34 protein-coding genes, 2 pseudogenes and 1 CRISPR repeat array (1 of these 37 cut by a window edge) are annotated in these 41676 nt (G+C 38.2%); of the genes and pseudogenes, 9 read left to right on the top strand and 27 right to left on the bottom strand.

The window, feature by feature from the left end:
* On the top strand, nt 1-109 hold a 109-nt coding region (locus G4D61_RS08665; protein ID WP_163173740.1), incomplete at its 5' end, for an IS3 family transposase.
* 255 nt (nt 110-364) lie between these two features.
* On the opposite strand, the gene G4D61_RS08660 is transcribed toward G4D61_RS08665, so the two are convergent.
* The 7 genes and pseudogenes from G4D61_RS08660 to G4D61_RS08630 form a co-directional block, all read right to left on the bottom strand.
* Complete coding sequence (locus G4D61_RS08660; RefSeq protein WP_163173738.1) at nt 365-1594, bottom strand: MFS transporter; 1230 nt, start codon at nt 1592-1594, stop codon at nt 365-367.
* A gap of 234 nt (nt 1595-1828) precedes the next feature.
* Complete coding sequence (locus G4D61_RS08655) at nt 1829-2848, bottom strand: zinc-binding alcohol dehydrogenase family protein (RefSeq protein ID WP_163173736.1); 1020 nt, start codon at nt 2846-2848, stop codon at nt 1829-1831.
* Nucleotides 2849-3158: 310 nt separating this feature from the next.
* Nucleotides 3159-4022, bottom strand: a complete 864-nt coding sequence (locus G4D61_RS08650; protein ID WP_025727228.1) for a MurR/RpiR family transcriptional regulator — start codon at nt 4020-4022, stop codon at nt 3159-3161.
* Nucleotides 4023-4028: 6 nt separating this feature from the next.
* Nucleotides 4029-5504 carry a PTS transporter subunit EIIC gene (locus G4D61_RS08645; protein ID WP_163173734.1) on the bottom strand — a complete coding sequence of 492 codons (1476 nt, stop codon included), beginning with the start codon at nt 5502-5504 and terminating at the stop codon, nt 4029-4031.
* 19 nt (nt 5505-5523) lie between these two features.
* Nucleotides 5524-6411 carry an N-acetylmuramic acid 6-phosphate etherase gene (gene murQ / locus G4D61_RS08640; RefSeq protein WP_025727226.1) on the bottom strand — a complete coding sequence of 296 codons (888 nt, stop codon included), beginning with the start codon at nt 6409-6411 and terminating at the stop codon, nt 5524-5526.
* Nucleotides 6411-7481, bottom strand: coding sequence for a DUF871 domain-containing protein (locus tag G4D61_RS08635; protein WP_025727225.1), 1071 nt, complete (start codon nt 7479-7481; stop codon nt 6411-6413). The genes murQ and G4D61_RS08635 overlap by 1 nt, the downstream gene beginning before the upstream one ends.
* A 151-nt stretch (nt 7482-7632) precedes the next feature.
* A pseudogene (locus G4D61_RS08630) lies at nt 7633-8855 on the bottom strand (gluconate:H+ symporter).
* Nucleotides 8856-9331: 476 nt separating this feature from the next.
* On the opposite strand from G4D61_RS08630, the gene deoR reads away from it, so the two are divergent.
* From deoR to rbsK, 5 genes are all read left to right on the top strand, one after another.
* Entirely contained in the window at nt 9332-10279 is a 948-nt protein-coding gene (gene deoR, locus G4D61_RS08625) for a DNA-binding transcriptional repressor DeoR (RefSeq protein WP_163173744.1), read from the top strand.
* A gap of 134 nt (nt 10280-10413) precedes the next feature.
* Nucleotides 10414-11073, top strand: a complete 660-nt coding sequence (deoC, locus tag G4D61_RS08620) for a deoxyribose-phosphate aldolase (RefSeq protein WP_035353393.1) — start codon at nt 10414-10416, stop codon at nt 11071-11073.
* 14 nt (nt 11074-11087) lie between these two features.
* Nucleotides 11088-12437, top strand: coding sequence for an L-fucose:H+ symporter permease (gene fucP, locus G4D61_RS08615; protein ID WP_025727222.1), 1350 nt, complete (start codon nt 11088-11090; stop codon nt 12435-12437).
* Between the two features lie 16 nt (nt 12438-12453).
* Nucleotides 12454-13464 (top strand): aldose 1-epimerase family protein, encoded by a 1011-nt coding sequence (locus tag G4D61_RS08610; protein WP_163173732.1) that lies wholly within the window; start codon nt 12454-12456, stop codon nt 13462-13464.
* Between the two features lie 13 nt (nt 13465-13477).
* The gene (gene rbsK, locus G4D61_RS08605) at nt 13478-14416 is read left to right on the top strand and encodes a ribokinase (RefSeq protein WP_025727220.1); all 939 of its coding nucleotides are present in this window, start codon (nt 13478-13480) and stop codon (nt 14414-14416) included.
* A gap of 480 nt (nt 14417-14896) precedes the next feature.
* Here the strand turns inward: rbsK and tcuB are convergent, their stop codons facing one another.
* The 4 genes from tcuB to G4D61_RS08585 form a co-directional block, all read right to left on the bottom strand.
* Entirely contained in the window at nt 14897-16030 is a 1134-nt protein-coding gene (tcuB, locus tag G4D61_RS08600; RefSeq protein WP_163173730.1) for a tricarballylate utilization 4Fe-4S protein TcuB, read from the bottom strand.
* The gene (gene tcuA, locus G4D61_RS08595) at nt 16017-17399 is read right to left on the bottom strand and encodes an FAD-dependent tricarballylate dehydrogenase TcuA (RefSeq protein WP_025727218.1); all 1383 of its coding nucleotides are present in this window, start codon (nt 17397-17399) and stop codon (nt 16017-16019) included. Before tcuA ends, tcuB begins: the two co-directional genes overlap by 14 nt.
* Nucleotides 17400-17597: 198 nt before the next feature.
* A complete protein-coding gene (locus G4D61_RS08590; protein ID WP_025727217.1) occupies nt 17598-18752 on the bottom strand; it encodes a 2-methylaconitate cis-trans isomerase PrpF family protein in 1155 nt (384 codons plus the stop codon).
* A gap of 50 nt (nt 18753-18802) precedes the next feature.
* Nucleotides 18803-20206, bottom strand: coding sequence for an MFS transporter (locus tag G4D61_RS08585; protein WP_163173728.1), 1404 nt, complete (start codon nt 20204-20206; stop codon nt 18803-18805).
* Between the two features lie 203 nt (nt 20207-20409).
* Between G4D61_RS08585 and G4D61_RS08580 the strand changes: the two genes are divergently transcribed.
* Both G4D61_RS08580 and G4D61_RS08575 read left to right on the top strand, forming a co-directional pair.
* Nucleotides 20410-21285, top strand: coding sequence for a LysR family transcriptional regulator (locus tag G4D61_RS08580; RefSeq protein ID WP_163173726.1), 876 nt, complete (start codon nt 20410-20412; stop codon nt 21283-21285).
* Nucleotides 21286-21375: 90 nt separating this feature from the next.
* Nucleotides 21376-22206, top strand: coding sequence for a sugar phosphate isomerase/epimerase family protein (locus G4D61_RS08575; RefSeq protein ID WP_163173724.1), 831 nt, complete (start codon nt 21376-21378; stop codon nt 22204-22206).
* A gap of 273 nt (nt 22207-22479) precedes the next feature.
* Here G4D61_RS08575 and G4D61_RS08570 read toward each other — a convergent pair whose 3' ends face one another.
* The 6 genes from G4D61_RS08570 to G4D61_RS08545 all read right to left on the bottom strand — a co-directional run bounded on the left by G4D61_RS08570 (nt 22480) and on the right by G4D61_RS08545 (nt 29132).
* Nucleotides 22480-23253 carry a DeoR/GlpR family DNA-binding transcription regulator gene (locus G4D61_RS08570; protein ID WP_035353405.1) on the bottom strand — a complete coding sequence of 258 codons (774 nt, stop codon included), beginning with the start codon at nt 23251-23253 and terminating at the stop codon, nt 22480-22482.
* A gap of 436 nt (nt 23254-23689) precedes the next feature.
* The gene (gene dhaL / locus G4D61_RS08565; RefSeq protein WP_163173722.1) at nt 23690-24358 is read right to left on the bottom strand and encodes a dihydroxyacetone kinase subunit DhaL; all 669 of its coding nucleotides are present in this window, start codon (nt 24356-24358) and stop codon (nt 23690-23692) included.
* Nucleotides 24359-24375: 17 nt separating this feature from the next.
* Nucleotides 24376-25398, bottom strand: coding sequence for a dihydroxyacetone kinase subunit DhaK (locus G4D61_RS08560; RefSeq protein ID WP_052137788.1), 1023 nt, complete (start codon nt 25396-25398; stop codon nt 24376-24378).
* A 194-nt stretch (nt 25399-25592) separates the two neighbouring features.
* Nucleotides 25593-26402 carry a class I fructose-bisphosphate aldolase gene (locus tag G4D61_RS08555; protein ID WP_035353410.1) on the bottom strand — a complete coding sequence of 270 codons (810 nt, stop codon included), beginning with the start codon at nt 26400-26402 and terminating at the stop codon, nt 25593-25595.
* A gap of 137 nt (nt 26403-26539) precedes the next feature.
* The gene (locus G4D61_RS08550) at nt 26540-27841 is read right to left on the bottom strand and encodes an MFS transporter (protein ID WP_035353412.1); all 1302 of its coding nucleotides are present in this window, start codon (nt 27839-27841) and stop codon (nt 26540-26542) included.
* 388 nt (nt 27842-28229) lie between these two features.
* A complete protein-coding gene (locus G4D61_RS08545) occupies nt 28230-29132 on the bottom strand; it encodes a sugar phosphate isomerase/epimerase family protein (protein ID WP_163173720.1) in 903 nt (300 codons plus the stop codon).
* 529 nt (nt 29133-29661) lie between these two features.
* Between G4D61_RS08545 and rpiB the strand changes: the two genes are divergently transcribed.
* On the top strand, nt 29662-30102 hold the full coding sequence (gene rpiB / locus G4D61_RS08540) for a ribose 5-phosphate isomerase B (RefSeq protein WP_035353417.1): 441 nt from the start codon (nt 29662-29664) through the stop codon (nt 30100-30102).
* A gap of 47 nt (nt 30103-30149) precedes the next feature.
* Here the strand turns inward: rpiB and G4D61_RS08535 are convergent, their stop codons facing one another.
* The 10 genes and pseudogenes from G4D61_RS08535 to G4D61_RS08490 form a co-directional block, all read right to left on the bottom strand.
* Nucleotides 30150-30887: a glycerophosphodiester phosphodiesterase gene (locus G4D61_RS08535; protein ID WP_035353420.1), complete on the bottom strand. Its 738-nt coding sequence runs from the start codon at nt 30885-30887 to the stop codon at nt 30150-30152.
* Nucleotides 30888-30902: 15 nt separating this feature from the next.
* Nucleotides 30903-32246: an ABC transporter substrate-binding protein gene (locus G4D61_RS08530; protein ID WP_429894704.1), complete on the bottom strand. Its 1344-nt coding sequence runs from the start codon at nt 32244-32246 to the stop codon at nt 30903-30905.
* 16 nt (nt 32247-32262) lie between these two features.
* A complete protein-coding gene (locus G4D61_RS08525; RefSeq protein ID WP_163173716.1) occupies nt 32263-33081 on the bottom strand; it encodes a carbohydrate ABC transporter permease in 819 nt (272 codons plus the stop codon).
* Nucleotides 33078-33989, bottom strand: coding sequence for a carbohydrate ABC transporter permease (locus G4D61_RS08520; protein WP_035348278.1), 912 nt, complete (start codon nt 33987-33989; stop codon nt 33078-33080). The genes G4D61_RS08525 and G4D61_RS08520 overlap by 4 nt, the downstream gene beginning before the upstream one ends.
* 23 nt (nt 33990-34012) lie before the next feature.
* Nucleotides 34013-35134 (bottom strand): ABC transporter ATP-binding protein, encoded by a 1122-nt coding sequence (locus G4D61_RS08515; protein WP_025727211.1) that lies wholly within the window; start codon nt 35132-35134, stop codon nt 34013-34015.
* A 341-nt stretch (nt 35135-35475) separates the two neighbouring features.
* A CRISPR array of direct repeats spans nt 35476-36435; the repeat unit is 32 nt; unit sequence ATTTCAATCCACGCACTCATATAGAGTGCGAC.
* A gap of 233 nt (nt 36436-36668) precedes the next feature.
* A pseudogene (locus G4D61_RS08510) lies at nt 36669-37478 on the bottom strand (aldose 1-epimerase family protein); the annotation flags it as partial.
* A gap of 346 nt (nt 37479-37824) precedes the next feature.
* Nucleotides 37825-39021: a cupin domain-containing protein gene (locus G4D61_RS08505; RefSeq protein ID WP_163173714.1), complete on the bottom strand. Its 1197-nt coding sequence runs from the start codon at nt 39019-39021 to the stop codon at nt 37825-37827.
* Nucleotides 39022-39052: 31 nt separating this feature from the next.
* Nucleotides 39053-40084: an ABC transporter permease gene (locus G4D61_RS08500; protein ID WP_163173712.1), complete on the bottom strand. Its 1032-nt coding sequence runs from the start codon at nt 40082-40084 to the stop codon at nt 39053-39055.
* Entirely contained in the window at nt 40084-41100 is a 1017-nt protein-coding gene (locus G4D61_RS08495) for an ABC transporter permease (protein ID WP_163173711.1), read from the bottom strand. Before G4D61_RS08495 ends, G4D61_RS08500 begins: the two co-directional genes overlap by 1 nt.
* Nucleotides 41093-41676 carry the final stretch of a sugar ABC transporter ATP-binding protein gene (locus G4D61_RS08490; RefSeq protein WP_163173709.1) on the bottom strand. 955 nt of this gene lie beyond the right edge of the window, so only the last 584 of its 1539 coding nucleotides appear in the window; its start codon lies off the right edge, out of view — the gene reads right to left on this strand; the stop codon is at nt 41093-41095. Before G4D61_RS08490 ends, G4D61_RS08495 begins: the two co-directional genes overlap by 8 nt.

Here is a 41676-nt window from a genome sequence, read left to right as displayed (position 1 = left end):
TAAAGTAGAATTACAAAAATATATTAATTACTATAATACGAAACGGATCAAGGCAAAATTAAAAATGAGTCCGGTACAATACCGAACTCATTTTACACAGGCTGCCTAATAAAATAACTGTGTCTAACTTTTAGGGGTCACTTCATTTGGGCATGTAAATGGGATAGGTTTTATTTAGATGATATATCCAGTTTTTAATGTAGAAATGCTAATTGCAGATGGATTTAACTCATACAAAGAACATGGGAAACATCTAGCCTTTCACTAACAGGAGTGGATTGATGAGTAGATTTCAAGTTCGACAACTCTTTCATACGATCAAAATTGCTTTTTTGCTTAAATTATAGCATCCATGTTTTCTCCTTCATGAACTTTTATGAATAATTGGACGAACAAACCAAATAACCGATAGTGATGCGAGAACAGCTAATCCCCCGGCTAATAAAAATGCACCCGAGAAGGAACCAGATTTGTCAACGATAAAACCAGTTAAAGAAGGACCAATGATTCCAGCAATATTAGCTAAGAAATGCATGAAGCCACCAACGGAGCCTACACTGCTTGATTCTACAACGTCTTGTATAATCGCCCAATATATAGCACCTGTTAAGTAAAGGAAAAGAACCGATAGGGCTACTAAAGTAACCGCACTGACTGTTGTAGTGACTACCCCGGCTACTCCAATACAAATAGCAGATATGAATAAGCATGTCACGAGCACAATTTTCCTTGAAAATAATACGCCTTTATTGGAGAATTTTTTAAAAACCAAATCTGATACAAATCCTCCTAAAGCTAATCCAGCAAAACCTAATATCCATGGTATAACAGTAATCACACTCATGCTCTTAACATCTAATCCTCGAGCTTCTACTAAATAACTCGGAAACCAAGTTAAGAAAAAAAATAAAATATAGTTGTAGGCAAAGAAAGCAAAAGAAGTAAATAAAACTGTTTTTTGTTTTAAATAATAGCTCAATGGTCTTCTATCCTGTGAAACCACTTGTATCTTAGAGGATATGACAACATTTTTCGGTTTTTCCTTCACAAGCTTAAACCAAAAAAATGCCCAAATAAGACCAATAATCATGATAAAAATAAACGAGAGCTTCCAATTATAAGAAATTGCAATAAATCCGACAATTGGCCCCGATATGGCACCGCCTAGTGGTGTACCACTGCTTGTTAATCCAACAACAGAGGCCCTTTGCTTCTCGGGAAACCAATTATTCACCATCTTACTGATCGTGGTGGAAAGTGGACCTTCCCCCATTCCAAAGAATATCCGTATTAAAATTAGGCTTACAAAACCAGCAGCCAAGGCAACGGCACCACTTAATAACGACCAGACCACCATCGCTACAAAAAGCGTTAACTTTGCACCATATTTATCTGCTGCCATGCCGCCAATAAAATTAAAGATAGCATATCCAACTGAAAAGCTACTAAAGATAATGCCCATCTGAGTAGCAGTTAAGGATAAATCGTGAGAAATAAATGGAGCTCCGATCGACAGCGCAGAGCGGTCTAAATAATTAATAATTCCCGCCAAGAATAACAATATAATCACCGGTAATTTATCTTTTGTAAACATTTGCAAGCCTCCTTTTGATAGCGTTTTCTCATTATTGACCACTGTTTATTCTTTATGTTTCATAACTTAATAGTGTCTGCTTAAAAAAAAGATAATCCCTTTAATGAGAAGAGTAAGTTTAACCCCCATATACCTTATTCACAATCTCTTCTCCTTTTATCTATTTGTAATGATTCAATCGTTAGCTTTGTCATTTCAACAGAAAACAGTTTCAACCGTCGTAAAACATCCTACTTAATCAAACACAATAATTGCTTTTTTAACTTGATCTGGATGTTCATCAATAAAAGTAAAAGCTTCCTGCACCTTTTTAAGAGAAAACCTATGGGTAATTAATCCATTTTCTCTTAGTTTTCCGTCATTCAGTAATTTTACGATTTTAGGAAATTGATAGGTTTGTAGTCTTGAACCAGCAATAGTCAGTTGCTTCTGTGTAATAGGTAGCTGTGAAATTGCTGATGCTTTATTGTCAAAACCAAGTACAACAACATTTCCTGCAACAGAAGCAGCTTGAAGAGACAACTCAAACGTTTGTGGTAAACAAACTGCGTCAATGACTACATTCGCACCCTCCCCTTTTGTCCAAAGATCGACCGCTTTCAGTACATCTTTTTGAGAAACATCCACAATTACATCTGCACCATTCTCTTTAGCAAATGATAATTTTTCACTGTTTATATCACTTACCATTACTTTTGCGTGGTGTAATTTCGCCAATTTTAAAATGCAGATGCCAATTGGTCCAGCTCCTTGTATAAGAACAGTATCTCCTTCTTTAACATTGCCACGGTAAACAGCTTGTGCTCCGATTGTATATGGCTCTGCTAAAACTGCTTCATCCCATGAAAGATTTGGATCAACAGTATGCAATTGTCTTTCAGGCAGAACAAACCATTCTCTTAAACCACCATCTTCATGTACTCCAAAAACAGATAATGACTCACATACGTTTGGAACTCCTTTACGGCAGGCATAGCATTTACCACAATAGCGAATCGGTTCCACAACTACATGGTCGCCTCTTTTTACACTTGTAACATCTTTCCCTACTTCAAAAACCTCGCCTGCAACCTCGTGTCCAATAATTCTTGGTAGAATAGCTAAAGGATTGGTTCCATGATAAATATGTCGATCCGAACCACAAATCCCCACCCGTTTTACTTTCACAAGAACATCTTTTGGAGAACGGATCTGTGGAATTTCCATTTCCTCGATTATAAGCTTAAATGGCTCTTCTACTTTAACCGTTTTCATTCCATCACCCAATTTCTACATTATTTATCCATATCTCTTCATACTTCAGTAAAAACTTAACTGTAATAATCTTTTAGATTCAAATAAATCAAAAGTGCTATTTCCCCTAATATCTGTGAGACAATAGTTATCTCATTCCTAAGATTATGCTCTTCATTAAATAAAATGATGATATGGAACTATTTTTCTATAAAAAAAGATGCCCGGCTTCTTTTCACGTTATATGAAAAGAATCAGGCATCTTAAGCACTTCCTAAGCAATTATTTAATTGAAAATGTATGCATGAAAATGTTGCGGTCTTTTCCTGCATTAACTATTTTCTTTAAAAAAAGTTTGAATGTTGATCTTTGAGTCTTTCAACATTTGTAATATTTTCTGCGAATGTCTATTTACATAGGCATAATACAAGACGTCGATCGTAAATAATTGTGAAACTAAAGATGTTGTAGCAGCACTTCGCAGCATTACGGCTTCACCGCCATGATGAATGATAGGAAAATCAACTAATTGTGCCAATGTGCTACTCGCATTTTGAGAAATACCGATCGTATAGAGATGCTTTTGTTTTGCAATTTCTGTTAATTTGATTACTTCATTCGTTTCACCCGAGTTAGATATTGCGACAAATAGACTATGATCATTCGCACTTATTAACGCAGAGCTTAATAAATGATGGTCTAACGTATTCACAACAGGCTTGCCGATTCTAGAAAATTTTTGTGTGAAATCATCAGCCACAACATGTGAAGCCCCTAAACCATATACATAAATCATCGTACAAACATCAATGATTTCAGAAATTTTTTCAATATTACCTGTATCCAAATACTTCGCGGTCTGTGAAATAGATGAATTAAATCTTAACGCTAGTTTATCAGCAATAAGCGCTACATCTTCATTTGGGGTAATATCTGAATACAAGTCTTCATCTACTGCGGAGGAATCAGCATATAAACGAATTTTTAATTGCGAAAAACCTGATAAACCAATAGAGCGGCAAAATCGAACGATGGTTGCTGGACTAACGCCTGCTTTCTTTGCTAATTCACTTGTATTATCGTTTACTGTTTCCACAGAATGTTGAAGAATATATTCCCCAAGCTTCTTTTCTGTTTTAGAAAGCTCATTTAATTTAGACTTTATTTGCAAAATAATATTTTCTTCCAAAATCATCACCAACTAGTTTGCTATCGTTTCTTTCCGGGCATCTTTAGGGACACCAAAGAAGAATGTCACTAAAAATCCGCCAACATATCCTGCCAATAAGCCTAAAACATATCCCATCCAATGTCCATTTGCAATAAGAGGAATTAAAGGGATGCCACTTGGTCCAATCGCTATGGCACCAATATTTCCAATTCCGCCGATCACCGCACCGCCAATACCGCCGCCGATGCATGCTGTAATGAACGGACGTCCTAAAGGCAATGTTACACCATATATTAAAGGTTCCCCAATACCGAGAATTCCAACTGGAAGTGCTCCTTTTATTAATTGCACTAATTTTTTATTTTCCCTGCATCTTACCCATAAAGCGAAAGCAGCACCAACCTGACCCGCACCAGCCATCGCTAAGATTGGTAAAAGTAGCGTAACACCTGTCTTATTAATCATTTCAATATGAATAGGTGTTAAAATTTGGTGCAATCCAAACATAACCATCGGCAGGAAGAAGAGACCTAATATAAATCCTGAGAAAGCACCGCCAACATTTAATACCCAAGTGATTGACCCTACAAGTGCACTAGATACAACACCTGCGACAGGCATAACAATAAATATCGTAAAAAGTCCGATCACTAATAACGCAATCGTAGGTGTCACAATAATATCAATCGAGTTTGGAATAATTTTGTGCAGCTTTTTTTCAACAAGCGCCAATATCCAGACCGCAAAAATAACCCCAATGATCCCGCCTTGACCAGCTGTCAATGCATCTCCATTAAAAATATTCATTAACGGGGCTTTAGGATCCATTCCCGTCAAAAGTGTAGCAGCACCGATAACACCGCCTAAACCTGGCGTTGCACCAAATTCATTAGCACTATTAATCCCAACATAAATGACCAAAAAGGAAAACAGACCATTTTTAATCACGTTTAGTGTAGTGACGATTGATGTCCATTCGTGACCAATTGTGCCTGCAGTTAGCAAATTGGAAAAAATGGCTGCAATCCCACCAATAATACCGGCTCCGACAAAGGCTGGAATCAATGGCACAAAAATATTTGAAATGGATTTTAACACGCGCTTGAATGCTGAATTGTTATTATGTTTTGCTTTCTCTCTCGCCTTTACTTCAGCCGCTTTTGCTTCCACTCTTTGACGATCTGTTAAGGTCGGCTCCGTTTCTGATACTGACTGATCCAGCAAATCTTCCGGAAAGGTTTCCCCCAGCTTAACACCAGCTTCAGCAACCATGATGTTTGCAACTTTGTTAACAATACCTGGTCCGACAACTACTTGCAAAGTTTCATCCTCAACAATTCCTAAAACACCATCAACAGCTTTAAGACCGTTCAAATTGACCTTACGTTCATCCTTAATCGTCATGCGAACACGAGTCATACAGTGAATCACTTTTGCTACATTACCAATGCCGCCGACATTCTCATAAATCTCCCGCGCCAATCTTTGTTCTTTTGATTCAGCCATCTTAATCCTTCCCCCTCCATCATATAATTTTTCTTATAAACCCCTTCGCCTCATCTAATTTTTGTTTCGCTTCCTCTTTTGAGAGGTTGGTTAAAACCATAACAATTGCCAATTTCACATTTTCATCTGCTTCACGGAATGCTTGCTCTGCCTCTTCATAGCTACAATCAGTTGCCTGCATAATAATAGATTTTGAACGTTCTACCAATTTACTGTTTGTCGGCTTCACATCTACCATTAAATTTTTATACACTTTCCCGATCCCAATCATTGCAGCTGTAGAGATCATATTCAAAACTAATTTTTGTGCTGTACCTGATTTCAGCCTCGTGGATCCCGTTAACACTTCCGGACCAACTTGAACTTCTATATTAATATCTGCATGCTTACTAATCTCTGCATCTTTATTGCAGGCAAGGCTCGCTGTTGCTGCGCCCACCTTTTTCGCGTAATCTAAAGCACCAATCACATAAGGCGTTCTGCCGCTAGCAGCAATACCAATCACAGTATCCTTCTCCGTTAAATGGATTCTTTTTAAATCTTCCTCTCCTAACATGAAAGAATCCTCTGCCCCCTCAACGGCTACTGTCATTGCTGAAATTCCACCTGCAATTAACCCCTGTACCATCGATGGATCTGCACTAAATGTCGGTACACATTCAGCGGCATCAAGTACCCCTAAACGCCCGCTCGTACCAGCGCCAATATATATTAAATGCCCGCCTTGTTGAAAGGATCGCTTCGCTGCTTCAACAACTTTCTCAATTTGCGGCAATTCTTTTCTTACACTTAGAGGAACGCTCTGATCTTCCTCATTCATTAACCGTAAAATATCAATAGTTGATAATGTGTCTAAATTCATTGTACTTTTATTACGCTGTTCTGTAGTAAGTTTTTCTAAATCCATCATGCTCCTCCTTGGGTATCAACGATCTTAAACTTTGTACCTGCATGGATAAAATCGAGTAATGGCAGATCTTTATCCGTAATTTGTCCAACCACATTTACTTTTTCATCTGGCGGTAATTCTTGTTTAATAAGCTGCAGTTCCCCTTTATATCTCTTATATCGGTTATTATCGATTGTGATGCTCCCTCTCCTTCTATTCACAGTGTTTTCAGGCGGAATATCTTCATTTTTATTCAATACTCGAGACTGTTCACTGCGGATAACAGCCTTCGCAACATCCATGCGACTATGATGTTCTTTGCAAATGTACGGACGCCATTTCTTTTTTATATTGGCTGCATGCAAAAGCAAGACGTCTTGTCGAAGATAATGAATAAACTGGCTGCATGCTTCATCTGACAACCCAGGATCACCGATATATACATGATCAACGATATAATCACTTTGAAGCGATAATGATGATGTCAAAGGCTGCTGATGTCTATGAATCTCTAAAGTTGGCAATGTTTCATATAGTGGTGAACGCAATATCTTATCACCAGGTGCAAAAGCAACAATATTAAAACGCTTACATTTTAGCCATTCGTTTTTTTTTCGAAACCACGTTTCATCCAAGCCTGTTTCGGGTCTAGGGTAGTAATTATGCCAAGCCTCCATACGATTAAAATTAGCATGATACTTTTCGAGTTGAATATAGTCCTGTTCCGTTAATGTACTTGCATTTAAACCGACTGTAAGATAGTTTGAAAGATTAGCAATTGCTTCTAGCCCAATACCGTCATCCATTCTCAAGCCATAAATGCCACTTTCTACAATCTCTTCAGGACAATCTATTGAAAGCCCAATATGTTTCAGCGCATCCCCCGAAATATCGATCATCAATTTTAGATGCTTCCTCTTCACGATACTTAACAACGGCATTAAGCGTTCACGATATTTTGAGGCATCATCTTCCGGAATATGGAGGGAAGTAAAAATACCTTCAAATCCAATATCAGCCATTTTACTAATATAATTCTCCTGCTCGTGCGACCAATCTTCATTAAGGTAAACAGAAAATCCAAACAATCGATTATCACCTCTTTCGTTGCCCTCATTATATTAAAAACGAAATGTAATTTCAACAAAAAACGAAATATTATTTAAAAAAGAAATTTTGTTTCATTTTTTAGGGTGCCTGACCCCTTTTGCGCTTTATTGCACAAAAGGGGTCAGGCACCTATACTTCGACAGAGTTTACCAGCTCTAGCAGCCCCCATGTTTTAAATGTATCTTTCATTGATATACCTAATGTTTGCTGAAATAGTAAGAAACCTCCGTCATACATCATTGTGATGGTGTTACTACCACAAGCAATAGCTAACAACATTAGCACTGGATTCACATTAAAACTACTAATCATTGGCTCCATAATGCCAGCAACGGTAATCGCAGAAACAGCCCCTTGCCCGGTAAGAATACGAATAAATGCAGTCAGCAGCCAAGCTAAAATAAGAGGTGATAAACTACTATGCTCCATTAATTTCGCAATGTTGTTTCCTACGCCTATGTCAACAATAACCTGTTTAAACGCACCGCCTGCAGCAATGACTAAAATAACATTTGCCACTTCTGATATTGCTTTTGTCATATGAGTTTGTATCGTATGCCCTTTCATTCCTCTGCGAATACCAAACACATACATCCCTACTAAAACAGCGATCAGCATACTAACTTCTGCGCTTCCAAAGAAAGCTACAATTTTATATGCGCGCGCATGTTCATCTGTAAAAAATTTTACAATTGAAGAAATGACCATAATCACTGCTGGGATTAACGGAATCAACAAGCTAATCGAAAAACTTGGCATTTCTTCATCAGTAAATTTTTTAGGAGCTTTTAATATATTTGCTAATGGCAATGTTTCAAGATTTCTTAAAAATCTTGGCAGAATAATACCTGCACAAATTGCAGCAGGGATAATGACAATTGATCCAAATATATAAACTTGACCAACATCTACATGAAACGCTGACACTAGTGCCATAGGTCCCGGTTGCGGCGGAAAAAGACTATGCCCCATTGTAGCTCCTGTTACTGTCGGAATGATCAATTTCATATAAGGAATGTTTGCTTCTTTTGCTATACTAATCACTAGCGGTACCGCAATAAGAAAGGCAACTTCATAAAACATTGCCATTCCAAAAATAATACCAATTAAAACGAGCCCCCATTGCAAATACTTTAACCAAATTTATCAATAATCGTTGTTGCAATTCGTTGGGATGCCCCAGACTCTGTCATTAATTTGCCAATAATTGCCCCGAAAACTACAATTAAAGCAAGGGAACCCATTGTACTTCCTATACCAGCTTCAATCGTAGAAGCAATTTCAGCAGTATTCATTTTTTCAAGTAACGCCACGACTAAAGCTACTAAAATGAGCGCTAAAATATTATGCATTTTAAATTTCAAATTTAAAAATAGTAGTAATATAACCCCAATTGCGACCCATAAAAATGACAAAAATATGCTCATCGTTCATCCCTCCCAAACACATTGTTACAACAAGACACACGAATCTTCATTGCAAAAACGCAAACTATTATTCTATGACCAGTTGCTCAACAGCCACACCTCCTTTCTCTTTAATCAAATGTTGTCTATTCAAATAACAACTCCGAAAAGGGTCGTAAAACGCTTACAAACCAGAACAACCATCCATGCATGAGCACTTGTTCTATCGTTCTATTGAAAACGATTGTTCCTCTAAGTGAGCCAATAGTTTCATCTCCTCCCTTGATTTCATTTACTGTTATAAAATAAACTGTAATTAAACGATATGCACTAACACTTATAAATATTAAAGGTGCCTGACCCCTTTTGTGCTTTATCGCACAAAAGGGGTCAGGCACCTTAAAAAAGGGGGGAGTAAAATGATTGACTCTGATAAAGATCGGCTAAGCATTGATGTTGCTCGGTTATACTATCAATCGGACTATAGTCAGCAACAAATCGCAGATCATTTGAATTTATCAAGACCGACAGTTTCGAGATTGCTTCAACATGCAAAAGACCAGGGTTATGTGAGCATTCACATTTACGACCCATTAGAAGATATGGATGTGTTATCCGATCAGATAAAAAAGAAATATAAATTAGACCAAGTGCGGATAGCTTATACACCTTTAAATAAAGATCATGAGATTATCAAGCATCTTGGGCGAGTGGGTGCCAATTTCCTATTTGATGTCGTAAAAGATGGAGATATTATTGGCGTAACTTGGGGCAGAACAATGTATTCGCTATCATCACAGTTAAAGGCAAAACAAGTACATGGCGTAGAAGTAGTCCAATTGAAAGGCGGAGTGACCCACGCTAGAGTAAATAACTATGCATATGAAACTGTTCATCGTATTGCCGAAGCATTTAATACCATTTCTCGTTACTTACCTTTACCTGTTATATTTGATCGTCCTGAAATAAAAGAAATGGTAGAAAACGATAGTCATATGAGACAGATCATTGATTTAGGAAAACAAGCAAATATTGCTATTTTCACAGTTGGAACCGTATTAGATGATGCACTGCTGTTTCAACTCGGCTACCTAAATGCAGAAGAAAAAAAATTACTTCAGCAAAATGCGGTAGGAGATATTTGTTCCCGTTTTTTCAATAAAGATGGAAATATTTGTAATGAGGCAATAAATAATCGTACAATTGGCATTGAATTGGATGAGTTGCGAAAAAAAGAACGGAGCATTCTTGTAGCAGGCGGCCAAAGAAAAATTCCCGCTATTCGAACTGCATTAATTGCAGGATATGCAAACACGCTTATCACCGATCAATATACTGCTAGAGCACTATTGGAAGAGCGATCATATTAGATATGTTGAACAGACATATCTTTTTTTGTGAAAAAATATGAACAAAAGTAAAAATAAATATTTACATTCGTTCAAATCAGTGTTATTTTAAAGTCATATTCAGAAGATTAAAACGGAAAGGGAGTGTAGAATGAATGGAACTTGCAACATTCTTCGATCACACTATTTTGAAAGCGGATGCAAAAAAAGAGGAAATTGAAAGATTAATCGCAGAAGCTAAGCAATATCATTTTGCTTCCGTATGTATCAATCCTGTTTGGGTCCCATTTGCATCTGAAGCATTAAAGGGCTGCGATGTAAAAGTTTGTACAGTAATTGGCTTTCCATTAGGAGCTACTACAACTGCTGCAAAAGTGTTTGAAACAGAAGATGCAATCACAAATGGCGCAAGTGAAGTAGATATGGTTATTTCAATTGGGCTTTTAAAGGAGGGGGATGATCAGGCTGTCGAAGAAGATATACGGGCAGTAGTAAATACAGCAAAAAATAAAGCCATTGTGAAAGTCATCATTGAAACTTCCTTACTTACCGATGAGGAAAAAGTACGTGCCTGTCAATTAGCAAAGAAGGCTGGTGCAGATTTTGTGAAGACATCGACAGGCTTTTCAACTGGAGGTGCAAACGTAGCCGATGTGGCATTAATGAGAAAAACAGTCGGTGAGAAAATGGGAGTGAAAGCTTCTGGAGGCATCCACACACTGAAAGATGCGAAAGCATTGATTCGAGCAGGTGCGACGAGACTCGGTGCAAGTGCAAGTGTCAAGATTATGAATGAAGAATATTCGATAAAATAAGGGGAGGCCTACTGATGTCAAGAAAACCAATAGAACAAATGTCGGATGGGTATTTAAGTCGAACTCCATATATTCAATACATTTTAGTTTCTTTCCTATTTCCACTTTGGGGTGCAGCAGCGAGTTTAAATGATATTTTAATCACACAGTTTAAAAGTGTTTTTTCTTTAAGTGATTTTGCAAGCGCTCTCGTACAAAGTGCATTTTATGGAGGATATTTTTTAATTGCAATTCCTGCCTCACTAGTGATCAAGAAAAGCAGTTACAAAATCGCTATTATGACTGGTTTAATTTTTTACATCCTTGGTTGTTCACTCTTCTTTCCAGCTTCCCATATGGCAACGTATACGATGTTCTTAGTTGCCCTTTTTGCGATTGCAATTGGATTGAGTTTTCTTGAAACATCTGCCAACACATACAGTTCTATGTTAGGCTCAAGTAAATATGCAACATTGCGTTTAAATGTGAGCCAAACCTTCTATCCGCTAGGCTGTATATTAGGTATCCTCCTCGGAAAATACTTAATATTCGGGAACGGTGAAAGCTTAAGCAAACAAATGGAAAAAATGCCGGCAGCAGAAGCACATGCATTTGGCATTAAAATGCTTCAGCACACACTTTCTCCATATCGTTTTATGATTTTCGTTCTAATCGCCGTATTAATTCTTTTTATCATGACAAAATTTCCTGCTTGTAAATCAAATAGCTCTGTAAAAGAGTCTACTGAAAAAGCAGGAATATTGGAAACGTTAAAGTATCTCGCTCATAATAGCCGTTTTAAGAAAGGAATTGTCGCACAGTTCATTTATGTCGGAATGCAAGTAACAGTTTGGTCATTCACGATCCGCTTGGCACTTGAATTGAACCATAACATCAATGAACGCTCTGCCTCTACCTTTATGGTATATAGTTATATCGCCTTCTTTGTCGGTAAATTTATTGCTAATTTCTTAATATCACGTTTTTCACCGAATAAAGTTCTTTTATCATACTCAGTAATCGGTTCACTCCTTCTTCTGTATATTGTCCTTGTTCCGAATATGACTGCCGTCTATGCAGCCATCGCAGTCAGTGTCATGTTCGGTCCATGTTGGGCGACCATTTATGCCCATACACTTGAAGTTGTGAAGGATAAAAAATACGTAGAAACAGCTGGCGCCATTCTCGTCATGGCAATTATTGGAGGCGCTATCATTCCAGCCGTTCAAGGATATGTCTCCGATTTACTCGGGTCAATGCGTCTTTCCTTCATCGTACCAATGATTTGCTTTATTTATGTCAGTATCTATTTCTATCTCGAAATAAGAAATAGCAAAACGGTTAAGAAAATAGATAGCGTTAAAGAAGCACCTGCAAAATTATAGAAAGGGCGTGCTAACAATGGGGATTGTAAAACTACAAAAATATTTTTTCACTGACAAACGTACTGTAATCTATGAAAACAATGAATTTACAGTTTCCTTATTTCGCTATCCGTCAGAAATTGAAGCGGTAGAAATTGTAAATTCGCGGGGAAAAGTCGTTCTATTGCCCTTTTATGGACAAATGATATGGGATCTGCACTTTGATGATTGTAATTTAAAAATGAAAAACATGTTTAAACAACCGAAAAAAGCTACATGTATAGAAGATACGTATGGATGCTTTGCATTTCATTCAGGACTGCTAAGTAATGGCTGTCCAAGTCCGGAGGATAACCATATTCTACATGGAGAAATGGCCTGTGCAGAAATGGACGAAGCATGGTTGGAGATTACATCTGATTTTATAAAGCTTGGTGGAATGTACGAATACACAAAAGGCTTTGGTCATCATTATGAAGCACGTCCCACTGTTACACTTAGTACAGGCGAGTCATTCATTCATATTGAAATGAAGGTCAAAAATCTATCTAGTACTAAAATGCCTTTACAATACATGTGCCACCTGAACTATGCCTATGTTCCACAGGGAGTTATGAAGCAAAATATTCCAGATGATGCATTCCGCATTAGAGAATCAATACCAGCACATATTAGACCAAATGAAACTTGGTTAACTTACACAAAAGAGCTTGCAAATAATGGCGGAACGATTTCTCAATTAAATTCACCAGAAATGTATGATCCAGAGATCGTCTTTTTCGCCGAGCATATAGAACAGTATCAAGAAACAGCACAGTTTGAAATAACATCTACTGAAGGGAATACTTTTTTTAGCGAATTCTCAACAACCGAATTTCCATTTGCAACCCGTTGGCTGCTCTATAATGGAGATCAACAAGTCGCCGCATTTGTACTCCCAGGTACAAGTCTTCCAGAAGGATTTTTAGCCGCAAAAGAATCCGGAAGCTTAATATATTTATCTGCTGGTGAAGAAAGAACATTTCGTGTGACAACTGGGAAAAAATAAAGGAGGGATTATGATGGATATCGCTGTAATTGGCTCAAATATGGTTGATCTCATTTCCTATATTGAGAGAATGCCGAAAGAAGGAGAAACCGTTGAAGCTCCTAATTTTGAGATGGGATGCGGTGGCAAAGGGGCTAATCAAGCAGTAGCCGCTGCCAAATTAGGAGCAAAAGTCACGATGCTTACGAAAGTCGGTGACGATCTGTTCGGAGATGGAACGATTAAGAACTTAGAACATTATGGAATTGATACCGAATTCGTCAAAAAAGTCCCTGGATCATCAAGCGGCGTTGCCCCTATCTTTGTCGACAAAGAATCGAAAAATAGAATCATTATTATAAAAGGAGCAAATCAATATCTATCTCCTGAAGACATTGATCAAGCAGCAACTAAACTAAAAAAATGTTCATTAATTGTTTTACAGCTGGAAATTCCATTAGAAACGATTTATTATGCCATTCAATTTGGCTATAAAAATCAAATACCAGTCATTTTAAACCCTGCCCCTGCTTCAAAAGATTTAGATTTTAATAGAATATTAACATGTGATTATTTGATGCCAAATGAAACTGAACTTGAATTGTTAACAGGCCTGCCCGTACAAACAGAAGAACAAGTTCAGCATGCAGCGAAAATGCTTGTTGACAAAGGATTAAAAAATGTAATTGTAACTCTCGGTCAATCGGGAGTCCTATGGATGACACGAAATCACGTGCAACATATTAAAGCACATAAAGTACAAGCAACAGATACAACTGGTGCCGGAGATGCTTTTATTGGCTGCTTCGCCCATTTCATCACTCATAATTACACGATTGAGAACGCCTTAAAAATGGCTACTGCTTTTGCAGCTTTAAGTGTTACAAAACGCGGCACCCAATCATCCTATCCAACAACAGAAGATCTTAAGCAATTCCTGAAGGAGAGAAATATGCTCTCTAGTTCCTTATAATTGGGTTATAAAAATACAAGAAGGTAAGGCAATCTTGTGGAGATACCCCCCATTGAATTAATGGGGGGTGCCTGTTTTTTGCCTAAGCTCAACTCAACATCTCAGTTTGCCAAATTTTTTAAGCTCAGAGCAGTAAAAATAAACATCGCTTACATGGATTTTTTTCTGTAAATCCGTATCAAGTAAACTAGCGATATGCCGTATACGTTTCGATAATAGGATACCCCTTCAAAAAAGGAATAGAATATCTTCCATTATATTAAAAATGGCTACTAAGAAATGAAAAAGCGACTACTCATCAGTCCGGAGAAACGTCCGCTCGACTCCTGCGGGAAAAGCAAGGCAGGCGAGTGCAGCGAAGAAGCGGTTCGCATTGCCCGCGGAAAGCTGGCGGTAAGCTTCGGCGAACCACCATCATCTATACAATAACCGCATTTCCCCATACTTTCTCTTATGCGAGAATGCAATGTAGCACGGTCATTAATTGATGTTTTTCTCCACCTTATTGGTTCCATGATTTGCTACTCTCTCCTCTTGTGCATACCGGACTAATGCTAAATATCGGTAGACAAAGTGGACGAATTTCGAATAAGGAGCGGTAAAAAATAAAGCAGCAACACTTCCTAAATGTATGATCAATACGATTCCCATTGCGGCTGTTTCCCGTGTTGCTAATAATACCATTCCTGTAACTGCAACGGTTAACAACGCAACCGAGAATAAAGTTCCTGATTTACTAGCTTCAGAATCAGATACTGTATGATCACTTTTTGCTTTCAGAATGAGTAGTCCTGAAACTCCAATGATAATTCCGATGCCACCGAGCGCCCCTAGCATGACTACAGGATGATACAATGGATACGGCGGTTGAACGTGTAAAACATGCGAATAAAATGCAGCTAGCACCGTTGAAACAAGGTCAAGAAGGAATCCGTAAGAAACAAAATGATGAAGCCAGCGTCTTTTACCTGAAAGTGCATCGTTCGGATATTTACAGCCAGCACCTTCTCCGTCAAGATATCGTAAGCTTAACGCGTATGATGTAGCAGTCGCCACGTCCTTGGCTGTAATTTTTTCTGATTGTGCCGATTTGATATCATGCCAAAAACGGCATGCACCTATTAGCCAGCCACCAACCATCCACAGACCTAAAATGCCAAAGATCACAATCAAGGTGATCTCCGAAATAATCTTATAGAATGATCCTGTTCCGACATGCTTCTGCAACATTCCGCTCATCCCACCGCTTGCAAAAACAATTGCTAATAAACATACAATGCCAACCAGCAAGACGATCCAAAATCCGCGCCGTTTTTCACCTAAGAGCTTTCCCCACGCACTTGGCCAAGCATATTGCTGATACACTTTCTCTCGTAAACTACTGAATAGTTTCGGAGGGTTTAAGCCAAATTCATGAGGCGTCGTAAATGGGCAAGCATAATAGCAGTCTCTGCAATCGTGACATAGGTTTGCTAAATAGGCCATGTCATGATCCGTAAAATCCCGGCGCCACTCAATTGCCTTCCAAACAGCACAATAGCCTTCACAATAACGGCAAGCATTACATAGCTTCATTTGCCGTTTTCCATCTTGTAGCAGCTCATTTGATTGCATTTGCAGCTTCCCTCCCCGCTATTCTTCCTAGGACCGCTCCCATTGTAAGCCCAAATCCAGCTAAATAGCCTCGCCGCAGAACATTCCCAGCGACAATTTCACCAGTAGCAAACATATTATCAGCGAGCTGTCCATTCTCCATTTTAATCCTTGCTTGTTCATTCACTTCGACTCCCAAATACGTGAAGGTAATTCCCGTTTTTAATGGATACGCATAGAACGGTGCATCATCGATTTGGACAGCCCAATGACTTTTTTGCGGTGTCAGCCCTTCTGTTCTACAGTTGTCTAATTCACTCGGATTAAAGTTTCCCGGGCGAACAGCTTTGTTAAAGCTTTCTATCGTTTCACCTAATATGTTCCCGTCAATCCCAATTTTTTCGGCCAGCTCTGGAATTGTATTTGCTGAGATCGGTTCAAATACTGAAGGCATGAAGTTGCCAAGCGCCTTGCGATCAATAATGGAGTATGCCACTTGCTCAGGCTGCCTCGCGATTAAACCACCCCATATCGCATATCGTTTTGGCCAAAAGTCCTCCCCTTCATCATAAAATCGCCGACCATCCTTATTGACAACAATGCCAAAAGGAACACTGTCAAGGCGGGTAACAATGCCACCATCGAATGTTGGAGCACGTCCATCAACAGCAACCGCATGAAACGAGTTCGGTTCTCCTACTTGACTGACACCATTGCGAAGGAGAATTTCAAGAACATTCCCTTGATTATATGGTGTGCCGCGAATCACAAAATTGTCAGCTGCCGCCCCCCAGTAACGGCGGTGCCATTCAATATTTGCCTCAAAACCGCCTGATGCAATAATCACTGTCTTTGCTTTCACCATTGTTGTAGGAGCGTTTTTTGTGCGTACTTTAGCAGCCTGAAATACTGCGCCGTCAATAGTCAGATCTTCAACCATTGAGTCATACCATACTTCTATCCCTTTCTCACGAGCACTTTGATAATAAGAATTCATCATCGCTTTACCGCCGCCAAGCTGAAATATATTTGTCCGCGCCAAATGGAGAGTACCTGACAATGCTGGCTGCCAGCGAATTCCTTGCCTGCTGAGCCATTCAGGAAGTTGTTCGGATTGGCGCACAATTAATCTCGCGAGATGCTGATTAATTTCACCCCCAGCGACACGTGTTAAATCCTCTAAAAATTCTTCTTCTGGGTAGGTATCAATCATATATTCGTTTTCATGAGTGTGCATAATTCGAAAATCGCGCGTATGTCTGCTATTCCCACCCCGATAAAATTTAGGAGCCCTTTCAACGATAAGCACCTCTGCCCCTTGTTCACGGGCTGAGAGCGCAGCACTTAATGCAGCGTTCCCACCGCCTATAACTAAAACATCTGTTTCCATATATAAGGCCCCCTTCCAGATAACAATGTTCATCCTACTATCAATATAGTTGGCCGCTCTGAATAAAATAAATATTGATCATTTATGAATGTCGATCAAAAATTTTTATCTTTCCATCTTTTTTTAAAAACAACTGGAGTGCCTGCATGTTTCCAGCACTCCAGTTGAATCATCGCTACCTGTTAAAAACTTAGGACCTTACAAAATGGAAGCAGGCACATAGGCGTATCCTTCCATTAATCTCCTTGCTGTCCGGCCGTTTGCTACACTTACAATTTTCCATTCTTCCTCTCTTTTTTCTACTGTTGCATCTACATGAAGTGTCCCTGATGGGTGTCCGACCTTTATACCGTTTTGAAAGGTGGAAATAAGTTGATGAGGGATCGTTCCTTCTATTTTTGCTGCAGCTGCGAGCGCCATTGCCCCGCTGACTGCATGGGCTCTGTGAAGAGAACCCATCGTAATATATCGTGAAATAATATCCACTTCTTGCTGCTTAACCACTTTTCCATTGATCGTTTTAAAATCCTTCGGGTTCGTGACCATCGCAATCTTCGGTAATGCATGGGTCGTAGGGGAAACTTCTTCATCCTCCTTAATAAGCCCCACCAGCTTTCCTGCTTTTACACGGATGCCCTCGAGAGTATTTAATAATTCACTATTGCTGTTTACTTCGTTCGGCAGCTCAATACCTTCTTGACCAACATCTTCTGCTCGCACAAATACAAGTGTGTTGACACAATCTATAATACTTACGTCAAATTCACGTCCATCATCCAATTTGATGTGATCAATTAAATGATTCGTTGGCAATGTTTTTCCTGTAAAAGTCCCCCCGGCATTTAAAAAATGAAGCATAATACGTGATGATGAACCAGGAACGCCATCAATGGAAAAATTACCTTCATACTGAATTTGCCCATCTTTCACCGGAATTTCAGCGACAACCATTTTTTCAATATTTGTATTGTAAATATTCACATAAGTAATTGGCTCAGTTAATGGGACATATCCTTCTTCGGCAGCGTATAATCCGACTGCTGTTACAAAATTCCCGCAAGTAACATGATAATCAATGACCTGCCTATCTAAACTGACTTGCCCAAAAGTATAATCAATATGTGCCTTCGCCCGAGTTGGCGGACCTACAATCGCTAATTTACTCGTCGTTGATGTCCCTCCGCCTAAACCATCAATTTGGGTGTTGTCTGGACTTCCAAAAATTCTTAAAATCAATTCATCTCTTAATATTGGATCGGCAGGGAGATCTGATTTCCTTAAGATGATTCCTTTACTTGTTCCGCCCCTCATAAGGACAGTTGGGATTTTGTATAATTGACCGTAATCATACATTGCACGAACCTCCCGTTAATTAAGCTGACATTTACTAACATTACAACCGCTTATACATTTCGTGGTGATCCACTCGGAACATTCATTTCTGCATTAGCAGTTTTAGACTCCAGCCCATTGATCTCTTCCAAACTCCTCTTAGATGTCCGTGGCCCAAAGAATACAACTAGCCCTGAGGCGATCCAACAAATGGCGATAAAAATGAAGACGGTTAAATACCCGCTGCTTGTGTAAATAAGACTAATACAAAATGGCCCTAGTACATTGGAAAACCTCCCAATTCCATACGCCAGCCCTTGCCCGAAAGAGCGCACTTCTGTACCGTAAAGCTCCGATGTATAAGTATAAAGATTGGATGAAAATGTTCGTTCAATAAAATTAATGAGAAAACCAAAGACTACGATCATAACAGGATTTAACGTAATGCCGTATAATATAACCGAAGCAGCGATGAAAAAACACGAAAAGATGATATTCGCTTTTCTCTCAAAGCGATCTGCAATCGCCGCACCTAACAAGGAACCTAATGGCGCACCTATCGTAATTAATGTGCTATATACTAAAGAGTCCTCAAGGTTAATACCCTGCTTCACTAACAATGTTGGAACCCATGAACCGAAACCATAGAAAGCAATCGTTTGAAAGATCCATACGCTGATCAAAATGATTGTGCGTCCAACATATGGCCTTTTGAATATATCTGCGACCTTTCCCTTTCCAGCAGCATAGTTGAAACTCTCAGACTCAGGCTCCCGTAGAAATCCTTTTTCCTTTCTTACTATCGCTTCTATTTTTTCGATTGTTTCCTTCGCCTTTCTTGTATGTCCTTTTATTTCATACCAGCGCGGCAGTTCAAATAATTTTACGATTAAAAATAAGGAAAAAATCCCTAAGGCGCCCCAGACAAATACAAGTCGCCATCCCCAATCAGCAAGAGGAATTAAATATCTAGAAACCCATCCTGTAATTGGAATCCCTGTTATTCCAATTGCAACTGCTATCCCTTGATACTTACCGCGAGTTGCTTTCGGAAAAAATTCGATAATGTACGTATTAGCATTTACAAGCAGTGATGAAGTCGCCATTCCTGTAACAAAGCGGAAAATCATAAGTGACCACACGCTCCAAGAAAGCGCATTCAAAGCAGAGAAAACTGATAAACCGATAAGTGATAAAATAATTGATTTTTTTCTTCCTACTTTATCCCCTAGCAAACCACCAAGGGAGGCACCTAAAAACATACCGAAAAAGGCGCTGGAGTTAATGGTAGCAATCACACTTAATGGCAAGTGCCACTCACTTACTAATTTAGGAGAAGCATATGAAAACGTATTCAAATCCGAGAACTCAAAAAAATAGGCAATGGATAAGGCAATGATAACTTTTTTGTGAATGGATGAAAAAGGCAATCGATCCATGCGATTGACAATGTTTAAACCAAATGACTTATTCATGATGATTCCTCCTCTTTTTGCTATTCGTCATTCGACCCTCCTTTTGAATTAAATAAAAATTATCATAATAATCTTAATAAATAAAATATTGTTTTTTTATTGGTTATCATAAAATATATTTATTTGAAACGAATATTATATGAACAGGACAAAAGATTTTATAGCTGATCAACATTTGTGCGAACAAGGGGGATTGATTTGCAATGGATGAGAAAGATTGGATCATGCTGCAATGCCTATATGAGGAGCGCAACATTACAAAAGCAGCTGAAAAACTATACATTTCTCAACCAGCGATGACCTACCGATTAAAGCAATTAGAGAAAGAATTTGGGGCAAAAATTGTAGCACGAGGAAAAAAAGGAGTAGAGTTCACCTCACAGGGCGAATACATTGCCAAATATGCAAGAAATATGATTTTACAGCTCCGCAATACGAAAGAATACGTACGCAACATGGATGAAGAAGTTAGAGGAATATTAAGAATCGGCGCCTCCAGTAATTTTTCAAGATACGAACTCCCTAGTATTTTGCACAAATTTGTAAGCAAGTACCCTGATGTGGAAATCCAGTTAAGAACAGGCTGGAGTTTCGATATTGTTCATCTTTTACAAAAAGAAGAAGTACATCTTGGAATTGTCCGTGGAAATTATGCCTGGCAGGAAGAGAAACATTTACTGCGCGAAGAATCTCTATATATTGTTTCAAAGAACCCTATCAATGATCTAAAAGAATTGCCTAGTTTACCGAGAATCAACTACGGTACTGACCAAACGTTAAAAGCATTAATAGACCATTGGTGGCAAGAAACATATGATCAATCACCGACCATCACGATGGAAGTAGACAGAATTGATACATGTAAAGAATTAATTCTCACAGGTATGGGCTACGCAATCCTTCCTGGTATTTCATTAAAACAAAACGACCATCTTCACAAAATAGAGTTAACAACGAAAGATCAGAAACCATTAACGAGAAACACATGGCTGATCTATCGTGAAAGATCACTTGAACTCTCTGTCGTGAAAGTCTTCATCGAATTCCTAAAGAGGTGCCTGACCCCTTTTGCGCTTTAGCGCACAAAAGGGGTCAGGCACCAAAAATAATAGCAATATCTTTTTCAAGAAGCGCATACAATGCATTAAAAGAATGGGGAGGAAAATTGAATGACCATTTCATTTGGATGCCAAGGCTCAACTTGGGTACTAGATTATGATGTAGAAGCTGATATGCTAGATAAAATTATGGATGACATTAAAAATGGCGGCTTTACAGGACTGGACATGCAAGTTGCTTTACTAGGAAAATATCAAAATGAGCCAGAACATCTTAAAGAAGAACTAGATAAAAGAGACCTTCAATTAGCTGCTTTAACACTGCCTTTTAGCTTTGATGGTGGAAAGGAATCCCCAAGCGAAAGAGAACGTGCCGATTACTATATCAATTATTTAAAGCATTTCCCAGGCGCCATCCTCAATGTCCCTTCGAGAGTTGGTCCGAACCGAGATCATTTATTGCAAAGACAGAAAGAAATTATTAAAGGAGCAAATGAACTCGGAAAGCGTGCATATGAAAATGGGATTACTACATCCTTTCATCCGATTTCCTATAAAACTTCTTATTTTAGATTTGCAGATGATTATAAAATTCTTCTTGAAGGATTAGATCCTAAATATATGGGATATACACCTGATGTCGGTCATATTACTTTTGGCGGCATGGATGCAGTTGAAATATTTAAAGAGTACTTACCTCTTATTAAACATGTCCATTTCAAAGATGTTTCAACAAATTGCGAGTGGAAGAAAATGGGTGAAGGAGATATAGATTTCGCTGGCTGTGTACAGGTTCTTAAAGACGGAGACTATAACGGATGGATTATGGTTGAAGAAGAAACCCCAGAAGCACAGTTAAATACAACAGAGGTGATTGCTGAAATAGGAAAATATGTAAGGAAAAATTTATATCCAATTTTAAATGGTGAAGTGTTACAGTAAAACAATAATTTCAATATATATTTTCGGATTTTCAAAGAATGAGAAAAATGAGGTAAAAAGCATGAATCCTCCTTATATATCAAGAAAGGAGGAGTTCTTTCCACAGGAGGAAGGCTGGTTAGACCAAGGAAATACTCGTTTCTTGCAATGTATCGCTTTGGTCTAAACGTCCTTCATCTTTCGTAAATATTACTGGCGGCAGCCAATCCAATCCAGTTTAAAAAAAACTAAAAGAACGCCGAATAAGGAACTAGCTTATCAAAAGGCTATAAATTACTCTGCAATTTCTAACGTAATATTGTTGTTTATAAAGCATATTTTTAGTTCTTCAGAGACTTTTTGATCGGTTATCAACAAATCAATATCACTAGGTTGCGCAAAAGTTGCGATCGAGCTCTTTTCCATTTTACTATGATCAAGTAGTGCGATTACTTGATTTGCCGTTGAAACCATTACTCGTTTTAATTCAACTTCATAATAACTGAAATCAGAAAGTCCGTCTTTCATATTAAAGGCATATGCTGAAGTAAATAAAATATCAATATTAATCTTGCGCAAAAGCTCTTCTCCTAAAAGGCCTTCAACAGAATTAGATCCATTACGAACAATCCCGCCAATAATAATAACGGTTATATAAGGATTTTCTTTTAACATCATAGCAGTAGCAATTCCACTCGTTACAACAGTTAACTTCATTTTGACATCTTTCAAGTGACGGGCAAGCTCAAAACAAGTAGAACTTGCATCAAGCATAATGCATTGGCCTTCCTGCACATACTTTAATGCACTGCGACCAATTCTTAATTTCTCAGCGCGGTACTTTTTTTCTCTTTCCTCGTATCTTTTTTCGACGAAATCCGGGACTTCCTCTTTCATCATCGCCCCGCCATGTGTTCGAATAAGCAAATCTTGTTGTTCCAATTGATTTAAATCTGATCGCACAGTTGCAGCAGAAATATTCAGCAAGCTTGTTAACTCATTTACCGTTACAGTCCCTTTTTCTTTTACAATTTCAAGGATTTTATTTCTGCGTTGGTCAGCAAACATAATTTCATCCTTTCATATTCTTTTCGAATATTTTTCATTTATTTTTAATATACGAGTAAACAATTAATATTATAAAGGAATGATGACAAAAAGTCCTAAACTTTGTATGATATTCGATTTCCTTTATGATGATTCTCTCTCATTCTCCTTCATTTTTCGACATAAACAGGAAAATTGAACATACCTGCCGCGATTTATTGAAGAGAATTAGATTGAAATAGAAATTTTTTCAATGTATGAACACCATCCTCAAAGTACTTCTCAATACTTTTAACATCGAGACCGGAAACTATTATCTCTTAAACCATCTGATACTTTCCCTACTGCTACTAATACGATCATGTTCAAGCCAAGAGATGCTATTGCAATATTCACGCAAGCATCGCCCGGCCAGAATGATCATTATGTTTGGCTTCGCCCAGTCAGTGCATACAAATTAATGGCTGACAGAAACGTTCTCTATCCATTCCCGCATAGACTTAAATATAATCCATACGGTTGTAGCCCCGGCATCCTGATGCCCAATCGCTCTTTCTCCTAACGTTTTAGCCCTGCCAAATTTCGCAATATATTTCTTTGAATTCTCTACACCCTTTTCTGCATTTTCCTCGGCAGCTTTAATCCCATTCAATATGTCGGCATGTTGATCAGCACTTTGTTTTAAAGCATTCACTGCCGGTTCAAGGGCGTCAATCATTGTTTTATCTCCTAAACTAGCTTTTCCACGCGTTTTGATCGCCTCTAAAGATTTCTCAAAAATATTAGCCAATAACGGCAAATCTAATTCCTGTTGCGACTCTAACCCTTTTACTCCCCCCATAAACAATGTGCCAAAAATCACCCCAGAGGCACCGCCCATAGAAGATATCATCGACATCCCGATTGTTTTAAAAATATCATTAATCGTTGCCAGCTCTTTCTGACCTAAGCTTTCTGCTGCTTTCTTAAATCCTACTGACATGCCAATCCCATGATCGCCATCGCCGATCGCGCTGTCTAGTCTTGTTAAAAGTGGTTTATTTTCCTGGACTTTTTCGCCAACATAAAGAAACATTTCCTTTACTTGTTTCACATTCAAACCGGCTTCTTGTAGACTATCTTCCATTATATATTCTCCCTTCGCTATTCATTTTTTGTATGGACATAATGTTCATTAAATTTCTTATAATAAGGAGATACGGCTGGGGCATCGTATAAATCTTTTAACTCATCGTCCAATTTCAACAATGTAATGGAGAATCCGCCCATTTCTTGAGTTGTGCAATAGCTATTAACATCAATGTCATGTGTCTTTATGCCGTTTTCTTCTAAAATTTGGGCCACTTTTCGATTAATAATGAATAGCTCCATTAATGTTGTCGAGCCTAGACCATTTACTAAGACAGCAATTTCGTCACCTGCACTAATCCCGCTTTCTATTAATATCGTGTTCATTAGCCGCTCTGTAAGTTCATCCGCAGATGCCATTTTTGTACGTTCTACTCCTGGCTCACCGTGAATTCCCATCCCGATCTCTATTTCGTCATCACCAAGTGTATATGGCGGTTCCACAGCACCAGGAATTGTTCCCGGCGATAATCCTACACCGATCGAAAAAGTATGATCGTTCGCCTTCTGTGCAAGTCTAGCAACTTCTTCTAGCGATGATCCTTTTTCTGCTGCTGCCCCGGCAATTTTCAAAACAAAGATATCTCCTGCAATTCCCCGGCGGTCCGCTTTCCGTTCAATTGGAGCAGAAGCGACATCATCTGTTACTAGCACCGTTCTGCACTCAATATCTTCCATCTCTAACAATTCTACGGCCATATCAAAGTTCAGGACATCACCAGCATAATTGCCATATATAAATAGAACACCTTTTCCAGTATGAGCAGCTTTCGCAACCTCCTGGATATTAAATGGCGGCGGAGCGGCAAACACATTCCCGAGTGTTACTCCATCTGCGAGGCCTTCCCCAAGCAGGCCTATAAATAATGGCTCATGCCCGCTGCCGCCGCCAGTCACTACAGCAACCTTATCTTTAAGATCTTTACGAATAACACCGTTTACATTTTCAACTTTTTTATAAGATTTTTTATTAGCGGCTATAAAGCCTTCTATTGTTTCTTCAACAACTCTTTCAGGACAATTGATCACTTTTTTCATACGAAACTCCCCCATTCCCTTTTCAATTCAAGATTCCAGAACTTTCATAGTCCTTCACTTGATTTTGTTTATATTATATTGTTCGTTTTTTCTTTCATTCCTACTATTTACTCTCATTCTTTTAATCTATTTTCCAACCGTCTCTTACCTTCTTAATGAAAAAAGCATTTAATAGTTTATTAGAAGTATCAGATCTAATTTGCGTGTTGGAAATGCGCCTCATACACTTTAAATGCCTCTTCGGCTGTTCCATTTTTATGAATAATCGTATTTAGACCAGCGGCCATGCCGATTGGATTGGGACTCTGTGTAATATTCCTTCCTATCGCAACACCTTTTGCCCCCACATCTATGCAATGTTTCACAAACGTAAAATAGGCAAAAATATTTTCTGCTTTTGGTCCTCCTAAAGCAAAGACAGGGCATTTTGCGGCTTTAATGATTTCAGCATCCCCTTGTTCTCCTGTAAATCTTGTTTTTATCATATCTGCACCAAGTTCCGTTCCTAATCGTGCTCCAGCAGCAATCTTTTCAATTTGATTAGACTGTTTACTAGTCACATGATAGCCATAAGGTAACGTTTCACACATAAAAGGCATATTCCAATCATCGGCAGCCTTTGCAATTTCCCATGCAATGCGATGCGAATTCGCTTCATTCTCCCCTCCTGGAAATGTCATCGAAACAATTCCATCCGCCCCCATCTTCAACGCATCTTCTACTGATAAAAGTTTTGTTGTTCCAGGAACGCTAGCATCAAATAGACTTGTAGATAAATCGGCACGAACAAGCATTGGTACATTTGCAAGCACATCACAATATATTTTGGCTGTACCATATGACACAATAACGGCATCAACGCCATTTTCAACAAGCTCTGAAAGCATTCCAATTGTTTTATCAATACCACTCGTTTCCGCTGAAAAAGAATAGCCATCCAAGGCTAGAATAATAGACTTTCCATCATCAGAAAAAATTCTAGACATTCTTCTCGCTTTAAACATTCAGCATCTCCCTTTAACCAGTTTTAAATCATGATGATGTTTCCCCGCTGTTTTCCCATATCCCACAATATTCTTCGCAGCATGTTTCTTTATCTGAAATGTAAGAAGGCCACTATTAGCAGCCCTCTTGTTTACGATTATTCTTTAATCGGGTCTTTTACAACAAACCAATAGAAAATTGCCGCACAACCAGCTATAATTCCTCCTGACACGAAAGCAATTGTGTAAGATCCCGTTGTATCAGCGATAATCCCTGCAACTACTGGGGCAAACGCTCCGCCGAAATATCCTCCAAAGTTTTGAATCGCTCCTACAGAACCAACCAACGCTGGAGGTGCAATATCTCCCGATAAAGCCCATGCACTTCCAGTAATAGCAGAAATCGTGCAAAGAGCGATCGTCATGAAGATAAGAGAGATGACAAGTCCTTTCATAAATGGAATTAAAATAACAACAACAGCAGTAAGAATTGCACAAATGACGATTAATCCACGCTTAGCGTTTATCGGACTACAGATGCCTTTGTCTGTTAATTTCTTTGTAATGTACCCGCCACATACATCTCCTAAGATCCCGCCAATCCAAGGAATACTTGCATAAATACCTAGTTGTGCAAATGAGATATGCTGTGTTTTTAGCAGGAATAAAGGTAAGAATGTAAGAAAGATATTCCAGATCCAAATCGTACAGAAAAATCCAAGAATCATTCCCCAAACACTTCTATATTTAAATAGCGTTCTCCATTTAATTTTTGTTGTTTCAATTGTTGTTGCACTGCCTCCGCCTTCAGCCTGAATATAATCAAGCTCTTCTTTGGAAAGAAGCTTACTTTTTTCTGGTGAACGATAAAATTTCATAAAAATAAGGATAAAGACAATCCCGATAGCACCAGTAATAAAGAACAGTGCCCGCCATCCAAAGGCAACTTCAATCGCTACAAGGATTGGCGGAGCGATAGCAGGACCAACTTTTGATGAAGCGTCCCAAATTCCTGTCGCTAATCCGCGTTCTCTCTTTGGATACCATTCAGAAGTAATTTTTGCATTTGTCGGCATACAAGGTGCTTCACCAACCCCCAGCAAAAATCTTGCACCAAGTAATGTACCTAATTTGTTACAAGCGCCAGTTAATGCAGTTGCAATACTCCACCAAAGAATCGCAATCGAATACATTGTCTTTGCTCCAAAGCGATCAATTAGCCAGCCAGAAGGGAGTTGCATAACCGCATATGTCCATGAAAATACAGTCCCCATTAAACCAATATGCATGTTGCTAAGATGTAAATCTTTAATCATGGCTGGAGCTGCAATTGAAAGGTTTGTTCTATCTAGGTAATTGATAATCCCACCAATTAATAGCCAAATAACAACTGACCAACGAAATTTTCTCTTCGTACTTACAACTTCAACATCCGTCTGAAGGATCTGCTCTGTTTTCATTTTACTCCCCCTAATTTATAAATATTTGCATGCGAAACACGAGGAAAGCGCTAACAATCGTTAAAATGCTTAAAACAAAACACTATTTACAAAGAGATGAGGTCTGCCATCAATTAAGAAAGCACTTACATTTTTACCTAAAAATACATCTGAATATTAAGAAAAATGAATGCAGGGTCGTTTAAATGTATTTCATTATATTGCGGTTCCTGCATTCATAGCGTCAAAAAAAAATTAATATGATATCCATTCATCCGTTTTGTAATTGATATATGCAGTGAAGATAGAGGATTTTTAGAAATGCTTAGCTATGATGATAAGAATCTATTCCATGAAGTGGTAAGATACTTAATAGGTAGAATGCTTTTTTAAGGAAATGAAAATTGTTTTATTTTGTTTCGATTAAATTTAACGCACTTTTTAATGATGCGCGGATTGACTCTTCGTTTGCTAAGTAGTTAATTTTATCTTTGCCCTGAACCTCAACTGCTACAGGTAAACCTTGCTCAGTTTGAATACCAAGCTCTTCTACCTTTTGCAAAATGTTTCTCATTGTTTCTACATTCAAGAAACCTGGTTCACCTATCGGCATATGGTTATCTCCATAAAGTTCACTTTTTGGAGATAACACGACGTTTGCAAAGTGAAGTTGGCGAATAACATCTTTTGATAATGCAAGTGATTTGAAAACATCTTCGCCATTAAGCGCAGCATGAGCTGTATCAAACGCGAACCCAAAATTTTGGTATTTTTCTCTAACTCTATTAATTAACTTCACCGCTTCAACTGTCGGTCCTAAAACACGCTTTTTGTGCACTTCACGATCGAGTGCCTCAATAGTAACCGTCATATTATACGTTAAAGCTTCCTCACAAATTTCACAAATACTTTCATAAAATCCTTCGATGGCCTGGTCGCGTAAATTGACACCTGGATCTGGCCCAGGAACAAAGGAAACATTTGATACACCGGCTTCGGCTGCTAAATATAAACTATGTTTAATTTCTCTCACAGTATCTAACCTTAGTTTCGTATCTACTGATGATACATCTAAATTTTTTTCATAAGTTAAATAGGTTAACCACTGAGAGATGAACAAGTTATGTTTTTCTTTAGCCTCTAGAATTCTTTTGCGATCTTCTTTATCATAGCCAGCACCAATCTCAAATGAGCGGTAAAATCCTTCCTCTCCGAATTTCTCAACAATTCCTGCCGCAAAACCTTTTTCATCTTTTAATGGGAAAAAGACTTCAGTAACTAACAATGAAGGGATAAAATGTTGTTGACTCATTGGACTTCCGCTCCTTTATTCATTAAGTTCAATTGTTCCTCTACATGATCAATACATGTTGAGTCTAAACTGCCCACTCTTTGATCTAGCCTAGTGACTCATGTTGTTACATAACAGTAAAATCACTTATTCCTCCTTTTCCGTTTTTAAAAATAAAGCGCTGTCATTTTATCAAAACAAAATGAAAATAATCAAGCGAACTTTATAACTAAAATACTATTCATTTGTTATTTATTTGTCAATGTTTTTTTGTTTTTATTTTTTTATAGAAAAATAACGAAATAAAATGATAAACTACGTCATATTTTTATAGGAGAATATTTAACTTATATATAACAGAAAAATACTCATTTTTTTATTATCTTCTTAAACAATTTAGCAACTAGATATACAACCTTAAAAGCTAGATAAATATATTTTTATATTAAAAATTGTCAATTTTCGTTTGTTTTCTATTTTAAAAATAATTGACAAAATTGAAAATAACTGAAAGAATACAATCAATAAATTTATAAACAGGAGTGATTATATGAAAATTGGGGTTGGGTCCGATCATAATGCTTTTGATTTAAAGGAAGCGGTAAAAGCATATATTAGAGAATTGGGGCATGAGGTTATTGATTATGGATGCTTTTCAAAGGATGAAGTGGATTATCCAGGGATTGCTTTCAAAGTAGCAACTGAAATTAAAGCTGCACAAATTGAACGAGGCATTCTCTTTTGCGGAACAGGAATTGGCATGTCCATTGCAGCAAATAAAATTCCTGGTATTCGCTCTGCTCAATGTCACGATACGTATTCAGCGGAACGCGCGCAACTTAGCAACGATGCGCAAATTATTACAATGGGCGCGAAAATTATAGGTGAAGAGGTAGCAAAAAAAGTCGCAGAAGCATATTTGAATGTTTCCTTCCAAGGAGGAAATTCAGCGCGGAAAATTGCGCAAATAACGGATAAAGAGAATGAATAAGGTGCCTGACCCCTTTTGTGCTTTAGCGCACAAAAGGGGTCAGGCACCTATTTCCTTAGTTGCAGTGCTATTTCGGGATAATCGGTTATAATTCCAGCTAGGTTAGAACGCAGCACTCTTTTCATTTGTTGAATAGAATTGACCGTCCATATGCGAACGGGAACAGGGTATTGTTTTTCTGCAATCCTCCCTAACAAGAAAGACTTTTTTAAGTGCAATGCAGACAGCCGATAGTTTCTGACAAAGCTTTCTATATTGAGAATAGGTCTTGAAGAAAGGAATGCTACTTCTGCACGACTGTCCAGCTCTCTTATTTTTTGTACTGTCGGGAGATTAAAGGAAGAGTAAACAACCCTTCCTTCCATATTATACTTTTCTACTAACGACATCGTTTTTTCTTCTATGTTAGGATAGTGAAAGACGTCCGTCTTAAGTTCAATATTCAGCATGATCGGATAATCTGAGACAAGCTCCAACACCTCTTCAAGAGTCGGAACTTGTTCGTTATCCCAAGATGAATGATAAAGCGGAAGAAAGTCAAAATTCATTCCCGCACTATATTGCTTGATGTCTTTTAATTTTAAATCTTTCACATACCCAGTACCATTTGTCGTTCTGTCGAGTTTTTCATCATGTATGACCACTAGTTCATGGTCTTTTGTCATATGGACATCTAATTCTATCCCTTCAATTCCAATCTTGCAGGCATGATAAAATCCTAATAAGGTGTTCTCCGGATGCGTTCCCTTGCATCCACGATGACCAAATATCATTGTATCACTCATCAAAACATCTCCTAGCTACTTCATCCCATTTGCTTGATTTGCTTTTTCAATCGCACTGTTCGTCGTCTTTACAGCTTTATCCAGTGCTTTGCTAATATCTTCCCCGTTATAAACACTTTCCATCGCAGTTTCAACTGCCGTTCTTTCCTCCGGCAGACTTTGCATCAGTGCCCCTTGTGTCACCGGTGATGAAATAGTCGATTGTAATTGTTGTACAGAAACTTGCAATTGCGGTATTTTTTGGTAGGCAGATTTGACAATAGGATCTTTATAAGCCTGTGAATTAATTGCAAAATATCCTGTACCGACATGCCATTCTGCTTGCACATGCGGGCTTGCTAAATACTTCATAAAATCCCATGCTGCCTTTTGTTCTTCACTGCTTTTTCCTTTTGACAACCAAAGGCTTGCTCCACCAATTGCTACTCCATTGCGTTTTATATTTTCCGGATGAGGCAAATATGCTACACCAACTTTAAACTTTGCATTATTAACAACATCACGAATACTTGCAGACGATTGAAGAAACATCCCAACTTTACCAGCCAAAAATCCAGCAGTCATATCATCAGCTGCAGTCGTTCCTGTGCCATAATCAACAAAAGTTTTATCATTAATCATATTATGCGCCCATTTAAGAATGTTTTCTCCAGCTTGATTATTAAATACTGCTTTTGTTGGTGTACCTGAATGGCCATTATGTTTATTGACTAATAAAGAGCCTTGATTTGCCATTAATTCTTCAAATAACCAACCATATGGCTGCAATGCGAATCCCTTCATTTTTCCATTTGAAGATTGTGTAATTTTTTTCGCGTCCTCTTCAATTTGCTCAAACGTAACATCTTTAGGATTTATTTGTACACCTGCTTTTTTCAAAGCATCTTCATTATAATATAAAACTGGTGTCGATGAATTGAACGGCATTGAATATAACTTGTGATCAACAGTATAGTAGTTTAAAATATTTTTTTCTAACTGTGATGTATCATATTTGTCTCGATCAATAAATTTTTGTACCGGTTCAATAAACCCGCTGTTGATCATTGCCTTTGTCCCAATTTCTTGTACTTGGACAATCGTTGGTGCTTTATCTGTGCCACCGACGCTTTGATATTTTGGCAATGACTCTGTATAATCCCCTTGAAATTCCGCTTTTACAAGTACTTTATTTTGGGAGTGATTGTACTCATCAACGATTTTGTTCAATGTCTTTTCAGGCTCTCCACTCATTGAATGCCAAAACGTTACGACCACTCGGCCATTTTCCTTCGTAGTCGCTGCAACATCACTGCTACCACATGCAGCTAAATTGGCGATAATTCCTAACACAACAATGAAACCGATTAGCTTTTTCATCATATTTTCTTCCCCCCTATTTAAGTGAGCCTTCCATTAACCCCTTTTGTAAGTGCTTTTGTCCTATGAACAAGATAAGCAATGTCGGTATAGCGATTGTCACAGCACATGCCATAATCACACCCCATTGATTAAGCGTTTCTTGCGACTGCATTTGTTTAAGACCGATTTGCAATGTGCGCACAGTATCATTTGTACTTGTCAATAGCGGCCATAAATACATATTCCAAGTGGTCAGAAAACTATAAATCCCCAATGTTACGAGGCTGACTTTAGACATCGGCAACACCACTTTTGCATAAAACTTCCAATGATTCATGCCAATTAAATCACTCGCTTCTTTTAACTCAAATGGAATTTGTTTATATTGCTGCCTTAATAAAAAAGTTCCGAAAGCCGATGCAATAAAAGGAATGATCAGCGCAGGATATGTGTTTAGCCAATTCAAATCACGCATAATTTGAAAGTTCGGTATAATTTGCGCTTCAAAAGGAATCATCATCGTTGAAATAAAGAAATAAAAAAGCACTTTCTGCCCCCGAAACTTCGGAAAAACGAATGCATAAGCAGCTAAACTAGAAAGGAATAATTGTCCTACCATTACAAGCAATGAAACAAGTAAGCTATTAACAAGATAATGGACAAGCTCGGTGCTTTGGAAAGCTTGGACATAATTATGAAGCGACATTTTCGTAGAAAAGTAGTGCCCAGCTAATATTTGATCCTGGGGCATTAAGCTTAAGGATAGCCCTAGCAGCAACGGACTGCATATCAATAGTGCTGAAAGAATTAAGACAGTATACAACAATATGATTAGCCAAATACGCGTTTTCATTGATAATGTACCTTCTTTTCTCCGAGCTTAAATTGCACGATGGTCAAGGCAAAGATGATGATTGCTAGTATGACTGCTTCAGCGCTTGCTGTCCCATATTGATGATTGATAAACGCATCTTGATAAATCGAATAGACAAGTAAGTTCGTATGATTGGAAGGTCCGCCTTTTGTGAGCATATCGATTTGCCCAAACGTTTGGAATGCATTAATGACCGATACAATGACGATAAAAAAGATCGTTGGCGACAACAATGGCATCGTAATCTTCCGTAATTGATAAAAATATGAAACACCATGAATTTCAGCACTTTCATAGAGGCTCCGATCAATATGCTGCAATCCTCCTAAGAGAATTAGAAAGGAAAAACCAATGTTCATCCATATCGTTGATAGTGAGATAGAAAATAATGCCCATCTCGGATCGGTCAACCAACTAATAGCGGGTAAATGAAATACTTGCATGAAGTGATTCATCAATCCAATCGATGGATTGAAAAGAAACATCCAAAATACGGAAGCTACCGAAACACTAATCCCCATAGAAGAGGAAAAAATTGTTCTAAACAAACCAATTCCCTTTATTTTTTCATTAGCTAACAACGCTAAACATAATGAAATCACAATCGTTGCTCCGACCGTACCGATCACGAAAAGCAATGTTCGCACTAATGTTTGCAAATAATCTCCAGATGTCAGCAGTTCCTGAAAATTACTTAGCCCAACGAATACAGTTGGATTCCCAGCAAAATCAGTAAGATACAAGCTAAGAAAAACGGTTCGAAACATTGGATAAAAAACAAAAACTGTGAGCAGTATCAATGAGGGAAGCAGGAACAGCCCTCCTACAAGGATATCTATGTACTTCCTTCGACTCCTTTTCTGCCTATCCAACTGAATAGCGGCCATATCTGCAATAGAGGTTTGTGTCGTCATACAATGATCCCGCCTTTTTCCCTTTGACCATCTTTGTATGAGTAGAACAACCGTTCATGTGTATCCGCATCAAAGAGGTACATTTCTTTTTTCGACAAATACAATGTCATTGGTTCATTTGCCCGAATTGTCCACTGCCCATTCCATTTAGCTTTCCATTTTTGCCCTTCGAGTTCAAAGCCAATGATTGTTTCATTTCCAAGCTGTTCAACTAAGTCGGCAATTACATTTAGTTGGATATCTTCAGGATTCCCTTTGAGTCTTAAATGTTCTGGACGTATGCCAATAATATATTTCGGCTTATTCGGAAAGAAGGAAATCGGTATGGAAAGCTGCGATGAAATATTCAAGTAACTCTTTTTATATTGCTGCATGACCGTCGCTTCTATAAAGTTCATTTGCGGTGAACCAATAAATGAAGCCACAAATGTATTTGCAGGATGATTGTAAATGTCAATTGGTTCTCCAATTTGTTGAATAGATCCCTTGTTCAAAACCATGATCCGATCGCCCATTGTCATCGCTTCAACTTGATCATGGGTTACATAAATCATCGTTAAGCCTAATTGCTGCTGTAATTGGCGAATCTCTGTGCGCATCTGTGAACGAAGCTTTGCATCAAGATTGGAAAGTGGCTCATCCATCAGACAGATTGGCGATTCACTCACAATCGCTCTCGCAAGTGCAACCCTTTGCCGCTGCCCTCCTGAAAGCTCACGCGGTTTACAGTCAGCATAATCTTGTAATTGAACAAGCTCGAGCGCCTTCTCTAAGCGTTCTTTTTTTTCCTGTTTTGAAATCGCTCTTTTCTGGACAATCCCAAAAAGGACGTTCTCTCTCACTGTCATATGAGGATATAATGCGTAATTTTGAAAGACCATTGATATATGCCGATCCTTTGGCAACAAGTCATTTGCCAGTTGGTCCTCAATATACAGCTCGCCTGCTGTAATGTCCTCCAGCCCTGCGATCATCCGCAAAATCGTACTCTTCCCACATCCAGACGGACCAACAAGAATAAAGAACTCCCCTTTTTCAACCGAAAAACTAATCTCATTTAAAACAGCCGCCTGCTTCTGATAAGACTTCGAAACATGTTTCATTTGAATCTGCGCCATTCTCCATCCTCCTTTTTAGCATCTAATTCACCTAAAAAGATAGCATAAAAAAATGACCGCAAAGTCCACTTCATCAAAGCTTTACGGAGAATTAACTTATTTTAACTAACTGTTTATATTTTTTAGAGCTCATAAATAGAGGTATCTCACTTCCTTTAGAGACTGAATATCAGATGTAAAGTAGACTAATTAAGAGGGGATAATGAACGTGAGCATGGCGGTTAAGTATGGTGTTAAATTGGGGAATATCTTAGTGAAGATTAAATGTTCCCTTACAATCAAAATAATAAGGAATGTAAGCGTCTAATAGAATTTATCTGTTGACATAGGATAATCTCTTCATCTCAATCCACGTACTCATATAGAGTGCGACAGCATGTACAGAGCATTGGCTAATTTTTCATCATATCTCAATCCACGTACTCATATAGAGTGCGACGGTAAAAAACATGAAATATACTTACGGAGAAGGAATTTCAATCCACGCACTCATATAGAGTGCGACGTTTTAAAACATTCAATAACAACGGCATGATTTATTTCAATCCACGCACTCATATAGAGTGCGACCAGTCGGGATGACAACACCACAACAAGCATTGGCGATTTCAATCCATGCACTCATATAGAGTGCGACTCGATACGTTTTCCCGTTTTTAACGAAACCATCTTATTTCAATCCACGCACTCATATAGAGTGCGACTGAGGATACTCTTAAAATAACTAAAGCACTCATGATTTCAATCCACGCACTCATATAGAGTGCGACAGCAGGGAGAGGATGGCCGTTTTTATTGTTATAATTTCAATCCACGCACTCATATAGAGTGCGACCGCGGCGGTGTTGGCTCTAAAACGATTAGGACCATTTCAATCCACGCACTCATATAGAGTGCGACATTACCGTACGAACAGTATGACGGACGACGGACAGATTTCAATCCACGCACTCATATAGAGTGCGACATGTTTTGGTTTTTATTTGGTTGGTGGTTGTATCATTTCAATCCACGCACTCATATAGAGTGCGACGATGAGATTCAAAATGAATTTAACAGTATAGACTGATTTCAATCCACGCACTCATATAGAGTGCGACTGACCCAGCACAAAACTTTATTGCTGGATTACTATTCATTTCAATCCACGCACTCATATAGAGTGCGACAGTGACCCGTTAGGATATGGAGAATATATAAGTATTTCAATCCACGCACTCATATAGAGTGCGACTTTAAGACTGTTGTATTCGTCTCCTGAATCACTCAATTTCAATCCACGCACTCATATAGAGTGCGACAGCGATTTTCAGATAATAGTACAGCAAAATCGTGTTTTTTAATCTAAAAATACGCTATTTCCCTTATAAACATAAGGAACCATTCAAAAATTTTACAATAACTAGGAAAAAACATAATAAATTTTGGTGCGAATCCCCTGTGAAATTTATGTACACTATACATTCGCACTTGTCGTTATTTTCATTATAAGGGATTATGCCTGCTCTTTAAAATAAAAGGAGTCTAATTATTTTCAAAAGATTTCAAGTTTAAGATGATAGGTTCGTGATTCACCTGGCTCCAGCATCACCAACGAACCGCGTTCTCTTTCTTTTTTTCTCCCCTCTACATAGCAATTTCCCGGCTCTATTCCTAATACATTCATCCCTGCCCCGTTCATTTTCCACTGTGTAAATCTAGGAAGATTAGTTGTATCCCATGAAAGCCGAAGACTTAGCGGATGTTCTGAACGATTAATAAAACTTGGGAATGTAGGATTAGAAATTACGACACTAGTCAAATTTTCACCATTTCTATATATGTTAAGATTTTCATGATAATATACTCTTTCTTGATAACCTGTTTCCGGATAATTCCATTGATCGTATCCTTCAGTAGAAACGCCCTTATCCCTTGCAGTTATGTCATTTGATGGAAAAGTAAAAATTGTATTTTCATTTATAAACGGAAAGCCAAAATTAAAATGATGTAGAATCATATGCGGGCTAGACGAAAAGCCAGCGTTCTCTACAACATCTTTTATATGAATTTCATTTTTCCCAAGATACATCTTATATTCCCGTGTTAAACGTAAATATTGCCCAAATGCTGTTGTTTCTTCCACAACCCCTTTCACATTCATCACGAATTCATCATTTTCCCATGTACCTTGAGATGCTACTTCTCTGGCAGCTATATGATGAAATCTTCCATGAAGACCGAGTTCCTCGCCACTTTCTATGTTCGCGGTGCCCACTTGAGTTAATCCACAAGTCATCAATAGGCCACCAGCTGCAGTTCGCTCCCACTCATTTGCATATGAATTATAGTAAGCTGGATGAACATCACCATTGGCTGACTGTCAACTTATTGGAATCCCCGTAAATTCTCCCAGTGAAATGTCCATGCCATGCATAGGAGATATATAAAAGGTGAGTCCGCTACCCGTTCGAACTTGTATAAATTCTACCCCATCCTCTGGCCCCCCCCTTACATATCATCCTGCGAAGGCCCCCTAATTGATCTAGTCTTGCAACATGCTTCTCAAGCTCCCGCCTTGTCCAGTTCTCTCCATAAATATCCAATGTTCTCCACCACTTTGCAAGCTTTTCCTTATTTAATTAAGCAGAAAAAAACAGCCAAAAAGTATCATCTATTGATTTTTACTGATTAGCTGTTAAAAATTCCCCCTATGCTTTTGGCACATCTTGATTCGAAACAAAATGCTTTAGAATAACCATCGGTTCATATTTACTATGATTTGAAATAACTACACCACTTTTAGCCTTCTCTTCACTAACAAAGAACTCATCGGATGTCATTTGTCCAAAGCGAATGACTTGAGCTGCTTCAGCATCATATATTCCAAACTTCCCATGTCCTTGTATAACGATACAGCCATAAGCAGAATGATCTTTAACTGACACCGTTTTTCCCGGTTCAATCGTTAACTCTTTCGCAGCGATATATTCATTGCCATAAGTAATCCACTTTTCTTCAAAAACGCCATTCTGCCCCGCAGAATGAAGAGGAGGTCTAAAATAATGTTTTCTAAATTCAGGATCGGTATTCTTCTCCCAATCTATTAAGCTTAGAATAAAATCAATATCATGTTTTTTATCTTCAGGGCAATTCTCAACTAAAAAGTCATATGGATAATGATCAGCCGCCACAACATTTTCGACAACAGCATTTACATCACTATTCCATTGAGGTTCATAGGTTAAATATGATCCCGGCGCATGAACCACTCCTGCAGGAACGTACCATCCAGTTCCTAATTGAATTCTAAAAGCACGAGAAAGCTCCGTAATTCGATTGTCGGTTTCTTCAAACTGCAGTAGTCTTTCTTTTATTTCATCTAAGTTTACACTTGCATCAAAGCCAAAATATGTTACCGGAAATTCTCCTGGGTAGTTGTTTAATTGATACGGGAAATAATAGGCCTCTGGTTTTGCCATTTTTCCAACAAGGTCTGCGTGGTGCTGCATAAGATGAATATGGTGAAAAAGTGGAGTTTTATAGTCAAAAAACTTAGCAAACATTGGCCACGTACCATATTCTTGAAACAATTCTTTTCCAATTAATTTTGCTCCCAATACCTCAACTGCTTCTTTAAATAAAAATCTTTTATTTGTATCACTATGCAGTGCTACATAGCTCAATCCTTCGTTTTCTGGTGCATCATCACCGTTTATTACATTGACAACTGAAGAAAACCAGCGTTCTTTAATTGCTCCCCTTTTCAATCCAAATGGATAATAATCATCTGGATGCAACCTCAAGCGGAATCCAGCTTCTCCAAACCGGCGCGGCACAAAATTAGGTACTAAATTAAAAATCCCTTCCCCTTCTTCAAGTGCTTGATAAACTAATTCATTAGACATTCCTGTTCCTCCCTTTTCCTCTATTATTAAATTACACTGTTCCTGACTTTTTGTTTTTTAATCCATCCAATGTTATAGCAAAGATAATGATTAATCCTGTTGCTATATACTGCCAATAGGAACCTATCCCAAAAAGGTCTAGTGCATTACTAATCATTGCGAAGAATATTGATCCTGCCAATGTTCCTATAAATGTCCCATTCCCACCTCGAAGACTTGTTCCGCCCACGACAGCTGCAGCAATAGCCTGAAGTTCATAACCTGTTCCCATTGTTCCGTTGGCGGCTGAAAGGTAACCAGCGAGGGTAACACCGGTTAATGATGTCATTAATCCCAAAACCATAAAGGAAAAAATAATAACACGATGGACAGGAACTCCAGCAATAACAGAAGCTTCCATTTTACTTCCAACTGCTCTTATAAACCGTCCATACCTCGTATACTTTGTTAGATAAATACAAAACACTGTACATAGAACAAAAATGATGAATGGAATTGGAATACCTAGCAATGAACCAACCCCCAAGTTAAGAACATCCATTGAAGTCACTGGTATGACTTGTTGGTTTGTTATAATAAAAACAATGGCTAAATAGACAAATCCTGTTCCTAATGTGGCAACAAAAGGAGGAATATTTAATTTTGTGATAACCAAACCATTCAAAAAACCTTGAGCAAGGCCACATAGTAACGCAGCTAACACCGCAGCCAAAATGCCAACACTTGGTACTAACATTGCCGTAACAACTGCAGTCAGAGACACAATTCCCGGTATAGAAAGGTCTATGCCTCCCCCCATAATGACAAAAGTCATTCCGATTGCTCCAATACCTACAAAAGCCGACTGTCTTAAAACACTTGTGAGATTGCTAAATGTAGCAAAATTACCATTTAAAAAATAAAGAACAATTCCTGTTAGAACAACAATCCAAACAATTGTATATTTGTTTAGGAGCATAAATACCTTTGATGAGAGTCCCAAGCTACTTTTAGAGTTATTTTCACTTTCTTCTCCCTCTACTGAATGATCTATAATATCATTGGATACTTTTATCTTTTCCATTACTGTAAGCTCCTCCTTAACAGAGATTTGACTAGATTCCTTCTGGCACTATCAAGACTCAAAGCTCCGATAAGTAATAATCCTGTCGCCAAGTATTGATAAAAACTTGGAATATTCAGAATGTTAAGCGCGTTGCTTATTGAGGAAAGTAAAAAGGCTCCAATTAAAGTACCAATCAAGTTTCCGCGACCACCATCCATACTCGTTCCACCTAGTACAACCGCAGCAATGGCATTCATCTCAAGGCCAACGCCTAAAGATCCTGTTACATTCATTAATTGAGAACTAAGCATAACCCCTGAAAATGCAGTTGTTACACCTACTAATGCAAAAACCATGATCGTTATCCTGTCTACCTTCAACCCTGATGCAACTGCAGCATGCGGATTACCCCCAACTGCGGCAATATGCCGTCCAAAAGGCGTATGTTTAAAGGTTGCCCATAAAATAATTAATGCGATCACTGCTATGATAAATGGTAATGGAATACCGAGGATATTTTTCGAATTAATGGCCCCGAAACTTTGGTTGGAAATAAGGATTGACTTTCCATTTGTATATAATAAAGCTACTCCTCTTATCACAGACATCGTTCCTAACGTTGCAACAAAAGCAGGTACTCTTAATTTACTAACAAGAATTCCATTGACAATGCCTACTACGAGCCCAGCTAGTAAAGCAGCCCCAATACTCGTAAACATATCATGCCCTATAAGCATTGTTGCGACAACACTTGCACATAATGACTGCGTCGATCCTACTGATAAATCGAAAACCCCCATGGCAATAGCAAATGTCATACCATAAGAAACAACGGCTAAGATTGAGGTTTCTACAATAACATTCGATAAATTTGAGAAGCTGATAAATTGATGATTCATTAAGCCTACTACTACATAAAGGAGTATTAAAAATGCTATGACACCTACGTTTTGCAACTGATTGGCTAATTTTAGCCCACTATATCGCTCTCTAGAGTCCCCTTCTTCTTTAATAACTGCTTGTGATTCAGCCATTAGAAATCACCTCTTCACTAGAACGGCGTAATGAAGCTGCAACAATATTATCCTCATTAAGTTCGCTCTTTGGAATCTCTGTTACTAATTTACCATTATTAAGAACAATACAACGGTCCACGAGAAGTACTAACTCTTGAGCTTCAGAGGAGCTTACAATGATTGCAACACCTGTTTCAGCGAGTTCTTTTATTGCTTTATAAATCTCAATTTTGGCTCCAATGTCAACTCCCCTAGTTGGTTCGTTAAATAATAATACTTTACAATCAGCTGCAAGCGCCCTTCCAAGTAAGGCTTTTTGCTGATTTCCACCACTTAAGGTTGTGATTCCTTGTGATGGTCCAAAACAGCGAATATTAAAAAAGCCTTTCATGTCTTCATAGGCTTTATTCTCTTTCTTATGATTAATAATAAAGGAGTCTCTCACTTTTTTTGGAGGAGTTGATAGAACAATATTTTCCATTACATTAAAATGAGGAATAATGCCTTCTTCTTTTCTATCTTCAGATAACATATAAACCTTTTCTTTTAATGCGTGCGTAGGTTTCTTAATAGAAACTGATCTTCCATCTATAA

The organism is Heyndrickxia ginsengihumi (genome assembly GCF_011008565.1).
Classification (GTDB): Bacteria; Bacillota; Bacilli; order Bacillales; family Bacillaceae_C; genus Weizmannia; species Weizmannia ginsengihumi.
Note: the sequence above shows the minus strand (reverse complement) of the source record. Positions and strands in the feature narration are given on the sequence as shown.

Bases quoted from the DNA above. Each gene is read 5' to 3' on its own strand.
- G4D61_RS08660 (WP_163173738.1), bottom strand. From the start codon at position 1,594: ATGTTTACAAAAGATAAATTACCGGTGATTATATTGTTATTCTTGGCG.
- G4D61_RS08655 (WP_163173736.1), bottom strand. From the start codon at position 2,848: ATGAAAACGGTTAAAGTAGAAGAGCCATTTAAGCTTATAATCGAGGAA.
- G4D61_RS08650 (WP_025727228.1), bottom strand. From the start codon at position 4,022: ATGATTTTGGAAGAAAATATTATTTTGCAAATAAAGTCTAAATTAAAT.
- G4D61_RS08645 (WP_163173734.1), bottom strand. From the start codon at position 5,504: ATGGCTGAATCAAAAGAACAAAGATTGGCGCGGGAGATTTATGAGAAT.
- murQ (WP_025727226.1), bottom strand. From the start codon at position 6,411: ATGGATTTAGAAAAACTTACTACAGAACAGCGTAATAAAAGTACAATG.
- deoC (WP_035353393.1), top strand. From the start codon at position 10,414: ATGGAACTTGCAACATTCTTCGATCACACTATTTTGAAAGCGGATGCA.
- fucP (WP_025727222.1), top strand. From the start codon at position 11,088: ATGTCAAGAAAACCAATAGAACAAATGTCGGATGGGTATTTAAGTCGA.
- G4D61_RS08610 (WP_163173732.1), top strand. From the start codon at position 12,454: ATGGGGATTGTAAAACTACAAAAATATTTTTTCACTGACAAACGTACT.
- rbsK (WP_025727220.1), top strand. From the start codon at position 13,478: ATGGATATCGCTGTAATTGGCTCAAATATGGTTGATCTCATTTCCTAT.
- tcuB (WP_163173730.1), bottom strand. From the start codon at position 16,030: ATGCAATCAAATGAGCTGCTACAAGATGGAAAACGGCAAATGAAGCTA.
- tcuA (WP_025727218.1), bottom strand. From the start codon at position 17,399: ATGGAAACAGATGTTTTAGTTATAGGCGGTGGGAACGCTGCATTAAGT.
- G4D61_RS08590 (WP_025727217.1), bottom strand. From the start codon at position 18,752: ATGTATGATTACGGTCAATTATACAAAATCCCAACTGTCCTTATGAGG.
- G4D61_RS08585 (WP_163173728.1), bottom strand. From the start codon at position 20,206: ATGAATAAGTCATTTGGTTTAAACATTGTCAATCGCATGGATCGATTG.
- G4D61_RS08580 (WP_163173726.1), top strand. From the start codon at position 20,410: ATGGATGAGAAAGATTGGATCATGCTGCAATGCCTATATGAGGAGCGC.
- G4D61_RS08575 (WP_163173724.1), top strand. From the start codon at position 21,376: ATGACCATTTCATTTGGATGCCAAGGCTCAACTTGGGTACTAGATTAT.
- G4D61_RS08570 (WP_035353405.1), bottom strand. From the start codon at position 23,253: ATGTTTGCTGACCAACGCAGAAATAAAATCCTTGAAATTGTAAAAGAA.
- dhaL (WP_163173722.1), bottom strand. From the start codon at position 24,358: ATGGAAGATAGTCTACAAGAAGCCGGTTTGAATGTGAAACAAGTAAAG.
- G4D61_RS08560 (WP_052137788.1), bottom strand. From the start codon at position 25,398: ATGAAAAAAGTGATCAATTGTCCTGAAAGAGTTGTTGAAGAAACAATA.
- G4D61_RS08555 (WP_035353410.1), bottom strand. From the start codon at position 26,402: ATGTTTAAAGCGAGAAGAATGTCTAGAATTTTTTCTGATGATGGAAAG.
- G4D61_RS08550 (WP_035353412.1), bottom strand. From the start codon at position 27,841: ATGAAAACAGAGCAGATCCTTCAGACGGATGTTGAAGTTGTAAGTACG.
- G4D61_RS08545 (WP_163173720.1), bottom strand. From the start codon at position 29,132: ATGAGTCAACAACATTTTATCCCTTCATTGTTAGTTACTGAAGTCTTT.
- rpiB (WP_035353417.1), top strand. From the start codon at position 29,662: ATGAAAATTGGGGTTGGGTCCGATCATAATGCTTTTGATTTAAAGGAA.
- G4D61_RS08535 (WP_035353420.1), bottom strand. From the start codon at position 30,887: ATGAGTGATACAATGATATTTGGTCATCGTGGATGCAAGGGAACGCAT.
- G4D61_RS08530 (WP_429894704.1), bottom strand. From the start codon at position 32,246: ATGAAAAAGCTAATCGGTTTCATTGTTGTGTTAGGAATTATCGCCAAT.
- G4D61_RS08525 (WP_163173716.1), bottom strand. From the start codon at position 33,081: ATGAAAACGCGTATTTGGCTAATCATATTGTTGTATACTGTCTTAATT.
- G4D61_RS08520 (WP_035348278.1), bottom strand. From the start codon at position 33,989: ATGGCCGCTATTCAGTTGGATAGGCAGAAAAGGAGTCGAAGGAAGTAC.
- G4D61_RS08515 (WP_025727211.1), bottom strand. From the start codon at position 35,134: ATGGCGCAGATTCAAATGAAACATGTTTCGAAGTCTTATCAGAAGCAG.
- G4D61_RS08505 (WP_163173714.1), bottom strand. From the start codon at position 39,021: ATGTCTAATGAATTAGTTTATCAAGCACTTGAAGAAGGGGAAGGGATT.
- G4D61_RS08500 (WP_163173712.1), bottom strand. From the start codon at position 40,084: ATGGAAAAGATAAAAGTATCCAATGATATTATAGATCATTCAGTAGAG.
- G4D61_RS08495 (WP_163173711.1), bottom strand. From the start codon at position 41,100: ATGGCTGAATCACAAGCAGTTATTAAAGAAGAAGGGGACTCTAGAGAG.